At 61.7% G+C, this 44,354-nt stretch carries 32 protein-coding genes (1 of these 32 only partly in view); 15 read left to right on the top strand and 17 right to left on the bottom strand.

Going from position 1 to position 44,354, the window contains the following annotated elements; genetic code table 11:
• Window positions 1-46 precede the first annotated feature (46 nt).
• The 4 genes from ACYVIA_RS16800 (at window position 47) to ACYVIA_RS16785 (ending at window position 5,330) form a co-directional block, all read left to right on the top strand.
• Window positions 47-949 (top strand): universal stress protein, encoded by a 903-nt coding sequence (locus ACYVIA_RS16800; protein ID WP_460842786.1) that lies wholly within the window; start codon window positions 47-49, stop codon window positions 947-949.
• A 90-nt stretch (window positions 950-1,039) separates the two neighbouring features.
• A complete protein-coding gene (locus ACYVIA_RS16795) occupies window positions 1,040-3,799 on the top strand; it encodes a cation-transporting P-type ATPase (protein ID WP_460842784.1) in 2,760 nt (919 codons plus the stop codon).
• Between the two features lie 234 nt (window positions 3,800-4,033).
• Window positions 4,034-4,447: a ProQ/FINO family protein gene (locus ACYVIA_RS16790; protein ID WP_460842782.1), complete on the top strand. Its 414-nt coding sequence runs from the start codon at window positions 4,034-4,036 to the stop codon at window positions 4,445-4,447.
• A 466-nt stretch (window positions 4,448-4,913) separates the two neighbouring features.
• Complete coding sequence (locus tag ACYVIA_RS16785) at window positions 4,914-5,330, top strand: hypothetical protein (protein ID WP_460842780.1); 417 nt, start codon at window positions 4,914-4,916, stop codon at window positions 5,328-5,330.
• A 127-nt stretch (window positions 5,331-5,457) separates the two neighbouring features.
• Here ACYVIA_RS16785 and ACYVIA_RS16780 read toward each other — a convergent pair whose 3' ends face one another.
• The 3 genes from ACYVIA_RS16780 to ACYVIA_RS16770 form a co-directional block, all read right to left on the bottom strand.
• A complete protein-coding gene (locus ACYVIA_RS16780; RefSeq protein WP_460842778.1) occupies window positions 5,458-6,549 on the bottom strand; it encodes an alpha/beta fold hydrolase in 1,092 nt (363 codons plus the stop codon).
• Window positions 6,550-6,638: 89 nt separating this feature from the next.
• Window positions 6,639-10,616 carry a translocation/assembly module TamB domain-containing protein gene (locus tag ACYVIA_RS16775; protein WP_460842777.1) on the bottom strand — a complete coding sequence of 1,326 codons (3,978 nt, stop codon included), beginning with the start codon at window positions 10,614-10,616 and terminating at the stop codon, window positions 6,639-6,641.
• Window positions 10,606-12,423 carry an autotransporter assembly complex protein TamA gene (locus tag ACYVIA_RS16770; protein ID WP_460842775.1) on the bottom strand — a complete coding sequence of 606 codons (1,818 nt, stop codon included), beginning with the start codon at window positions 12,421-12,423 and terminating at the stop codon, window positions 10,606-10,608. Before ACYVIA_RS16770 ends, ACYVIA_RS16775 begins: the two co-directional genes overlap by 11 nt.
• A 126-nt stretch (window positions 12,424-12,549) precedes the next feature.
• Between ACYVIA_RS16770 and ACYVIA_RS16765 the strand changes: the two genes are divergently transcribed.
• Window positions 12,550-13,245, top strand: a complete 696-nt coding sequence (locus ACYVIA_RS16765; RefSeq protein WP_460842773.1) for a histidine phosphatase family protein — start codon at window positions 12,550-12,552, stop codon at window positions 13,243-13,245.
• 4 nt (window positions 13,246-13,249) lie between these two features.
• Here ACYVIA_RS16765 and selD read toward each other — a convergent pair whose 3' ends face one another.
• Window positions 13,250-14,302, bottom strand: a complete 1,053-nt coding sequence (gene selD / locus ACYVIA_RS16760) for a selenide, water dikinase SelD (protein WP_460842771.1) — start codon at window positions 14,300-14,302, stop codon at window positions 13,250-13,252.
• Window positions 14,303-14,379: 77 nt separating this feature from the next.
• Between selD and mnmH the strand changes: the two genes are divergently transcribed.
• A complete protein-coding gene (gene mnmH / locus ACYVIA_RS16755) occupies window positions 14,380-15,429 on the top strand; it encodes a tRNA 2-selenouridine(34) synthase MnmH (protein WP_460842770.1) in 1,050 nt (349 codons plus the stop codon).
• Window positions 15,430-15,693: 264 nt separating this feature from the next.
• Here the strand turns inward: mnmH and ACYVIA_RS16750 are convergent, their stop codons facing one another.
• Window positions 15,694-17,616, bottom strand: a complete 1,923-nt coding sequence (locus tag ACYVIA_RS16750) for an AAA family ATPase (protein WP_460842768.1) — start codon at window positions 17,614-17,616, stop codon at window positions 15,694-15,696.
• Window positions 17,617-18,237: 621 nt separating this feature from the next.
• Window positions 18,238-18,417 carry a hypothetical protein gene (locus ACYVIA_RS16745; protein ID WP_460842767.1) on the bottom strand — a complete coding sequence of 60 codons (180 nt, stop codon included), beginning with the start codon at window positions 18,415-18,417 and terminating at the stop codon, window positions 18,238-18,240.
• A 364-nt stretch (window positions 18,418-18,781) separates the two neighbouring features.
• Between ACYVIA_RS16745 and ACYVIA_RS16740 the strand changes: the two genes are divergently transcribed.
• A complete protein-coding gene (locus ACYVIA_RS16740; protein WP_460842765.1) occupies window positions 18,782-21,247 on the top strand; it encodes a sensor domain-containing protein in 2,466 nt (821 codons plus the stop codon).
• Window positions 21,248-21,259: 12 nt separating this feature from the next.
• On the opposite strand, the gene ACYVIA_RS16735 is transcribed toward ACYVIA_RS16740, so the two are convergent.
• The gene (locus ACYVIA_RS16735) at window positions 21,260-22,489 is read right to left on the bottom strand and encodes a nucleoside recognition domain-containing protein (RefSeq protein ID WP_460842764.1); all 1,230 of its coding nucleotides are present in this window, start codon (window positions 22,487-22,489) and stop codon (window positions 21,260-21,262) included.
• A 49-nt stretch (window positions 22,490-22,538) separates the two neighbouring features.
• Window positions 22,539-23,555, bottom strand: a complete 1,017-nt coding sequence (locus ACYVIA_RS16730; protein ID WP_460842762.1) for a formylglycine-generating enzyme family protein — start codon at window positions 23,553-23,555, stop codon at window positions 22,539-22,541.
• Between the two features lie 190 nt (window positions 23,556-23,745).
• Between ACYVIA_RS16730 and wrbA the strand changes: the two genes are divergently transcribed.
• From wrbA to ACYVIA_RS16715, 3 genes are all read left to right on the top strand, one after another.
• The gene (gene wrbA, locus ACYVIA_RS16725) at window positions 23,746-24,363 is read left to right on the top strand and encodes an NAD(P)H:quinone oxidoreductase (protein WP_460842760.1); all 618 of its coding nucleotides are present in this window, start codon (window positions 23,746-23,748) and stop codon (window positions 24,361-24,363) included.
• Between the two features lie 348 nt (window positions 24,364-24,711).
• Window positions 24,712-25,830 carry a GGDEF domain-containing protein gene (locus tag ACYVIA_RS16720; RefSeq protein WP_460842758.1) on the top strand — a complete coding sequence of 373 codons (1,119 nt, stop codon included), beginning with the start codon at window positions 24,712-24,714 and terminating at the stop codon, window positions 25,828-25,830.
• A gap of 220 nt (window positions 25,831-26,050) precedes the next feature.
• Window positions 26,051-26,833 (top strand): SDR family oxidoreductase, encoded by a 783-nt coding sequence (locus tag ACYVIA_RS16715; protein ID WP_460842756.1) that lies wholly within the window; start codon window positions 26,051-26,053, stop codon window positions 26,831-26,833.
• Between the two features lie 30 nt (window positions 26,834-26,863).
• Here the strand turns inward: ACYVIA_RS16715 and ACYVIA_RS16710 are convergent, their stop codons facing one another.
• Complete coding sequence (locus tag ACYVIA_RS16710; RefSeq protein ID WP_460842755.1) at window positions 26,864-27,085, bottom strand: hypothetical protein; 222 nt, start codon at window positions 27,083-27,085, stop codon at window positions 26,864-26,866.
• A gap of 260 nt (window positions 27,086-27,345) precedes the next feature.
• On the opposite strand from ACYVIA_RS16710, the gene ACYVIA_RS16705 reads away from it, so the two are divergent.
• The 4 genes from ACYVIA_RS16705 (at window position 27,346) to ACYVIA_RS16690 (ending at window position 30,265) form a co-directional block, all read left to right on the top strand.
• Complete coding sequence (locus ACYVIA_RS16705) at window positions 27,346-27,693, top strand: hypothetical protein (protein ID WP_460842753.1); 348 nt, start codon at window positions 27,346-27,348, stop codon at window positions 27,691-27,693.
• Window positions 27,694-27,706: 13 nt separating this feature from the next.
• Window positions 27,707-28,084, top strand: coding sequence for a hypothetical protein (locus ACYVIA_RS16700; RefSeq protein WP_460842752.1), 378 nt, complete (start codon window positions 27,707-27,709; stop codon window positions 28,082-28,084).
• A gap of 152 nt (window positions 28,085-28,236) precedes the next feature.
• The gene (locus ACYVIA_RS16695; protein WP_460842750.1) at window positions 28,237-29,013 is read left to right on the top strand and encodes a PRC-barrel domain-containing protein; all 777 of its coding nucleotides are present in this window, start codon (window positions 28,237-28,239) and stop codon (window positions 29,011-29,013) included.
• A 289-nt stretch (window positions 29,014-29,302) separates the two neighbouring features.
• Window positions 29,303-30,265 (top strand): cytochrome c oxidase assembly protein, encoded by a 963-nt coding sequence (locus ACYVIA_RS16690; RefSeq protein ID WP_460842748.1) that lies wholly within the window; start codon window positions 29,303-29,305, stop codon window positions 30,263-30,265.
• Window positions 30,266-30,359: 94 nt separating this feature from the next.
• On the opposite strand, the gene ACYVIA_RS16685 is transcribed toward ACYVIA_RS16690, so the two are convergent.
• Complete coding sequence (locus ACYVIA_RS16685) at window positions 30,360-31,685, bottom strand: PQQ-dependent sugar dehydrogenase (RefSeq protein WP_460842795.1); 1,326 nt, start codon at window positions 31,683-31,685, stop codon at window positions 30,360-30,362.
• 387 nt (window positions 31,686-32,072) lie between these two features.
• Here ACYVIA_RS16685 and ACYVIA_RS16680 point away from each other — a divergent pair, with 387 nt between their 5' ends.
• Complete coding sequence (locus ACYVIA_RS16680) at window positions 32,073-32,531, top strand: fasciclin domain-containing protein (protein WP_460842746.1); 459 nt, start codon at window positions 32,073-32,075, stop codon at window positions 32,529-32,531.
• 18 nt (window positions 32,532-32,549) lie between these two features.
• On the opposite strand, the gene ACYVIA_RS16675 is transcribed toward ACYVIA_RS16680, so the two are convergent.
• From ACYVIA_RS16675 to ACYVIA_RS16645, 7 genes are all read right to left on the bottom strand, one after another.
• Entirely contained in the window at window positions 32,550-33,590 is a 1,041-nt protein-coding gene (locus ACYVIA_RS16675; RefSeq protein WP_460842744.1) for an AI-2E family transporter, read from the bottom strand.
• A 197-nt stretch (window positions 33,591-33,787) separates the two neighbouring features.
• A complete protein-coding gene (locus ACYVIA_RS16670) occupies window positions 33,788-35,119 on the bottom strand; it encodes a hemolysin family protein (RefSeq protein WP_460842742.1) in 1,332 nt (443 codons plus the stop codon).
• Between the two features lie 240 nt (window positions 35,120-35,359).
• Window positions 35,360-37,084, bottom strand: a complete 1,725-nt coding sequence (locus ACYVIA_RS16665) for a restriction endonuclease subunit S (RefSeq protein WP_460842741.1) — start codon at window positions 37,082-37,084, stop codon at window positions 35,360-35,362.
• Window positions 37,081-38,529, bottom strand: coding sequence for a type I restriction-modification system subunit M (locus tag ACYVIA_RS16660; protein WP_460842793.1), 1,449 nt, complete (start codon window positions 38,527-38,529; stop codon window positions 37,081-37,083). The genes ACYVIA_RS16665 and ACYVIA_RS16660 overlap by 4 nt, the downstream gene beginning before the upstream one ends.
• Before the next feature lie 361 nt (window positions 38,530-38,890).
• Entirely contained in the window at window positions 38,891-41,257 is a 2,367-nt protein-coding gene (gene hsdR, locus ACYVIA_RS16655) for an EcoAI/FtnUII family type I restriction enzme subunit R (protein ID WP_460842740.1), read from the bottom strand.
• A 234-nt stretch (window positions 41,258-41,491) separates the two neighbouring features.
• A complete protein-coding gene (lnt, locus tag ACYVIA_RS16650; protein WP_460842738.1) occupies window positions 41,492-44,002 on the bottom strand; it encodes an apolipoprotein N-acyltransferase in 2,511 nt (836 codons plus the stop codon).
• Between the two features lie 5 nt (window positions 44,003-44,007).
• Window positions 44,008-44,354, bottom strand: partial view of a hypothetical protein gene (locus ACYVIA_RS16645; protein WP_460842735.1) — the 3' portion only. It continues 319 nt past the right edge of the window; 347 of the gene's 666 nt are visible here — the last part of the coding sequence; the start codon falls outside the window, past its right edge; its stop codon occupies window positions 44,008-44,010.

Below are 44,354 nucleotides of genomic sequence, written 5' to 3'. Positions count from 1 at the left end.
AAGCACGCCGGGCAGATTTTGGAATTTCACTTGGGAGAAAACAGACATGTCGACCTTTCAATGCTTGCTCGTGGCAACGGATTGCTCCGACCGCGCGGGCCGCGCCGAAGCACGGGCTGCGCTGCTCTGTCGCGAGCATCAATCCGGCAGGGCAGAACTTCTGACGGTCAGGGAGCGCGGTGAGCCGGATGTTCTTGCCCGGATCATGAAAAGCACGGTGGAAGCGGCCACCGCGCTGGCGACGGAAAATGCACGTCGAGAGCTTCAACTTCGGGCAGGCCTGCTGAAGGACAACCACGGTGTCGATTTCGATTGCAACGTACGTTTCGGTCATCCTGCCGCGGAAATCGTCGCGAGGGCCGAGGAAACCAATGCTGATCTCGTCGTCATCGGAGCGCACGGGGGCAACTTCTTTTCGGATCTGCTTCTTGGCAATACCGCAGACAAACTGACGCACCTGTGCAAACGCCCATTGCTCGTGGTGAAAAACCTGCCGCAGCAGGCGTACCAGCGTGTGCTGGTTCCGGTTGATTTTTCTGATGATTCGCGTCGTGCTGCAGAACTGGCACTTGCGATTGCTCCAAAAGCGGATGTCACATTCCTTCACGCATTTGAAGTGCTCGTCGAAGGGCAGATGCAGTACGCAAACATACCGCGTGAAACGATCTATGAATATCGTTTGAAGGCGCACGAAGATGCACGTGAACAGCTTAACCAGTTCATCAGCGAGCTCAACGCGGAAGACCGATTCATCAGCAGGGCAATCACCTTCGGCCTTCCCGGACCGGTCGTCCGTGACCACGTGAAAACCACCAAGCCGGACCTCGTCGTGTTGGGCAAGCACGGCAAGTCACGTTTTGCCGAGATGATCCTGGGAAGCGTGACACGCGACACGATCGACCAGACGGATTGCGACGTGCTGGTGGCGCCGGTACAGCACAACGCCTGATTGATCGTGCAGGTGCGGTCGTGCGGTCGTGCGGCCGTCCAGCCGGATCCGGGCGCGTCGCCACTCCAGGGTGGCGACCGAGGGGACTTGATGCCAAAGGGAGGCGCGGTGAAAGACAGTGATCAGAATGCGGTGAAACAAATATCGTGGCACGCGATCGGCGCCGAACAGGTCCTCGAGCAACTGCGTGTGAATCAGCGCCAGGGATTGTCCGAACGCGATGCACTCGCGCGCCTGGAACAATACGGACACAATCGGTTGCCTCCACCAAGAAAGCGGCCATGGTGGCTGCGTGTCCTGATGCAGTTCCACAATGTGCTGATCTACGTGATGCTGGGGGCGGCAGCGATCACCGCATTCCTCGAGCACTGGATCGATACCGGTGTGCTGCTCGCCGCAGTACTCGTCAATGCCGGTATCGGCTTCATCCAGGAAGGCAAGGCGGAGAAGGCGCTCGACGCGATCCGCGCGATGCTGTCGTTGCACGCTTCCGTCATTCGCGAAGGCGTGCGCAGGGAGATCGCGGTCGAACAGCTCGTCCCGGGCGACATTGTCGTGCTCGCGTCGGGCGACAAGGTGCCGGCGGACATCCGGCTGGTCGGCGGAAAAAGTCCGCGTGTCAACGAATCCATCCTGACCGGCGAGTCGGACGTCGTTGAAAAAAGCATCGCGCCCGTTCCCGTCGATGCCTCACTCGGCGACCGGAAATCCATGCTGTATTCCGGAACACTTGTCGCTTCCGGGCAGGCAACCGGCGTCGTCGTTGCCACCGGCCGCGAGACGGAACTGGGCCGCATCGGGACGATGCTCGAGCAGGTGCACGAAGTCACCACGCCGCTATTGCGGCAGATGGGGCAGTTCAGCCGCTGGCTTGCGCTGGCAATTGTGCTGATGGCTGCCGCTACGTTCGTCATCGGCGTGACCTGGCGCGGCCATGCGCCGGCTGACATGTTCGTGTTGGTTGTCGCACTGGCGGCCTCGGCCATTCCGGAAGGGCTTCCCGCCATCATGACGATCACGCTGGCGATGGGAGTCAGGCGCATGGCAAGCCGCAGCGCGATCATCCGCCAGTTGCCGGCCGTGGAAGCGCTGGGTTCCGTCACGATCATCTGCACCGACAAGACCGGCACGTTGACACGCAACGAAATGACGGTGCAACGGATCCTGACGGCAGACCGGGTGTTTGAAGTCAGCGGTTCGGGATACGCCCCGGAAGGCGCTTTCCATCTGGCCGGCGCCGTCGTTGTACCCGACGACCATCCCGTGCTCGGTGCAGTCGCCCGTGCCGTCTCGCTGTGCAATGACGCCGAACTGCACCAGCAGGACGGCAGCTGGCATTTGCAGGGCGACCCGACCGAAGGCGCACTGCTTGCCCTCGCACGCAAGGCGGGTGCCGATCTTGTGCAGGAGCGTGCGAACTGGCCGCGCACCGATGTCATTCCCTTCGAATCCGAGCACCGCCTTATGGCGACTCTGCATCATGACCATGCCGGCAGCGGCATCATCTACGTCAAAGGTGCGCCCGAGCGCATCATGGACATGTGCGAGCGCCAGAACGGTGACGATCCGCTGCAAGCGGACTATTGGCGACGCGGGTCGGCCGACTTTGCGGCGCGCGGGCTGCGTGTGCTCGCTGTCGCCGTGAAGGCGGTCGATCCCTCCCAGCGGGAGGTGCATTTTTCCGACCTGGAACGCGGATTCAGCCTGCTGGCGCTGATCGGCATCATCGACCCGCCCCGGGAAGAGGCAACAGCAGCCGTTGCGGAATGCACGGCGGCGGGCATCCAGGTCAAGATGATCACGGGCGACCATGCGGAAACGGCGCGTGCCATCGGTGCGCAGATGGGAATCGGACGCGACCGCCCGGCCCTGACCGGTGCCGAGATCGAACTGATGAACGACGAGCAGCTGCGCCAGGTCGCGCCCGCAATTGACGTCTTTGCCCGCTCCAGCCCGGAACACAAGCTGCGCCTGGTCGAAGCGCTTCAGGCCGGCGGGCATATCGTCGCGATGACCGGAGATGGCGTCAACGACGCACCTGCGCTCAAGCGCGCGGACGTCGGCGTGGCGATGGGCCTGAAGGGGACCGAGGCGGCAAAGGAAGCGGCGGACATGGTCCTTGCCGACGACAACTTTGCAACGATCAGCAATGCGGTCCGCGAGGGCCGGGGCATTTACGACAACATCCAGAAGTTTGTCCTGTTCATGCTTCCGACCAACGGCGGGGAAGGCCTGGTGGTGGTGGCGGCGATCCTGTTTGAGCTGCTGTTGCCGATGACACCGGCGCAGGTCTTGTGGATCAACATGGTCACGTCCAGTACGCTCGGCCTTGCGCTCGCCTTCGAACGTCCCGAGCACGACGTCATGCGGCGGCCGCCGCGGGATCCGCGCGAGCCGCTGCTGTCATGGTTCTTCGTGTGGCGGGTGCTGATGGTGTCGCTGCTGATGATGGCCGGTTCGCTCGGGTTGTTTTTATGGGAAATGCACAATGGGGCAAGCCTGGAAACGGCGCGCACCATGGCGGTCTCGGCCATCGTCGTCGCGGAGATGTTCTATCTGGTCAGCAGCAGGTACATATACCGGTCGGTCCTGTCGTGCGAGGGATTGCTCGGCAATCGTTACGTGCTGTATGCCATCGCCGCCTGTGCGCTCTTCCAGCTGGCCTTCGTTTACTCGGAGCCGCTGCAACGCATCTTCGGTTCGACCGCGCTGGGGGCGGGGCAATGGATGCGGGTCGCGCTTGCGGGAGTACTGCTTCTGTTTGTGGCGGAACTGGAAAAATCCGTGATTGCCCGTTTTCGCCGGCGTCGGGAGCCGGGCAAGACGGCTGTCCGGCCCGTCGCGACATGAACGGAATTGCGGCCAGATCCAGGGGAAACGGCGCGCCCGTTCAATGCAGCGGCCCGCCGCGCAGCGCACTCTCCTTGAAATCGGGGAATGCTGTCCTGCTGCATCTTCCGCAGGGCTTCATCCTTTTCTGCCTTCTGCGTATGAAAGATCGTTTCGCGCGCACGTTCTTCCCGGTACGAAACTGGCCGTTACCGTGCTATGCTGGCGCCGCATCGCATCCAAGTCGTTTCGAATATGAATCCCGTTGATAACACTCCTCTCCAATCCGCTCGCGCGCTGCTGAAGCAGCTTGAGCAGACCTTTGACGTTTTCCGCACCGCTGCGCCGCTTGCCGTCGGTATCGACAAGGCAGTCATCGCCCGCATGCCCGACGTCAACAGAAAAGCGCTCCGCATCGCGCTCGGCTTGCATACCAACTCGGTGCGCTATCTGAAGGCGATGGAGAAGGCGCAAACCCGCGTCGACCTGGATGGCAACCCCGCCGGCGAAGTGTCGGAAACCCATCGCACGCATGCATCGGAAGTCTTGCGCGAACGCTTCAAGAAGGCGGCAGAAAAGCGCAAGGAACAAGCCTTGGCGGAGAAGCACGAGCGCCAGCGTGCCGAGAAGCTGCGGCAGCTCACCGAAAAGTTTTCCTCCCGGCACTGACCTGACACGCCGTTGAGAAACAGTTGCGCAGGCTGATACTGCGGCCTGCGCTCCATCACAGTGCACTGCGTGACGTAAAGCCTGTACGCACGCTAACCGCGATCCCGGTACCCATCTTGCCGCGACGTTTTTCGACGAGCGGATAATTCTTCACGCCGTTCCGTTTTGATTCCCTCTGCTGTTCCCGGCGCGTCCCTGTATATCGATTCTTACGGCTTCGATTATTACCGCTGTCACGCCGCTCATGAGGATTGCTGCGCAACATGCGCGGCATGCCATGTTCCGCTGAATGCGGACCAAGCGCATGTTTCTTAACCCATATTAAAGACTTGGCGAAACTGAAACACCGCCTTGCAGTCCTAAGTAAGGTTGCCTCACAAGCCGCTGCGCCGACCTTGTCGCCGTGCATGCAGATTGATGCTGCGGCGTCGAATATTCCGGCCAGCCCTCACTCAAGGAGAACAGAATGCAGAAACTTTCCGTTGCGCTATTTGTGTCACTTCTTTCATTGGCCGGTGCCAGCCAGGCACAGTCCGAATCGCCCTCCACGGAGATCCGCGAAAGCACCGATCCGGCACGTGCGGCGGAGGTCGAGCAACGAGCCATGGAGATCCAGCAGCGTCAGCAGTCGATGAGTAGCGGTGCCACGTCGGGCAGCAGCGAGGCGACATCCGATGACGGGACGCAGAAAAAGAAGTCCAAGAAAACCAAGGCCCACAAAGCCAAGCGCTCATCCGATTCGGGCGCTTCGTCCGGTGCCAGCGGCGATAGCAGTGGAAAGGCCTCCGGCGCAAGCGGTTCGGGAACCTCCGGTGACAGCGGCGCGACGGGCAGCAGCACCGACAACAAGGGGAGCAGCCAAGGCAGCCCAAGCAGCCAATGAGCGATCAATAAGCGATCAATAAGCGATCAATAAGCGATCAATAGGCGGTCAATAGGCGGTCAATAAACGTGACGCGGGCGTGACGGCAGTGGCGGCTGGCTGTGACTGCCGGCGATGCCGGCACGCCCTAATGCCGCACTGTATTCAGCGCATGCAGCCATCCGAAAATCTGCGGCCACAGGTGGCGGTGCGCGTTGTCTCCCACCAGCGCGCCAACATGCGCCAGGGCGACGCCGGTATCGCCGTCGTAGCGCAAAAGCCGTTTTGTGCGGCTGGCCGCGGCCTCGTGGAAGGCAATCACGGACGCCGGCGGTATGACCACACTTCGCGGATCGTAGACTGACAGCAAGGGCGACGACAGGCTCTTCGGCCCGATGCGTCGTCCGTCGACAAGAAGCTGTCCGCGCATCAGTTCGTCACGGCGGTACAGCTGTTCCACCACCTGCTCGAACAGGACGCCCGCCATGGGCGCTTCGTCCAGCGTCCAGCGCTCGACCTGAATGTGGTTCTGCATCTGACTGCTTGACCCGAGGCTGGCGATGAAGTCCGCATAGCGCTCGGCACTGAAGGTGGCAGGGGAGGCGGTGCTGCTTGCCATGCTGAGCATCGACCCGGGTACGCGTTCAAGCATCCGGGCGATGCCGTCCGCCGGCGGCCCAAAGATGACCAGCGGCGTGAAGGATCCGGAATCGCGGGCGAAATGCAGCGGAGTCTCGATCAACACCGTTCCGGCCACACGTTCGCCGCGCAGCGCTGCATAGATGGCGGCAAAGACGCCGCCGAGCGAGTGCGCCAGCAGGAACACTTTCTTTTCCGGGCCCCGTGGGTGAATCGCCTCCACGCATTCGTCGATCAGTGTGCAGCCGTATTCCTGCAAGCCGTACTGCGACGTCGGGCCGGCCGGATCTTCCCATTCGATCAGATAGACGCGCATGCCTTGCCGTAATGCATGCTGGACAACGCTGCGTTCGGGAGACAGGTCCCAGATATAGTGGCGCTTGATCGGCGCAGGCACGATCAGCGCGACCGGTGCGTTGTCGTCATGCACGCCGGCCGGATTGTCATAGCGGCGAAGGCGCAGGCCGGGAACGGACAGGACGGTCGTCGACGGGCTTTCCCGTGGGCCGTAGCCGAGACGATCCATAGCGGCGCCGCGCTGGCGCCGTGCCTTGTCGAGGGATTCGAACCACCAGCGTATGCCGGTTGAAAGTGGCTGCATGCGTCCTCCGGAATGGTGATGCATGCTTGATCGTCCGAAGGAACGATTCGTTCAATGGGCAGCGCCTCTGTACGAAGGGAAACTCCTGCTCAATCGAAGGCGATGTTGTAGAACAAGGAAAGCGCGCTGCGGGTGCCGGCTTCGGCTTCCAGCGAGAGCTTCGGCGACAGGACATAGCGGAGTTGTACGACGCTGGCCGCGCTCTCCAGCCCTTGCTGGTAGCTGAGATAAAGGCGGGAGGAAATCTGCTTGCCGAGCGTGACGATGCGTTCCTGCAAGGTGTCCTGACTGGTGCCGACGCTGAAAGCATCGAGGCCGAATGCGCTGGCGATGCGGGATTCCACTCCTGACTGGGCGCCCTTCGACAGCAATGCAGCGGCGGCAGCCTGCAACGCGCCCATGTCCGATTCTCCAGCCGACGCCAGCCCGCGCCCGAGCACCAGCCAGGACAGTTTTTCGCTGTCGGGCACGGTCGGTTCGGAGACCAGCGTGATCCGCGGCTGCAGTACCGTGCCTTGCACCGACACGCCGGCTTCCACCTCCTGTCCCCGCCGCATGGCGAGCATGTCGAGCGCCGGATTATTAAGCGGTCCCCGGAACCGCAGTACGCCTTTTTCGATGGCCAGCTCGCGCCCGTAAGCGGCATACGTGCCCTTGCGGATGTTGAGCGTTCCCTGCGCGCGCAAGGGCTCGCCGGGCTCGCTCAGCAGCCTGGCCTGACCGACCAGCACGCCATCCAGGCCGCGGCCCTTTACCGTGACGCCATTGCCCAGCGAAATCGACACATCGATCGAGGCCGCCGTCTTTGCCGTCGGCTTTTCCTCACGGCCGACGATCACGACATCGTCCGACAACTGCGGCTTGCTTGCACTGCCAATGTCGATGAAGCCGGAATTGACGGTAAACGCGCCGGTGATGTTGGCACGGCGATCCTTCAGCGCGATCCGGCTTTCGCCGCTCACGGTCAGACGCCGGTCGGCGCGATTGAGCACGGCAAAGCGCTCGGCGGCAAGGACCAGTTGTGCAGCGACGCCACCGTCTTGGAAATCGACGGGGCCGGAAACCCGGACCGATCCTTCGCTTCCCTGGAACTGGAGACTGCGTATGACTAGTTGCTCGCCTTCGAGATCGCTCTGCAGGACACCGTCCCGCAAGTCCAGCCCGAATTCGGTCCATGTCAGGCGCAAGGACTCGCCCGCGATGCGGCCGGCAAGCCGGGGTTGTGAAAAATTGCCTGTCAGTGATACTTCGCTCTGCAAGCTGCCGTCGGCAAGGAGCGATGGCGAAATCAGCGGCGCGACCCAGCGCAGCGAAGGCACATCGATCTGCGCGCGGCCGGAGACAGGCGCGCCGGGGGCAATCGACAGGCGCGAGGCGCCGGTGCCGATTACGGACGACGCATTCACGTCGATGCGGCCGAGCTGGGCGCCGTCGGCATGCAGCTGAAGGGCGATCCGTCCGTCATCAGCCGCGGCGCTGGCTCTGAGCGAGCGCAGGCCAAGTGTCACCGGCGCAGCGCCAAGCATCGTTACGTCCCCGCGTTCGCGCTGGAGGCTGACCGTACCGGAAACCGTGTCGGCAATGCGCAGATCCCAGCTTCCGCCGACTTCGAGGTCGGTTTTCACCGCCGGCGCGGCGCTCAGCTGGTGCAGTACCTGTGCAAGTTGCAGACGATCGATCCGGCCGCGGGTAGTGATGGTGTCCTTGTCGCGGGCGAAGCGTTGCAAAGCGATGCGGCCGCCGGCAAGATCGACGAGGAAATCGTCAAGCTGCATTCTTGCCGCAGACAGCAGCAGGGTTGCCCGGGACGCGAGGCGCGCCTCGACGCGCCCGGTTGCATCAAAGCGCTCGATGCTCCCCTGCCAGCGCGGATCATCGGCCAGCTTGTCGAGGCCGCCATTGGCACGAAGCGTCCAAGCCTGTGGCGGCGTGCCGGGTTCCAGCAGGGCGACATCGATGTCATGACGTGCCGTCACACCCTGCGCATGAAGGCTGAACCGGTCGGCATGCAGCCCGCCGGTCGCAATACCCTCCGCCTGTACAGTCACTGCCAGCGGTGCCTCCGGCTGCGGGGAAAAGCGGATCTGCGCAGTCAGGCTCCGTACCTCGTCAGCGTCCAGCGCCATGCCGCGCACAGCAAGATCGGCAACGGCATTGCGCACGATAAAGCGTTGCTTACGGTCGATGCTGACCTCCGCCTTGCCCTGCATGGCGTCGATCTGCACCTTGCCGGGCATGCGCGCCTTGCTGGCTGTCCATTCCGCATTGATGCGCGGCTGTTCCAGGGTGCCGCGCACGACACCGCTGGCCTGCAGCGCGCCGCCGAACTGCCTGCCCAGCTGTGCAAGCCGTGGCGCATGCAGGTTGAAGGTCAAGGTCGAGTCATCTTGCGCAAGCCGGCCCTGCAGCTCGAGCCGGTTCGCACCGAAGGCAAGCTGGAACCGCGGCACGCGCAGCTGTTCGCCGCGCAGTTGCACTTCACCGTCACCGACCAGCGGCTGGCCTTCAAGGCTGCTGTCGGTGATGTTGAAGGCGAGGTCGGCTTCGAGCCGGGGCTGGCGTGCGCCGCGCAACGTGAAGTCGCCGTTGAGCAGCAGCGAAGGCGCATCCTTGAAAGTGCCCAGGTCCTGCAGGCGAAAGCGGTCGATTCTTCCTTGCGCACTGAACACCTGGTTGCCGGCAAGCGCAAGCTGAGCGGACGCCTCGATGCGTCCGCTGCCGGCCTGCAGTTCCGCGCGGTCCAGTCTTAGTTCTTCGTCGGAGAGCACGCCTTGTGCATTGAGTGCCACGCGCTGGTTCCGGTCCAGCGGCTCGGTGAGCGCAACCTTGAATTCCCGCTTGCCGGCTGCTTGCCGCAGCTCGACTTCGCCACGCAGCTGCGTGGCGCGCATGCGCTTGTCGATGCGCTGCAGGTTCAGTGCATTGGTATTGAGCGTCAGTGCCAATGTGCCGTCAGCGTAGCGGCCGCGGCCGGTGATGTCGCCTGCGGGAAGTTGCGGCGTACCGGGGCGGGCAAGGATATGCTCGAAATGGACCCGGCCGGGCTCCTGCCGGAAGCGCACTTGCAGCGCGGCCAGCGGCAACATGCGTTCCGCGTACTGTCCGGCCGCACGGTTGCGCACGCTGAGTTGTCCGGCGCCGCGTTCATCGTTCACGAAATCGATGTCGAGCGACGTCACCGGCAGTGTTGGGTCGAGGCCGTAAAGATCGAGCTCCCGTGCGGTCAGCTTTGCCGGCCCCAGCAGGCTGTCAGAGAACGGGCGCAGCACGGCACTCCCCCGCACCGGTGCGCGGTTAACCACCAGATCGGCTTCGGCCATCAGCTCCGCAAGGGAGCCGCCGAGCTTGAGCTGGCCTGTCGCGCCAATTTTGCGATCTTCCATCGTGGCGCTGCTGCGGCTGGAGAAGGCGGCGTCAAGTGCATAGGGCTTTTGCGTCGAGAGCGTGGCCTCGCCGCTGAATCGTGTGGCGACACTGCCGTTCTCCAGTGCCGAGCCGGCAGTAAATTCCTGCAGCCGCAAGTGGTAGCGGTTGCCGTCGTAATCGAGGCTGAGCGCGAATGCACCGAGCTTCACCAGGCTGACCGGCCCGCGCCCGATTTCGCCGCCGCCAACGCGTACCGTGTCTGCCCGCAGCCCGAAGGGGAGGCTGATCGTCTCCGGCAGTGTTGCCGGCTCCTTTTTCTGTTCGGTCTTGTTGAAGACGCTGAAGTGGGCGAGCTGCACCGACGTCAGGTGCAGCGTCTTGTCGAGCAAGGCTTGCGGCCGCCAGTTGATGCGCAGATCGGTCAAGGTGATGCGCCGGTCCGGTTGTTCGAGGACGAGGCTTTCAATCCGCAACGGCCCCGTCAGCCGACCATGCACGCCTTCGGCGCGCATCATGTTCCCGGTTCGTTCCGCGGCGGTGGACAAGGCGAAACGTGCTCCGCCTTCCGTGCCCAGCAGCCATGCGGCGGATCCGGCCAAAAGGACCAGGACAAGGCCAATGATGCCGAGCGCGATCACCAGCCCGCGGCGCAGGCGCGGCCGGCGTGGGGAGGGCGCCTGTTTTGCGGAATCAGAAGCCATAGCCGACCGAGAAGTGAAGCCGTGGCTTGTTCGTCGCGTGATTGCGTGCCACGTCGAGGTTGATCGGCCCGATCGGGCTGCGCCAGCGCACACCGACACCGCTGCCCCTTTCGAACTTGAAGTCGCGCCAGGAGTCGGCGGCATTGCCGGCATCGGTGAAAATGGCTGCTCCCCATTGCGGCATGAACTGGTAGACGACTTCCGCACTGACGACCGCGGTGACCTTGCCGCCGACTGTCGCGCCATCCTGTTGCACGCCGAGCGTGTTGTAGGAAAAGCCGCGCACGCTCTGGTCGCCGCCGGTGCGGAAGAGCAGGTCGCCCGGGATGTCGTAACGGTTCGTACCGAACACTTCCCCCACCGTACCGCGCAGCACGCCACGCCAGCGCGGCATCAGCGGCATCAGCAGGAGGCCGCGGCCGACGACGCGGGCAATGTCGCGTTGATTGATGAAGCCGCGCGGACCGACACCGAGGTCGAGCGACGCGACGTAACCGCGGCGCGGCGTCAGCGGATGGTCGAGCCGCCGCTTGGTATAAATGAATGAGCCGATCAGGGCCTGGCGGTTGTTGACGAAGGTGTCGCCGATGCGCTGCCGGTCGGCGAGAAATGCGATGGCCCAGGTCTTTTCATCCATGCGGTTCGGGCTGACGAGGCGCGCACCGGTCCGTATCTTGTCGTTGGTCTCGCCGCTGCTCGTTGTCTGCTCGTAGCGGGCGCCGAAGCTTGGCAGCCAGCCTTGCGGCAACCAGTCAAGATGCAGCGGGGGCAGGAACACTTCGCCGGACAGAAGCTGCGTTTCACGGTCCACACGCAACTCGGATTCGAGCCGCCAGTCGCGTCCGAGAAAATGGCGATCCAGCCATTTCACCTGCCCGCGTGCGCCGGTATCCGTCGAAAAGCCACCACCGAGCGACAGCCGCCTGCGCGGATTCTCGGTCAGGTCGACGCGCACCGGCGCATTGTGCGGCTTTGCCGGGTCGATCTCGACGGTGGCGAATGCGGAGCGGAAATATCCGGTGTCCTGTAACCGTGCCTGCAACTCGCTCAGTTTTTCCTGACTGTACGGATCACCGGTCCGGATAGGGTTGAGCGACTCGATCATTTCGATCGAGTAACGGTCGAGGCCGTTGATGTCGAGCTCGCCAAAGGTGAACGCGGGCCCCGAGTCGACTTCCACGGTGAGTGCTGCCGTATTGGTGCGCGGGTCGACCCGCGCTTCGCTGTGGGCCAGCGCGGCGGCGGGAAAGTCATTGACCAGCAGGCCTTTCAGCAGGGCGCTCTTGGCGTCGCTCCAGTCGGTTTGGCGGAAGACGGCACCCGGTTCGAGTTGCCAGCGTCGGCGCAGCCGCTGCATGCGACGCGGGTCGGCATCCGGCCCGCTGGCGATGCCACCGCGGAACTGGATCTCCACGCTGCTGACAACGGTCGGCACCCCGAGCTCGACATCAAAATGCGCAATCCATGGGCTGGTGTTCTGGTCCAGGCGCGGCCGGATGATCGGAGAAAAATAGCCTTCGGTGGCAAGCAGCTCGCGCATCTGTCCGGGGGTGATTGCGACAAGACGCTGTATCTCTTCGGGAGCCAGCCTGGTGTCGCCCGCGTGACGTGAAATATCGAGGTGTTCGGTGAGCATTTCCGTCAGGGATTCCGCACCGTTGATCCTGACAACGTAGGAAGGGCTTTCCTGGGCCTGAACGGTGGCGGCGTGCATCAGCAGGCAGGCTATCGCGGCGGGCAGCAGTTGCCGCATGCCGAAGATTGCGCTTGCTGCGCCCAATACGATCACGCGCAGGATCGTTCGCACTTTGCCCTTTTGTTTTTGTTGTGAAAGGTAGACATGATATCCGCTTATCGCTTCGACAATGGAGTGCGCCAGCTGTGAAGCTCTGATGGTGAAAGCGGCGGATCGCTTCAGGCGCGCGCCATTTTGTTGAGAAAGAGCAAAGTGTTTGCCTTGGCCGAGATCAAATGCGGCGACGGCGACCTGCTTTTGAATGAAGCTTCGCGTATCGGGGCGCAATCGGGAGAGAGGACGATGCTCAGGCAAGCGGCAGGCATCCTGCTTTTGCTGTTGCTGGCGATACGGTTGCAGGACACGGCTGCACAGGACGCGGAAGAAGAAGCCGTCTGGTCGGCGTTGAAAAACGGCGGCCATGTCGTACTGATCCGGCATGCGGTGACGGAGCCGCGCATCGGCGACCCGCCGGGCTTTCGGCTGGGCGACTGCAGGACGCAGCGCAACCTGTCGGCCCAGGGGCGCGAGGACGCGCGGCGCATCGGCGAAGCGTTTCGCAGCCGCGCGATTCCGGTGTCGGATGTCTTGTCCAGTCGCTGGTGCCGTTGCCTCGATACGGCCCGGCTTGCTTTCGGGCGGGCGACGCCGGCGACGATGCTGGACTCGATGTTCAATGACGACGACGCGCGACGTAACGAAGAAAAAATACGTGCGGTGAAGGCAGCCGTTGCCCGACGGTCGGCGTCAGGCAACCTGGTGTTAGTGACGCACAATGTGAACATCCGGGCGCTGACCGGCGTGTCGCCCTCATCCGGGGAAATGGTGGTGGTCCTGCCGGCTGCGGACGGGGAGATGAAAGTCGTCGGCCGCCTGCACGTGCCGCAGCCGTGATTTTCTATGCGGCCACATCCACCCTTGCCGGGCCGTCTTGCACTTCTCCGATGACTGCCGCGTGGGCGAAGCCTTCACGGCGGAACAGCGCCAGCACGTCATCGACTGCATCCGGCGCACACGAAACAAGCAGGCCGCCCGATGTCTGCGGGTCGGTCAACAACGCACGCTGCACCGGCGTGATGGTATCCGCCAGCGCAACCTCATGGCCGTAGCCGGCCCAGTTACGTCCCGAGGCGCCGGTCACATACCCTTGCTCCGCCAACGCCTGTACGTTGGGAAGCAATGGAACGCGGTGCATGTCCACGCGCGCACCCAGCTGTGCGCCACGGGCCAGTTCGAGAAGATGGCCGAGCAGGCCGAAGCCGGTAACGTCGGTCATTGCATGCACGCCGGGGAGCTCCGACAAGGCCTTGCCCGGCTTGTTGAGTTTCGTCGTATTCTCGATCATCGCGGCATAGCCGGCGGCGTCCAGCGCATTCTTCTTCAGGGCTGCGGAGAGGATGCCGACGCCGAGCGGCTTGCCGAGGATTAGCTTGTCGCCAGCCTTGGCATCCGCATTGCGCTTGACCCTGGACGGATGCACCAGGCCCATGACGACGAGCCCGTAGATCGGCTCGACCGAATCGATGGTGTGCCCGCCGGCGATCGGGATGCCGGCTTCGGCGCAGATCGACTCGCCGCCCTGCAGGATCTTGCCGACGATATCGAGTGGCAGCTGGTTGATCGGCATGCCGACCAGTGCGAGTGCCATGATCGGCGTGCCGCCCATCGCATAGACATCGGAAATCGCATTGGTCGCCGCGATGCGGCCGAAGTCGTACGGATCGTCCACGATCGGCATGAAGAAGTCGGTGGTGGCGATCAGCGCCTGCTCGTCATTGAGCTTGTAGACGGCCGCATCATCGGCAGTCTCGATGCCGACCAGCAGCTCCTTCGGCACGGGAAAGCCGCCGGAGCGCTTCAGGATATCGGCGAGCACGCCGGGCGCGATCTTGCAGCCGCAGCCGCCGCCGTGGGAAAAAGAGGTAAGTCGTATCTCGGTGGGAGCGTTCATGGTTATCAGCTTTCAGGCAAGACCGAGATTATCCCTCAACTGGCTCAAATCCGACGCGAACACGTACAATGTGGGGCATGCAAGACTTCACTTCCTATGAACTGATCATCGACGCGCGCAGCCCGCACGAATACGATGAAGACCGCATCCCCGGCGCGATCAACCTGCCGGTTGTCAATGACCAGGAATATGCCGAGGTAGGCACGCTGCACCGCACGAATCCGCTCGGTGCCTATCAGCTCGGTGCACGCTATTCGCTGATGAACATTGCGCGTCACATCGAGACCGATATCTCGAAGTGCGAGGCGCGCAGCAAGATCCTGGTGTACTGCTTCCGCGGCGGCAAGCGCAGCCAGGTCTGGTTCGATGTGCTTGCGACAATCGGCTATCGCGTCGAGAAACTCAAGGGCGGCTGGAAGGCTTACCGTCGCTGGGTGAACGAGCAACTGGCCGCGGTGCCCCTGAATTTTCGGTATATCGTGGTGTCCGGCCCGACCGGCTGCGGCAAGACCCGCCTGCTGGCCGCGTTGCAGGAGCAGGGCGCGCAAGTGCTCGACCTGGAAGGGATTGCCGTCCATCGCGGCTCCATCATCGGCGCGGTGCCGGGCAAGAAGCAGCCGACACAGAAGATGTTCGATAGCTTGCTGTTACGGCAACTCGCTCAGTTCGATCCCGCACGCCCGGTCTGGGTGGAGGCGGAGAGCAAGAAGATCGGGCAGGTGCAAGTGCCGGAAGCGCTGTTGACCGGCATGCGCAAGGGGCTGACGATCGCGGTTGACGCCGCCATGCCGCAGCGGGTGCAACTGCTGCGTGAGGATTATGCCCACTTTGAACAGGATCCTCAGGCGCTGATCGACCGACTGGCACATCTGCGTCCACTGGTCGGCGGCGAAGAATTCGCCGCATGGCAGGAGCTGGCAGCGCGGCATGCCGTGCCGGAGTTGTTCGAGCGGCTGATGCGCAATCATTACGACCCGAGTTACCGCCGCTCCATCGTGCGCAATTATCCCGCGATTGATGCTTCGCCCAAGGTCCTGCTGGAGGACTTGTCGCTGTCCGGGTTGATGCCGGTAGCAAGCGCATTGCGCGAGGCGCATGAATCGAGCCGGAGCGCCCAGGCGGCGTGATTTTGTCGAGGGCGGTATAAGCGAAAGCGGGGGCGTCTGGTAGCCAGACGCCCCCGTTGCAATTTTGTGTGCCGCAGATCGTCTTGTCTTGCAGGCAACGGGCACGGACAAAATGCTCGGTTTCTCTCGAAATCGGGATGCGCGCTTTCTTGGTTTCAGGAAATCGATCGCCCTCTTTGCAAGTCGGCTGCAAGAAGACCATATAAAAAAATGCCCCGGGGATGCCGGGGCATTGCATGCTTTTCAGGAAAAGGTGGTTCCGGTTCAGGCCGCCTTCTGCTGCGGCTTGGTCATTTCTTCCAGCAGTGAGAACACCTCGTCCTTGGACAGGACAAAACGCTCCAGCAGCACATCCTTCAGGTCCCACATCAGGTCCTTGTAGTCCTTCATCGCGTCCAGCGTGCGGGTGTACAACTCGTCCGCCTTGGATTCGACCTGGCGCACCGCCTCGTCGTTGGAGGCCTCACGCTTGAAGCGGGTGTAATCGACCTTGGAGCGCGAGTACATCGACAACTGGTTGACCATCAGGTCAAGCTTTGCCGTGATCTTCTGGATGTCGTTCTGGCTGCCGGTCGAGATGCCGCGTGCGCCGTAGAACAGTTCTTCCGCAGCCACGCCGCCGTACAGCTGGATCACGTCCTGTTCCATTTCCTCCAGCGTCTGCAGCGACACGTCTTCTCCGGATGACAGCACATAGCCGAGCGCGCCGATCTTGGAAACGGATTCGGTGCTGATCTTCAGCAGGTGCGACTGGGCCTTTACCTCGCCCCAGCTCTTGCCCTGGCGCAGCAACGGGTCGATCTGCATGAAGAAGTGGCCCAGCTCGTGCAATGCCACGCGCTCGCGCTTCTTGTCCTGCTCCGCCGTCGTTGCGCGGTCGGTCAGACCGATCGAGGCACGCTCGAAAGCGCGGAACAGCACGTCAGTGGTGATCTGGATCTTTTCCTGGATCGCGATCATGCTGGCACGGTCGACCACGGTTTCCAGCAGGGCCGGGCTCATGTTCGCGGTGATATCCGCCACGTAATCCAGATTCAGGTCGGACCAGTTCACGCATTCCGGATCCTTCTTGTTCAGGAACACTTTCAGCAGTTCGCGGCGCTCCGACCTGTTCGGCAGGCGGAAGTTGATCTTCACCTGGAAGCGGCGCAGCATCGCTTCGTCCATCTGCGAATTCACATCATCGAAGTTGGACGCCACCACCCAGATCACGCCGGAACCCTGGTCGCTCTTGACGCCGTCGAGCAGGCTGAGCAGCGTGTTGGCGGTATCGTCATCCCATTTCTTGTCGCTTCGGCCACGCGGCATGAACAGGCTTTGTGCTTCATCGAGGAAGATGATGCAGCGGCCCTGTGCGCATGCCTTTTTGTAAATCGCGTTCAGCGCCTTGGAGCCGCCGCCGACGAAGCCGTTTTCAAGGCCAGAGCCGGACGCCTGGATCAGCGGGATGTCGAGCTTCTTCGCCAGGTAGCCGGCGAGCTTGGTCTTGCCGGTGCCGGCAGGGCCGGTCAGCATCACGTTGAACGGCTTGTCGATGTTATGCGAGCGGTACAGGTCACGGTTGCGGATCATTTCTTCCAGGTGCGCGACTTCCTGCTTGATGTCTTCCATGCCGACGAGGTCGTCCATGCTGCCCTTCAGGCTGTCCGGCTTGATGACGTTGGCCGCGCCGGAGGACATGCCCGGCATGCCTTTCTTCAGGCCGACGAAAAGGAAGATCAGTAGCAGGATGCCGATGGCGTTGCGCGCAAGGAAGCTACCGACATTGGAGGCGAAGTCGTTCTGGCTGCCTTCATCCTTGAGCACGTCTTCATTCTTGGCGAGGAAGTCGTCCTTGGCGATCGCATACGGAATGGCATTTTTCAGCAATACCTCGCGCTCCAGGTTGGAGTGAGACGTGCTCGGCACTTTCACCACATGGATCTGGGCTTCGTCCTTGTATTTAAAGACATAGCGTGGGAAGTCCGACAGCGGCTCGGCGACGAGCAGGTAATCCAGACGCGCTTTGTTGGCGGCGAGCTTGGTGATCTCGGAGATGTCCTGTGTACGGACAACAGGCGTGGCGTCACGCAGGGTCAGCGGCTTGAAAACTGCGGCCGCGACGGTCGCAAAAGCCACCAGCACGAGCAGCGCCGTGACGACGTAGGCATTTTTGAAGGAGTCATACACCTTCGAAAAGTTTGGCATTCGTTGTTCCTATAAAACAGTTAAAACTGCACGCCTTCGACTGTTTATACAAACTGTACAGCGCGCAACATTTCGGGTAAGCAGTTCTAGGACAAGGCCGCTACGTAATGGTTGCCTTCACTGGGGGCAAAATTCGGTGTTTTTTTCTATGGATGCGATAGAAAGCGCGAAAATGGGCGAGTTTATGGCTAATTAAATATGTTTTCGGCGGAGATGTTGCGATACGGAAATGGGTGTGCCGCACTTCGGAAACGAGCTGGCACCTGCAAAAGGCTCGAAGAGGCTCTTGCGGCCAGCTTGAAGCAGGGTTGATCAGGCGCAATCTTTGGCGGTTGCCCCAGTGCTGTAATGAACCAGAACCTGGCGTGACCGATAGGGAGGGGCGATGGTTTCAGCGATTATTTTTTTACTGGCTCTGCTGACTGCCGTGGCGGTTGTCGCCGTGTTCGTCGCAGCACGAGAAGAGTTGGACAGGATCGACCGGATTTCCGAAGGCCGATCCCATTCCGGATAACCGAGGTCAGCCTCGCATCGACCTCCACCGGTTGGGTGCGCTGCATCCCGGTAGCAGCAGGCTGGCAAGACAGCCGATGTGCCGGGAATCAGGGTGTGTCCTTTAAGTCAGGCTACTTCTTTTTGAACGCTGAATTTCGATTCCAGCAAGCGGACAAAATTGATTAGTTCCTTATCGGTTGCCATGTCATTGAGGTAAGAGACATTACCATCGACAATCATCAGCTTTGCCTGGTGTGCCAGTGCGAGTATTTCCTCGCGCTTCATTTCTGTCTTCATCACGTTCATTCTCACTCTTCCATTTCAATATTCCTGCACGTTCCACAAGGGAATGCGCTGCGGTTGCACTTCTTAAAGGGCATTCAATACGGCGAATGCACCGCTCTTCACAATGTATGCCGGAGCATGTGCAATTTCGGTGCCAAGCTAGGAAGTGTGTTACGAAGTGTTTCGATCATTGCGGCACCGCCGACAATGCGTTTACGTCAAAGCCAGAGCGCCTGAAGGTGATCGAGAGCGGCGGTTGAAACGCGGCTGAAACAGTTCATCACACTCTGGTGGTATCGAACGGATGCGTCGCATGCCATAGTGGTAACATAGCCAGCCATGTACAACCATCGATCAACAGCGCCTGGCAGGGGTTGAAACCACCATGAGTTCCTCTTCAGGCAGCAAACCGGACTTGCAGAGCATCGTGCGCGCTCTGGCAGAACACTCCACGATGATCGTATGGGAAACCGATCTCAGCGGCCGTTGCACCTATCTCAACCCTGCCTGCATGCAGGGACTTTCCGCTCCCGGCGACATCTGCCTGCCAGACCTGTGGCAGTTCATCCACGCGGATGACAAGGCGCGTGTCGCGCATGCAATTGCCGATGCAAAAAGAAACCGGCGCGAATACCAGGTGGAATACCGGATCCAGCGCAGCGATGCTTCAATTCGCTGGGTCATGGAAATGGCCGCGCCAAAGTTTGCGGCCGAAGGCAAGCTGCAGGGCTACGCCGGCACATGGGTCGATGTAACAGAGAAACACAAAACGCTCGAACAGCAGGCCCGCAGCGAACTCGTGCACAAGTTGCTGACAGAAAACGCCCGCGACCTGATTTCCCATAGCGATGCAAACAATATCTACGTGTACGCCTCGCCTTCGCACAAGGACACGCTCGGATACGAACCGCATGAGCTGGTCGGCACGCACCTGTACGACTACATCCATCCGGACGACCTGGAGCAGGACCGGAAGGAAAACGAGGGCGGCCGCCGCCGTGCGCTGTCGACTATCCGCTTCCGCCACAAGAACGGAAGCTGGGTTTGGCTGGGTGCCAGCACCCGCGCGATCCGGGACCCGCATACCGGTGCCAAGTTGGGCGTCGTGTCGATTGCGCGCGACATCACGGCGCAGATCGAGGCCCAGCGCGAACTTGCCAGAAGAGAAGAGCGCTTCCGCAGCCTGACGTCGCTGTCCTCGGACTGGTACTGGGAGACGGACGCACAGAATCGGTTCACCTTCCTCTCGGACGGCTTGTTCCAGCACCTGCGGATACGGCCGGAGCTGCTGCTCGGGACCGTCTTCAGTTCGCATGTGAAGGACCCGTCGGCACCGGGCCTGATCACCGCCCAGGAAAGCATCGCGGCGCGCAAACCCTTCCATGACATCATTTATCCGGCGGAACTGGCGACGTTTCCCGGCACGGTGCGTTACCTGCGCCTTTCCGGCGAGCCTTTCAGCGAAAACGGCGAGTTCCGTGGCTATCGCGGTGTCAGTCGGGACGTCACGCACGAAGTCCGCAACGCTCGCACGCTGGAGCGCCTTGCGACGCGCGATGCATTGACGGAGCTGCCGAACCGCACGCTGTTGCAGACGCGCCTCAAGCAGCGGCTGACGGAGCAGCGCGGCGACCTGCCGCTGGCGGTGTTCTTCATCGACCTCGACAATTTCAAGGAAGTAAATGACTCGCTCGGCCACGCCGCCGGCGACACGATGCTCAAGGAGGTCGCCGGCCGCTTCACACGCTGTTTGCGTCCGGACGATACGGTGTCGCGCCTCGGTGGAGACGAATTCGTGGTGGTCTCGTCGTGCCGCAACGGGGACATCTCTGCCGTGCGGCTTGCCGAGAAGCTGCGCAAGGCGCTGGAAGCGCCGGTGCTGGTGGCCGGCCAGGAATTCAAGGTGGCGGCGTCGATTGGCATCGCCATGTATCCCCAGGACGGTGAAACGACCGATGCGCTGCTGCAGAACGCCGATACCGCGCTGTACCGCGCCAAGGCGGCCGGCGGCGGCACCTTCCGCTTCTATACCGCGGAAATGGGTGCCGCGTCGCGTTCGCGCATGTTGCTGCAGGCGGCGCTGCGCCATGCGCTTGCGCGCAACGAATTCCAGGTGCATTTCCAGCCGCGGGTCAACCTGAAGACCTACGACATTACCGGCATGGAGGCGCTGCTGCGCTGGACGCATCCGGAGCTGGGTCCCATTTCTCCGGCAGATTTCATCCCGCTGGCCGAGGAAACCTGCTTGATCGAAGAGATCACCGACTGGGTGTTGCGGCAGGCGACTTCACAGGTGCAAAAATGGACCGCGCGCTATGGCCGCCCGCTCACCATCTCGGTCAATCTGTCGGCGCGGCAGCTGCGGAACAAGAAGGTCCTGTTCTCCGTCGTGCATGCCTTGCGCAACAGCGGGCTGCAACCGGGGCAGCTGGAGCTGGAACTGACGGAGACGGCGCTGATGGAAGACACTGACATGGCGGCCGGCCTGTTGCGCGAACTCAAGGCGCTCGGCCTGCGCCTGTCGGTGGACGATTTTGGCACCGGCTATTCGTCGCTGGCCTATCTGTGCCGGTTCCCGCTGGACAGTCTGAAGCTCGACCGCTCCTTCCTGCTGCAGAAGCAGCCGGATGACGCCAACCCGTGGCGCCTTGCGGAAGCCATCATCAACCTTGCGCATACGCTGAACCTGTCGGTCGTCGCGGAAGGCGTGGAGAGCGAGGAGCACCTCGCCTTCTTGCGCACCACATCCTGCGACGAGATCCAGGGTTCCTGCATTAGCGATCCCTTGCCGGCGGCCCAGCTGGAAAAGCTGCTGATCAAGGCGGCGGGCAAGATTTCGCGGCGCGCCTGAATTAGAGCATTTTCAGCCGAAGAACCAGTAGCACACCGCAATCGACGCCAGCACGCCGGCAAGGTCAGCCAGCAGTGCACAGCCGACCGCATGCCGTGCACGCTGGATGCCGACAGCGCCAAAATACACCGCCAGTACATAGAAGGTCGTCTCGGTGCTGCCTTGTACCGTCGCGGCCAGTAACGCAGGGAAGCTGTCCACGCCTTTGGCCTGCATCAGTTCGATCAGCATGGCACGCGCGGCGCTGCCGGAGAACGGTTTGACCAGCGCGGTCGGCAAGGCATCGACGAAGCGCGTGTCCCAGCCCGCCATCTCGGTCAGATAGCGAATCGCGCCCAGGGCCATGTCGAGTGCGCCGGAAGCGCGCAGCACACCCACCGCGCACAACATGGCGACCAGATAGGGCAGCAGGTTCTTCGCCACGTCGAAACCTTCCTTGGCGCCTTCGACAAAGCTCTCGTACACCGGCACGCGGCGCAGCGCGCCAAACAGCAGGAACAGCAGGATCAGGGAAAACAGCACGAGGTTGCCGAGCAGTGCAGACAGGCTGGCGAGGGCAGCGGCGGTCAAGCCGGCCAGCGTTGCCATGAACCCACCCATTAGCAGCGCGAAGCCGCCCAGCCACGCCAGCACCACCGGGTCGCGCAGTTTGAGTCGCTGCATGAATGCCACGGACAGGAAGCCGGCCACTGTCGACGCGCTGGTGGCGATCAGGATCGGCAGGAACACCAGCGTCGGGTCCGCCGCACCTTGCTGCATGCGGTACATGAAGATCGATACCGGCAGCAGGGTGAGTGACGATGCATTCAGCACCAGGAAGAGAATCTGTGCGTTGCTTGCGACTGAGGGATTGGGGTTGAGTTCCTGCAGGGCACGCATGGCCTTCAGTCCGATTGGCGTCGCCGCATTGTCCAGCCCCAGGCCGTTGGCGGTAAAGTTCAGCGTGATCAGGCCGAGCGCGGGATGGCCGCTCGGCACCTCCGGCATCAGCCGGCGAAACAGTGGCGCGAGCCAGCGCGCCAGCGTCTCCACCAGTCCGGCTTTTTCCGCGATGCGCAGGAACCCCAGCCAGAGGGTGAGGGTGCCGAACAGCAGCACCATGACGTCGACCGAGAGTTTCGCCATGCCGAACAGGCTTTCGACCATCGCGGCGAACACGCCGGCCTCATCGCCCACCAGCCAGCGCCCGAAGGCGCTCACCGCAGCAACCACAAAAAAGCCCAGCCACAGGCCGTTCAGCATGTCCTATCCTTCCTGATTCAACTATTGAGTGAGCCGTCTTGCGGCGGCATCAGTCCGCTTCGCGCACGAGCCGTATGCCGACCAGCGTGTAGCGGGTCTGCGGTGCATTCCAGTTGCGGTATGACGACCTCGCATAGAGCGGCCATGTATGCCACGATCCGCCGCGCCGCACGCGCACCGTGCCGGACGCCGGCCCTTGCGGATCGTCCACCGGCGAATTGGCGTAGTAACGGTCGTCGTGCCAGTCGGCGGTCCATTCCCACACATTGCCGTGCATGTCGAACAGGCCGAATGCGTTCGGCGCGAAGCTGCCGACCGGCGCGGTGAATGCAAAGCCGTCGCTGCCGGTAAGGGCGAATGTCCGCCACTTCGGCCAGTGCTGCATGGCGTCGGCATCGAACACGTTTGCCGCCGCAAGCAGCGATTGCGGATCGTTGCCGCTGTGGTAGCGGCTGCGCGTGCCGGCGCGCGCCGCGTATTCCCATTCCGCTTCCGTCGGCAGGCGGTATGTCCTGCCTTCCGTTGCGCTCAGCCATTTGGCCATCGCGACTGCATCGTTCCAGGTGACGTTGACGACCGGGTGCGCATCGTCCTGCGGAAAACCGGGGTTTTGCCAGGAGTATTTCCGGTCGCGCCCTTCGAAGGCGTCGCCCTTGACGGATTTCGCCGGATCGTAGGACGGGTTGTAGCCGTAGCCGCCCGTGCCGTCCGCTTCGGATTCGGGCCGATAGCCGGAAGCCGCGAGAAAGCGGCGGAACTGGCCGACGGTCACTTCATGCTTGCCCATGAAGAAGGGACGCGTGATGCGCACCCTGTGCACCGGCTGTTCGTCGGTGAGCTCAAGAAAGCGCTTCACGTCATAGTGGGGAAAGCCCTTTGCCAGCGCTTCCACCGATTCATCACTGCCCATGAGAAATTCACCGGCGGGGATGAGAACGAATTCCATGCCGAGCGAATTGGTCGCTGTCGCAGACGGAACCGTGGTGGATGTTTGCACTGCCGTCGCGGCGACTGGCAACAAAGTCAAGGCGATCGCGGGAATGAGAGTCGTTGCACGCAGCCACATGGATTGAAGTGATGAGGGAGGGGGAGTGTTTTGCACCTGCGAAAGTATCAGCGGCTTTAGGCCGGTGGTCAATCGCGCATGGAGGGGCGCGGTTCAGCCGTTGCGCTCTTGCATGCATGGGGGCGCAGGAATTTTTTGCACATCCCTCGTTCAAACCGGGCACCGGTCATCCCAGTTCACAGGAGGTAGCATGGCAACGAAAATCCACGTGGTGTTTTACAGCATGTACGGACACATCTACAAAATGGCCGAGGCGATTGCTGCCGGCGCCAGGGAGGAGCCGGATGTCGATGTGACGGTGTTCCAGGTGCCGGAACTGGTGCCGGATGACGTGCTGGAAAAAAGCGGTGCCAAGGCCGCGCGCGCGGCCTTCGCGCATATTCCCGTCATGAAGCCGGAGCAACTCGCCGACGCGGACGCAATCATCTTCGGCACGCCCACGCGCTTTGGCAACATGGCCGCGCAGATGCGCAATTTTCTTGACCAGACCGGCGGGCTCTGGGTGAAGGGCTCGCTGATCGGCAAGGTGGGCAGCGTCTTCACGAGCACGGCGAGCCAGCACGGCGGCCAGGAGACCACGATCACGAGTTTTCACACGACCCTGTTGCACCAGGGAATGGTCATCGTCGGTACGCCTTATTCGGAACAGCGCCTGACCGGGATGGATGAGATCAGCGGCGGCACGCCCTATGGCGCAACCACGATTGTCGGCACTGACGGCTCGCGCCAGCCCTCGGAGAACGAACTGGCCATCGCGCGATTCCAGGGAAGGCACGTGGCCAGAATTGCAAAGAAGCTTGCGGGATAGGGATGGCAGACAGCATGACGTTCTGATAAGGAGACGTTGCAACGAGGGCAAGTACGTTTGCCCTCCATGAGCGTCTCTGCCTGCTTTATACATGGACCTCGTCGCATCGCCGTGCATTCGGTGATTATTCAAACGGCAATGTGCGCGTTTCAATTCTGATCACTTTTAGTGACGGTGCTCTACAAAAAGTTAAAAACATAGAGGCCACTCCTCGTACACTGAATTGCCAAAAAGAAATAGCTTCTTGCTACCACCCCGCGACATGCGAGTGACGATATCCGACGTGCGCTGCGGCTGTCGTTGACACTCCCGGTAAGCGAAGAACACAAACAACGAGGCAGGAGACACATGGCAGTTTCGTTCGTACGACCGCTGTTGCGAAAGATCCTTCCCTTAAACCTTGGCGACGAAATGGGCCATGCCTGTTTCCGGCTGACGCTCGTCTGTGCGTTTTCCCTTTATCTGATGCTCGCCTACGTCACCGGACACATCGGCAATCTCAGGAATGCCGCGCTGGGCGTCACCGCTTTCTTCAGCTTCGCCTTTGTCTGGATGGGCGTCGTGCATCTGTCGCTGCTGACATTCCGCTCGCGCCGTGTGCTGTCGATTACGCTGGACCAGGCGGTGTTCGCCTTTGCCGCCTACCATGCGGGTGACGTGATGGCACCGGTGATGTGGGGACCGGTGCTGATGGCCATCGGCAACGGCCTGCGCAACGGCCCGCGCTTTGCCAAGCTGTCTGCGGTGACCGGTGCGCTATGCACGGGAACCGCGCTCGCGTATTCGCCCAACTGGGACCTCGGGCCGCTGGTGTACGACGGCCTCATTGCCTCCATCCTCATCCTTCCCTGGTACACCGTGGTGCTTGCGGAGCAGGTGGAACAGGCCAAGCGCGCGATGCAGGCGCGCGCCGCGATTTTCGAATCCGCCTCGCGCACCGATTCGCTGACAGAACTGCTGAACCGTTCCGGCTTCTTCATCGCCTTGCAGAATGCGCTCGACCAGGCCCGGGACAAGGGTACGCGCGGCGCCGTCATGCTGCTCGACCTCGACGGCTTCAAGGCCGTCAACGACAGCTGCGGGCATGCGGCGGGCGACGAGGCGCTGCGGGAAGTGGCGATGCGGCTGCGCAGCTGCTTTCGCAGCAGCGACAGGATTGCGCGCGTCGGCGGCGACGAGTTCGGCATCGTGCTGAGCGAGGTTTCAGGCCTCGACGGCGTCGAACGCCTCGCCCAGAAAGCGATCGACTCGATTGCGGAAGTGCGCATCCCGGGACGCCCCGACTTGCGGCTCGGCGCAAGCATCGGCATTTGCGTGCTCGGCAGGGAGGGCGGCTGCAGCGATTGCCGTCATGTGATGGATGTTGCCGACCGCTTGATGTACCAGGCTAAGCGGTCGGGGAAGAACCAGTTCCGCATCGCGAGCGCTTATGCCGTCCGGCGTACTGCTGCGGTAGCGCCTAACTAAGCTGCAATTTCACGAAAGCATTTCACCAAGACCACCATTGATTGCCGCCCCGGTATCTGGCATGGCTCCTGCACGGCTTGAAGTTTCGCCGGGGGCACCAGGCACGTGCACCAGGGCGCGCTCACGGCTAACACGAACGGTAAATTTTTCCGCCACCCGGTAGATTCTTCCCGTTGTTTCCTGCACTGCAAGCGTGCCCTTGCATCTTGTGGAGAAGAGCATGAACCAGCAAAGACTGCGGGGCGAACTCGCCATCGTCACCGGATCGGATTCCGGTATCGGACAGGCCACGGCGATAGCGCTTGCACAGGAAGGCGCGGATGTCGTGATCACGTATTTTCGTGACCGGCAAGGTGCGGACCATACCGCGCTCGACGTGGAAGCGGCCGGGCGCAAGGCGGCGGTATTCCAGCTCGACCAGCGCGATTCCGGCAAGGTCGCGGCGCTGTTCCGGGACGTGAAGACGCAACTCGGCGTACCGACGATCCTCGTCAACAATTCCGGCATTGATGCCTCGGGCAAGCACGTGCACGACATGAGCGACGAGGACTGGGATAACACCATCCGCACCAACCTGTACGGGCCGTTCTACTGCTGCCGTGAATTCATCCGCTGCATCGAGGGCAGCGGCCGGCACGGCAGCATCATCAACATCACCAGCGTGCACCAGGAGATCCCGCGTGCGGGCGCTTCCGCCTACGATGCCTCCAAGGGCGGCTTGCGCAACCTGACGACCACGCTCGCGCTGGAACTGGCGGAGAAAAACATCAACGTCAACAACATCGCGCCCGGCATGGTGCTTACCCCGATGAACCAGCAGGCGATGGACGATCCGCAAGCCTTGCAGCGGCAGGTGCAGTCGATCCCGATGAAGCGTGCCGCAAAGCCCGAGGAGATCGCCCATGTTGCGGTCTTCCTCGCTTCCGAACAGGCGCGCTACATCCACGGCACCACCATCGTGGTGGATGGCGCGTTGATGCTGTACCAGGGGCAGGGCGCATAACACGCCGCTGAACAACTCCCGCCGCCACACTTATCCCGGCGAAGGATCGCCCGGTTCCGGGTATTCCGGCGGCGACGGGTCCGGGATGATCTCCGGACTGCCCGGTCCCCACGGCGTGCCGGGGTCGGGCGGCGGCTCCGGGATTTCCGGGCCTGGCTTGTAGGATGGATCGATTTCAGGCTGCGGGCTCGGAGTGACAGGGACCTCTGGCGGCGAGCGCACCGGGTCCGGTCCGGGGCGATGGGCTTGCATGGCGTGTTCCATCCTTTACCTAGCTAACGGGCAGTTGTGGCAGCAGTGTGTGCAGGCGTCGATGTGCTCGCTCGCGGGACGTGGCCATTCCAGTTGCCATCATGGGCAGCTCCTTGGGAGGTTACGGGACTGTGTCGACGCAAGCATCATTCGCGCCAAGGCTGAAGTCACGAACGGCGGTCTGCAACGCCGGCATGACGAAGGCACGGAATATGCAAACATCATCGGTATCGTGATCATTCGAAGCAAAGGAGGACGCCATGCCAGCCGGTGCCAGCCAGAAGCGCGAGGGTGAATTCAAGAAGCTCGAACATCGCTTCAAGCAGGAAGGCCGCTACAGGGGCCGAGAAGACGAGGTTGCTGCACGGATTGTCAACAAACAACGCGCGCAATATGGCGAGACGCGTGTCGAGAAGCAGAAGGAAAAGGAAGGCAAATCGCCGGACCGCGGCCTGCCGATCAAGGATTACCAACGGCTGACGATCCCGCAGGTCCGCAGCCACCTCGATGCATTGTCAAGAAAAGACATCGAGAAGATCCGCGCCTATGAAGCGACTCACCGCAATCGGAAGGGATTGCTCTCGGCACTCGATGCCCATCTCAAATGAAAGGCAGGTCGGTATGAAGCATCCGGTGACCAAGGTCGTGCTTGCGGCGGCATTGCTGGCGGTGCCGATTCTTGCGAGCGCGCAGGCATCCAACGAGCCGAGGACGCCGGTGGATGGGGGCGCGATCATCATGCCGCCGGACACGGACCGCAAGGCGGTCAAGCCTGCGCCGAAGAATGTCGATCCCGGCGTCGAGAAGCAGGCACCCGGAAATGTGGAGCGAGGTGAGCCGAGGCAAGCCGAGAGGCAGATACGCCCGAAGCGTACCGCGCAGCCGCCCGCGGAAAATAACCGGCCAATGAACGGAAAAAGGAACGGGAAGAAGAACAGCTCCAGGGAAGCAGACTGCAAGGGGCGCGCAGAACTGTGCAAACAGGACAGCGCAAAATAACGGTCAGGAAGACCGCGTTTGCCCTGAACGCCTGAAGGAAGGCGCGCAGTGATTGGCAGACGAATAGCGCAAACGGTCACGGCGACAGAGTAATGGCGCGCATGCGCTCCGCCGCCCCGCGCCACTTGTCGCGTTTTTGAGGAGGGACACATATGTTCCTGCACAGCGTAACGGGCCTCGACAACTTTGCCGTCGCGGCGAGGGACGGCGACGTCGGGGCGGTCGATGACGTGTATTTTGACGAGGAAAAATGGGCGATCCGCTACCTCGTCGTGGACACCGGCGACTGGTTCGTCCGGCGTGACGTGCTGATCTCGCCGATCTCGATCCGGCGCCCCGACTGGACATTGCGTGTCCTGCATGCCGACCTGACGCGGCAGCAGATCCGTGACAGCCCGAGCGTGGACACGGCGCAACCGGTGTCGCGGCGGCATGAAGCAGAATTGCATCGCCACTACGGCTACTCGTATTACTGGACCGGTCCCTACATGTGGGGTGAGGGCGTGTATCCCGGCATACTCGAGGAAAGGCCGTTTGAAGAGCCGGGAAGCGAACCCGGCGCGGCGGCGGAAAGTGCAGCGCGCCGGACAGCGGGCAATGTGGACGAGCACGTGCCCGACAACCGGCACCTGTTCAGCTGCAAGGATGTGATGAGCTACGCCATCAAGACACTGGACGAAAGCTTCGGCCATGTGGAAGACCTGCTATTCGATGATGACGACTGGTCGATACAGTTTCTGGTCATCGATCCGCGCAACTGGTGGCCCGGCAAGTCGGTGCTCGTGCCGCCCGACCGCATCGATCACATCAGTTCCGAGGAGCGCAGCGTGGTGATGCGCATCACCCGCGACGAGCTTGAGCACTGCCCGGCGTACGACTCGCGCAATCCGCCGCCGAGCAAGCCGCACCGGCCGCGCATGCAGCGCTGACATTCACCAACAACATCGGCATCCGCACCTTGCAAGAACTTCACGGCTACGTCAGTTTTTCAAGCGGCGGCATTTTTTACATTCCGACAATTTGAGAACACTTAGATACCCACATAAACACGCACGCACATAAGCATGCACATAAGCGCGACTGACAGTGACGAACGGGCCATTGGCAAAAAACTTGCAGCATTCGCGTCACCGTTCTGCGCTGGCATGCGTAGCCCGCCGTCGGGCATTGGCCATCGCACACCTATTGCCCAACTGCTGCCAACTGTCGCATTGCTTCATGCGCTACGCCAACGAATCGCCTCTTTTCATGCCAGTCATCCGGCCCGCATTCCTGGTAGTGAAGATCGCAGTCATTCTCGGGATTGCCTGCGCTCCGCTGGCGCACGCGCATTCCGGTGCCGAGGGTGGAGGATTGCTGGCCGATGTCGACCCGTGGGTCGTGGCGGGACTGATCCTCGCCGTGGCGCTGTACGCTCTCGGCACCCTGCGGCTCTGGCGTCACGCGGGGCGGGGCGCAGGCGTGCCGGTCTGGCGTGCGGCGTGTTATTTCGCCGGTATCGGCATCGTCGCACTCGCCTTGCTGCCGCCGGTCGACCAGTGGGCAGAGGAGCTGTTTGCGGCGCACATGCTGCAGCATGAATTGCTGATGCTCGGCGCGGCACCGCTGCTCGTGGCCGGCATGCCGCTTGGCGTCTATCTCTGGGCGTTCTCGCCGGCGTGGCGCAAGAGAGTGGCAACAGTATCCCGGTGGGGGCCATTGCAAAGCAGCTGGCGCTGGCTGACGCAGCCACTGGTTGCATGGTCGATACATGCGCTCATGCTCTGGGTCTGGCATGTACCACGCTTTTTCCAGGCGGGTTTGCTTCACGAGGGTGTGCATGTGGCGCAGCATCTCTGCTTCCTGATCTCCGCATTGCTGTTCTGGAGCGCGCTGGCCGGCACGCGCAGCCCGATGCGCGACGGCTCGGCCGTCGTCTATCTGCTGACTACGCTGATTCACTCCGGCATGCTGGGCGCACTGCTGGTGTTTTCTCCCCGCGCCTGGTATCCGCTGTATGCCGGGCGAACGGAGGAGTGGGGTATCAGCGTCCTCGCAGACCAGCAGCTCGGCGGACTGATCATGTGGGTGCCGGCCGGGCTCGTGCTGATGCTGGCGGGACTGTTGTTTGCGGCGAAGGTGTTGCGGCCGGTATCTACGGCTACAACCGCTACAACCAACACAGCCGGCAAGCGGACATGATGCGCGCCGCTATTCTGGCCGCGCTGTGTTGAACGGTTCCCTCTTCCCCGGCCCCTCTCCCGCTTGCGGGAGAGGGGAGCGAAAGCGCGGCAAACTACTTTGCCGGTACCACCCGCCACACCACGTCGCCGACATCATCTGCTACCAGCAATGCGCCCGTGCGGTCCACGACCACACCGACCGGACGGCCGAGTGCGTTGCCGTCGCCATCGAGGAAGCCGGTCAGCATATCCTCCGGCATGCCATCGGGGCGGCCATCTCGGAAGGGAACGAAGATCACCTTGTAGCCGCTGCGCGGGTTGCGATTCCAGGAGCCGTGCTGCCCGATGAAGGCACCGCCCGCATAGCGCTGCGGGAACAGCTTGCCGTCATAGAAGGCAAGGCCGATCGATGAGGTATGCGCGCCGAGCGCGTAATCCGGGACGATGGCCTTGTCGACAAGGTCGGGGCGCTGCGGCTTCACGCGCGGGTCGAGATGCCTGCCATAGTAGCTGTACGGCCAGCCATAGAATCCGCCGTCCTTCACCGAGGTCATGTAATCCGGCACCAGGTCGCTGCCGAGTTCATCGCGCTCGTTGACGGCAGTCCAGAGCGCGCCGCTCTGCGGCTGCCATGCAAGGCCGTTCGGATTGCGGATGCCCGAAGCGAACACGCGGTAGGTCTTCGCCGTCGGATCGACTTCGAGGATTGCCGCGCGGTTCACCTCGTTCTCCATGCCTTTCTCGGCGACGTCACTGTTCGATCCCACGGTCACATAGAGCCGCTTGCCGTCGCGGCTGGCGAGGACGTTCCTGGTCCAGTGGCGATTGATCGGCCCCGCGGGCAAGTCGACGATCTTCTCTCCAGGACCGTCGATCTTCGTCGTACCTGGGGTGTATTTAAAACGCAGCAAGGCGTCGGTGTTGGCGATATACAGGTCGTTGCCGACCAGCTGCATGCCGAACGGCGAATGCAATCCTTCAAGGAAAACACTCCGCGTTTCGGCCGTGCCATCGCCATCGGCGTCGCGCAGCAGGGTAATGCGGTTGGCGCTTTCTCCCGCAGAGCCGGCACGCTTCATCACCATCTTCATCACGCGGCCGCGAATGCCCTTGAAGTCTTCCGGCTTCGGCGGAGCGTCGGTTTCCGCCACCAGCACGTCGCCGTTGGGCAGCACATGCAGCCAGCGCGGATGGTCCAAGCCGCTGGCATAGGCGTTCACGACAAAGCCGGGTGCCGCAACTGGTTTGGTGCCAGCGGGCCACCCTTTTGCGGGAGCAATCTTGACCGTGGGGATTGCAGATCGGCTGGGCGGCGGCAAAGTCGGTTCCGGCCCGAAGCCCGCCTGCGCCGGCAGTTTCGCGGTATCGCCACAGGCAGCAAGACTCAATACACCGGCGCTTGCTAGAAGAAGGCGGAAAAATGTGCAGGACATGGTCATCCCCTCGAAGAATAGCCGCATCAATGCGCTGGAACCTGACGGCAGCAATAAGCGTGCAACTTGCACGTCCCTTTTATGATTCGACAGTGGAAATGATGGTGCGTCTGTCTCCGTTCAAGCAATTCCCAGGAAAGTGATTGCGCTGAGAAACACAACTGAACTCGGCCTAACAAAGCACGTCCAAAATACTTTGCAACTATTAAACCCGGTGTGAGCTTTGCTTCGCTAATCCGGTTCGGTGTCCTTGCCGTGGGTCAAACGGACTCCGCTTAGCGATCACGTTCGGGATGCAAAACCGCAGCCGAAGTGCGACCTGACGTTCAGGCGCAGCGCTTTATCCCTACACGGCATGGTCAGCCAATGTACAGCCACACCGAACCACATACGATGAAAAAACTCATACCCTTGCTACTCGCTGCACTCCTGGCCGCTTCCGCTTCCGCCGCAGACCTGGTCGGGACTGCGAAGCGCTCGTCCGAAATCAGCCACTTCGTCGAAGCGGTGCAGATCGCCGGTCTTTCCGACACGCTGCGGCAGCGCGGTCCGTTTACCGTGTTTGCCCCGTCTGACTCGGCATTCAATCAGCTCCCGCAGGAAGAGAAAAAGGCGCTGTTATCCGACCGGGAAACGGCGGCGAAGTTTGTCTCTGACCATGTTATTCCCGGCAAACACATGGTCATGGACATCAAGCCCGGTGAGACGCAAACCATCGACGGCAGCAAACTGCACGTGAAATCCGATAACGGACTGGTGCGCGTCGAGGACGCGAGCGTGATCCAGAGCGACCTGGATGCGGATAACGGCGTGATCCATATCGTCGACAAGGTCATCCATACGGAAAAATAGCAGGGCACTTCGCGCGGCTCATCCACTGTCCACGGAGCGATCCCCAAGCATGTCTTCGACGTACCACATGCGGATCATCACCATGGCCGCGGCGGTAAGCGGCGTGGCGAGGATCACGCCCAGCGCACCGGCGAGGAAGCCGCCGAGGACCTGCATGCCGACAGTCAGCGCCGGGGGAAGATCGACCATGTGCTGCTGAAGAAGCGGCGTGAGGATATAGCTCTCGACGGTCTGGATTCCCGCATAGAGTGCAATGACGTACAGGACCTGGTCAAAGCCATCCACCAGCGCAATCAGCAGCGCGGGAATCACCGAAATAATCGGCCCGATATTCGGAATGAAGGACAGCAGCGCGGCAATAATCCCGAGCACCAGCGCAAGGTCAATGCCGATGATCCACAGCCCGATTGTTGTCAGCACGCCGATTACCGCCATCTCGATCAGCTTTGCAGTCAGCCACGAGGCCAGCGTGGAACGCGTTGCCTCAAGGACTTCTCCCGCGCGGCGCCGCTTGTCCAAAGGGACCAGATGCATCAGGCCGCCTACATAGGTTTGCGGATTGATGCTGAGGAAAATGCCGATCGCCAGCGCGATCACGAGGTTGCCGATCGCGCCAAATGTCGATGAAAAGAACTTGGTGAAAAGCGAGACGGCTTTGGAGCCGGAGGGCATCGCGTCCTGCAGCTTTCCTTGCTGCTCCATGATGCGGTTCGCCCAGTCGTATTGCAGCAATTGCTCCTGCAGCTGACGAAACGCTTTCGGGACGCGATCCGCCAATTCGCTCGCCTGGTCCGACACATCCGGCGCGATATACCAGAAAAAAAGTCCCAGCAATAAAAATGGTGTAAGCAGCGCAATCGCCGTTGCCCACTTGTCGGCGAGGCCGGTCCACCGCGCAATCCAGTTGCTCATTGCGCGGAACAGGATGGCCAGCAACATGCCGGCGAATACGACGAGAAAGATTTCTGATGCGTACAGGATCAGAAGGGTGATGAGCGCCACAGCAGCAACGACTGTGGCCCTGATGAGGGTCTCGGTTGCAACTTCCTTTCCGCTCAATATCGGCTCCGGTGCAGGTTGTTCAGCCTTTCAGGCTATTGCACCGACGCTGCAATGCAAGAAGCACTGCAGCACGCAATGACATTGGTCAGTATGGAAGCCTTCACGGCGACACTGAAAGGCCGCGCCCCATAAGACTGCGGTTCGGAAGACTACGGCCCAAAGGACCGTGGTTCAAAGACCGTGCCCCGGCAGGATCAGCCTTGCTGCGTATCTTCCGGATTGGCCTGCGCTTCAGTCCGGGATACCAGTAGGCGGTCAATCCGGTGCCGGTCCATATCCACTACCTCGAACCGGTAGCCGCTCCACTCGAAATGCTCGGAAACGGCCGGGATGTGGCCAAACTGGGTGAGCACGAAGCCCGCCAGCGTATGGTAAGTACCATTGGATTCCTCAGGAAACTGAAGATTGGTGACGAACAAGTCGCGGAAACGGTCTAGAGAGACGCCGCCGTCAATCAACCAGGAGCCATCCTCGCGCTGCACCGCATCCGCTTCGTGCTCCTCGTCGTCCACGACCGATACATCGCCCACGAGCGCGCCCATGACGTCGCTCAGTGTCACCATGCCCTCGATCTCGCCGTACTCGTCAATCACCAGCGCCAGCTCGGCACGGTTCTTTTTGAGTGTTTCCAGCAGGTCCATGCCGCTGACGGTCTCCGGGACATAGAGCGCCGGCTTGATCGCCTTTTCGATGTCCACACTGGAGATGGACTCGCCACGGATTGCCTGTTCAAACAGGTCACCCGTGTGCACGATGCCGAGGATGTTGGAGCGGTCGCCGCGGCACACCGGCAAGCGGCTGAAGGGGCTGTCTGCGATCTTCGCCAGCGATTGCTCCAGGCTGTCGTTCAGGTCGATGAACTCCAGGTCCGTACGCGGCGTCATCAATGCGCCCAGCCGCAGGTCATCCAGGCGCAAGGCGCGGGTCACGATGTCATGCTCGGTGCGCTCAAACAGGCCGGCGTCCGCGCCTTCGCGGATCAGGCCGGTGATTTCTTCTTCGGTGACGGAGTCATCCTTTGGCTTGTGCAAGCCAAGCAGGCGCATGATGGCCTCGGTCGTCGCCGTCAGGACCTTCACGAAGGGCGACACGATGCGCGACAGCCATTGCATCGGCGCGGCGATCATCGTCGCTACCGTTTCAGGGTACTGCATGGCAATGCGTTTCGGCACCAGTTCGCCCAGCACGATGGAGGCAAACGTGATGCCGATCACCACGATGCCAAGCGCAATCTCGCGCGCATACTCGGCCAGAACCGCCACCTGCGCGATCTGCGGCGCGAGCCGCGCAACGAGTGATGCCTCACCGAACGCACCATTGAAGATGCCGATCAGCGTGATGCCAACTTGAACGGTGGACAGGAAGCGGCTGGGATGATCGGCAAGTTGAAGTGCAGCCGTTGCGCCCCGGCTGCCGTTGTCGGACAGGTTTTGCAGCCGGATCCGCTTCGAGGAAACGACGGCCAGTTCGGACATGGCGAAAACGCCGTTGAGAAGAATCAGTCCGAGGATGATGAATATATCCACGCGAGCAGAAAGGTGCGGTTTCCCGCGCCTCTCAGGTTGTTTGAAAGGGGATCATTGTACTTTACTCACCTGCGGCGAAGTTGCAGGCCATGAGGATTGCCCGCTCGGCAAAGGCCGTTTTGTCCTCTGGCTCCGGCCGCATGCCGCAGCTAGGATGCCTTGTCCGGCTGAATCGCTGTGTCTCGTCGTTCATTCAAGGCCGCACGTCCACGTGAAAGACGAGCGGCCATGACAAGCGCCTCAGGCCGCTTGGAGTGCCGCTTCAATCAAGGTGGAGGCCAACCGTTCTTGGCTGCGGCGCGATTCGGCAAGGTCGGCCTTGAGCTGGTCGCAGAGGGCCATCAGTTCGTTGACTTTGGCGACGATGCGGTGTTGTTCAGCGAGAGGAGGGAGTGGAAACGGTAATTGCCGGAAATTTCCAAGTCCGATACGTGTCAATGTCATGCCATGATGATGGGACGCCGCAAAAAGGCTTGCCAAAGGAGAGCTGAGGTAGTTCAACGCGAAGTCGGTACTTAGGCATTCGTGCACGGAGAACCGATAACAGTCCGCCTTCACGAGCGCATTGCCGATATCGGACGGAACCTTGCAGCATCGAACCCGATCTTCGACGAGACCAGCGATGACCAAGTCGTTCGCAAAAACATGATGTTTTTCGAGGCGATTAAAGCGCGCGGAATCAATGTATGCATGATGCTCGGCTCTGAATTCCCGGTCTCCAATGTTTTGAAGTCGGATAACGCGAAAGCCGGGCGTAGAAATGTAATGCTCCGTTTTAAGGTTTGCGCCAAACGGCCCGTCCGTAATGGAGTTCTCTGTGTCACTTGCAATTTGGTCAATTACTGTCCACTGCCAAGTCTCGGGAATGCCCGGAAGTGGCATTTCCAAGCTATCCACGTCTATTGCGCAGATCTTGCGCTTGACTTTCCGTGAACCACTAATCCTCTTCAGGAGCGCACTTGCGGGCTCATCCTTTGGATCTTGCGGCACCAGCTTGCCAATCACAGCTAGTTGCAGGACCGTCTGCTTGAGAACGTCGAGGCTGGACTCGGTGATGAAGAGGGTATCGAAGTGTTCAGCAAGGCGTTGCCAGTTGGCGGTGAGATCGCCGGCGTCGGTGCTCTGGGTGAGCGTGCCGAGCAGGGCGTCGACGAGCCTGGCATGCGCGTATTCGGCGTCGGCCTGCTCCGCTTCCAGCCGGTCGCAGAGGGTCATCAGCTCATCGACTTTGGCGACGATGCGGCGCTGTTCGACAAGAGGGGGGAGAGGAAAAACGAACCTAATAAGGTCAGTGGCACCAAGATTTGGCTGAGCGGTACCATTATCAAACTTCGATATTTGCCCTGCGATCATTGGACTGGATAAGTACGACTCGACGTACTGAAGAAGTTTTTCTTCGACAAGTCGAACGATTACCAACGAAGAAGCGATTGCAGCAGGTCCATCGTCCGCTACAACTCCAAATTTACCCAGTGAGCCTCGAAGGCAAAACAGGAGATCACCCTTTTTGGTTTTTCCTGATCTAAGTACATCAAAACGCGCCTGCGGGATGTAGTTCATTTCCGTGAAGTTGACGCGCCTATCAATTAAGTGCCCAGCATTGATAAACGGGATACCAGACGGAACAAACTCCTCACGCGAAGGATAGTTTTTGCTGCGGTCACCGTTCTCGAACGAGGCGATGTCCGCCAGCCTGACCCACAGCCAGCTATCGGGCACTGCAAATGGTCGCTCATCTTCTCCAACGGGCGCTATTGGCTTCGTTTTTTTGCAACTGCCGTCAGCCTCCAGTCGTGCCTTTTGCTGTGTAATGCGCTTCAGTAATTGACTGGCCGGTTCGTCATTGGGATCTTGCGGCACCAATTTGCCACGCACGGCGAGTTCCAGAATAAGGCTCCGCAGTTTCTGAATGCCATCCGGCGCAGTCGCCAGCAGCGGCAGATGTTCACTCAACACGACGCTCACGCCTTGCCCTCCAGCGCAGCGGCGAGCACTGCCCTCAGTTCATCCCGCGTCTTGGCGATCCGCGCCTGCAATTGCGCGTAATCGGCGAGCAGTTCGTCTGGATCGTGGCTCACTTGATCCGGGCTGTGCGGGTTCTTGATGTCGAGGTTGTAGTTGCGCGCCTTGATGTCGTCGGCGCTGACTTTCCATGCGAATTCACTTTCAACGCGATTGGTCCACCACGCCTTTTCCACCTCGAATTCCTCGATGCGCATCGGCTTCGTCTTGGAATAGCTCTTGTAGCCCGCCGGGTAGGGATGCTCGTAGAACCAGACTTCCTGCGTCGGCGTGCCTTTTGTGAAGAAGAGCAGGTTGGTCTTGATGCCGGTGTAGGGGTTGAACACGCCGTTGGGAAGGCGCACGACGGTGTGCAGGTTGCAGGTGTCGAGCAGTTGTTCCTTGATGCGTGTCTTGATGCCTTCGCCGAACAGCGTGCCGTCGGGCAGCACCACGGCGGCGCGGCCGCCGTCCTTGAGCAGGTGCATGATCAGGACGAGGAACAGGTCGGCGGTCTCGCGGGTGCGGAAGTTGGCCGGGAAGTTGTTCTCGATGCCGTCTTCTTCCATGCCGCCGAAGGGCGGGTTGGTGACGATGACATCGACGCGGTCGCGCGGGCCGTAGTCGCGCAGCGGGCGTGCCAGCGTGTTGTCGTGGCGGACGTTGGTCGGCACGTCGATGCCGTGCAGGATCATGTTGGTGGTGCAGAGCAGGTGCGGCAGCGGCTTTTTCTCGACGCCGAAGATGGATTGCTGCAGCACCTGTTCCTGCTCGACGGTCTTCACATGGTGCTTGCGCACGTATTCGATGGCACAAGTGAGGAAGCCGCCGGTGCCGCAGGCCGGGTCCATGATCTTTTCGCCAAGCTGCGGCGCGGTCATGTCCACCATGAACTGCGTGACCGGGCGCGGGGTGTAGTACTCGCCGGCGTTGCCGGCGTTTTGCAGGTCGCGCAGGATCTGCTCGTACAGGTCGCCGAACAGGTGGCGGTCCTGCGCCTTATTGAAGTCGATGCCTTCGACGATCTTGTTGATGACCTGCCGCATCAGGTGGCCGGACTTCATGTAGTTGTAGGCATCTTCGAACACGCCGCGAATCACATAGCCGCGCTTGTCGCCGCCCTTGGGTTGCAGATTCTTCAGCGTGGGGAAGAGCTGGTTATTGACGAAGTCCAGCAGCTCGTCGCCGGTCATGCCCTCGGCATTGGCCGCCCAGTTGCGCCAGCGCAGGTGCTCCGGGATGGGTGACTTGTAGTCGTCGTCGAGCAGTTCGTACTCGGTTTCCTTGTCGTCGTAGATCTTGAGGAAGAACATCCAGACCAGCTGGCCGATGCGCTGGGCGTCGCCGTCGACGCCGACATCCTTGCGCATGATGTCCTGGATGGATTTGATGGTGGTGCTGATGCTGATGGACATAGAAACGGTTGAGTTCAATGACGGGTGATTGTGTAGGGTGCGCTATGCGCACCGATTGTGCTTGCGGTTGTTCCGGTGCGCGGGGAGCACCCTACGGTTCTGCAGGAAAAGCCGCGTCTCATGGTTACCTCCCGCTACGCCGGGCGCCCCTGCAAAGGGGGAAGGAGTGGCTCCGTGGCAGCTTGTGACGCAGTGTGTAGGGTGCGCTCTGCGCACCAGTGCTATTGCGATCGTTCCGGTGCGCAGAGCGCACCCTACCGTTCTGCGATTGAGCTGTGTGCAGGCTGCGCTCTGCGCACCAATCGCTTGCCCTCGTTCCGGGTTCACCGGGCGCACCCTGCGGTCCTGCGGCTTATCAGCCATACAACTGCGCTTCCAACTCCCGGATCGCGGACAGGTACGCGGGTTTGCCGCCGAAGGACTGGATCAGTTCCGGCGGCGTGCCTAACCGGGTGAACGGGTCGAGGGTGAGGATTTTAATGTCTTCGATGCTTTCGATGCCGGCGTCGGCGTATTTTTCTACGAGCGCTTCCAGCACGGCGCGCGCCTTGTCGCCATATCTTGCAAAAGCGTCACGCTTTTTGACCTGTTCCGCCCGTTCCTTGCGCGTGAGCGGTGGACGGTCGAAGGCGACGTGGCACACGAGGTCGAAGGGGTCGAATTCGCGCCCTTGCTTCTTGCCGACTTCCTCGGCCAGCGCGTCGAGGATCACGCCTTTCGCTTCCAGTTCTTCAATGATGGCTTTCTTGCGGTCGGCGCCGGTCCAGCGGCGCAGGAAATCGTCGAGGGAGGCGTATTCCTTGCGCACCGCGCGGCGGGTGTAGTCCTTGAGCGATTCGGTGATCAGCTTGCCGTCCGGGCCGTAATACTGCACGCGCTCGGCAACGACATAGACCGTGACTTCGCCGCCCAGCACGTACTTGACGCGCTTTCTGCCGTCATCTTCCGGGGGCAATGGCGGCTCTGGCCGGGGGGATGGCCCGGCCGGATCGCTGTCGTCCTGCGGCGCTTCTTCGTCGGGCGGGACGGGCGACTGATCGCCTTTGGGTTCATAGACCTGTTCCGGCGGGCCGTCGAAGTCGGGATCGGCGAAGAGTTCGGTGGCCTTCTTGAAGTCCATGATCGTGAACCAGAATTTGCCGTGGTCTTCGTTGATGCGCGTGCCGCGACCGATGATCTGCTTGAACTCGGTCATCGACTGGATGCGCTGGTCGAGCACGACAAGCTTGCAGGTCTGGGCATCGACGCCGGTGGTCATCAGCTTGCTGGTGGTGGCGATGACCGGGTAGCGGCTTTCCGGATCGATGAAGTTGTCGAGTTCTGCCTTGGCTTGCGGGTCGTCTCCGGTGATCCGCATGATGTATCTGCGGTTTTCCTTCACGCGGTCCGGGTTGAGGTTGACCAGTGCCTGGCGCATGCGCTCGGCGTGGTCGATGTCTTCGCAGAAGACGATGGTCTTGGCGTAGGGATCGGTAGCACTGAGAAATTCCGTGACCTTTCTGGCAACCAGTTCGGTGCGCTTTTCCAGCACCAGCGTCCGGTCGAAGTCCTTCTGGTTGTAGATGCGGTCTTCGATCAGGTTGCCGTGCTTGTCAGTCTGTCCCTTGGCGGGACGCCAGCCTTGCAGATCGCGGTCGATGTCGATGCGGATGACCTTGTACGGCGCGAGAAAGCCGTCGTCGATGCCTTGCTTGAGCGAGTAGGTATAGACCGGTTCGCCGAAGTAATGGATGTTGGAGACTTCCTTAGTTTCCTTCGGCGTGGCGGTCAGGCCGATGTGCGTGGCGCCGGAGAAGTAGTCGAGGATTTCGCGCCATGCCGAATCCTCGGCGGCGCTGCCCCGGTGACATTCGTCGATCACGACAAGGTCGAAAAAGTCCGGGGAAAACTGCTTGTAAATGTTCTTTTCTTCCTCGCTGCCGGTCACGGCCTGGTACAGCGACAGGTAGATTTCAAATGCCTTGTTGGCCTGGCGCTTCTCGATCTTGGTCATCGCCGCGCCGAACGGCTTGAAGTCGTTGGTGCGGGCCTGGTTGACGAGGATGTTGCGGTCGGCCAGGAACAGAATGCGTTTCTTGGCCTTCGATTTCCACAGCCGCCAGATGATCTGGAAGGCGGTGTAGGTCTTGCCCGTGCCGGTGGCCATCACCAGCAGGATGCGTTGCTGGCCGCGCGCGATCGCCTCGATGGTGCGGTTGATGGCATTGACCTGGTAATAACGCGGCAGCTTGCCGCTGCCGTCGTCGTAATACGGCGTTTCGACGGTGTCGCGGCTTTGCGGCGTGACGAGTCCCTTCCACGCGCAGTAACGCTGCCAGAGTTCTTGCGGTGAAGGGAACTGGTCGAGCGTGAGTGCCGTTTCGACCTGTTTGGCGTGACCGGTGCGGTCGTGGAAAAGGAAGCCGTCGCCGTTGCTGCTGAAGACGAACGGCAGATCGAGCGTTTCGGCATAGCCCAAGCCTTGCTGCATGCCGTCGCCAAGGCCGTGCGTGTTGTCCTTGGCTTCGATGACGGCGATGGGAAGGTTGGCCTTGTAGTACAGAAGGTAGTCGGCGCGTTTTTTGGTGCCGCGGCTGTGCATCTTGCCGCGAACGATGATGCGGCCGGCGGTGAAGGTCACCTCTTCACGGACTTGCGAGGCAAAGTCCCAACCGGCACGCTTCACCGCAGGGGTGATGAACTGGGTACAGATGTCGCGCTCGGAGAGATTTTTCTTGGACATTGTTTCCTCGCAGAATCGTTGCCGGATGATAACGGAATCAGCAGCATTTCCCAATGTCACAATTGCAACTCGTCGTTACTATTCGTTGACTTTCGGTTGGCTATGCATCGTGCAGCGTGAGTGATGCGGGCGCACCATATTGAATTGTTCCCTCTCCCCCGACCCCTCTCCCGCAGGCGGGCGAGGGGAGCTACGGTAACGGCAATTCATGCCGGATCAGTAAGGGTAGCTTTCCTAGCCCCCAAACACCCGCAACAGCAGCCACGACGGCAAACCAAGGTAGAGCAGCGCAAGCCCGAAGCGCTCAAGCCAGCGCCGCGTCTCTGTCGCTTGCACCGGACGCAGCGCTACCGCGAGCAGGGTGCCGGCTTCGATCGCGGCACGCAATGCGGCGGCGCTGAGTGCGACGCCAATCGCCCACGCGGCCCACCAGAGCGAGAAGGCAAGCAGGTAGGCCTTCAGGCCGAACAGGTGGTATTCGCCAAAGCTGTCGCCGAAGGCAATGTGCTGGTGCAGGCGGAACGCCGGGATGGCAAGTAAGGTCGGGAGCAGGACGAACTTCACCAAGGGATGGCCAAGGCGTCCGCGCCGCACTGCTTCGCGGACTCTGGCATAGGTCATTTCGCACGATGATTTGGCGGCGGGTTTGCCGCTGCGCGTCGCGGGGCGGCTCGCTGGTGCCAGGGCCGACGCCAGTGCAGTCGGGTTGGCCGTCGCAAGTCCGTATCGCCAGCGTTTGCCCGACGTCAGGTGCAGCGTTACGCCGGAGCCGGGGACAGGCAGGCGCCACGGTCTGGCGGCGGCAATGTCGTGCAGTGCGAGCTCCATGCGATGCGCGCCGCGCGCCAGCACGAGCTTGCCGTTTTCTATATAAGCGCGTGCGGCAAAAGCGTACAGCACACACCACGACGCAAGCTCCGGCGCCAAAAAGAGTGCGGCAAAGGTACGGATCTGTGCCAGCGTGTTGCCGCGCAGGGTGTCGCTGAACAGCATGGCTGCGCCCATCCAGAGCAGGCTGGTGCGGGCGAAGGCGCGCAGGAGGCCTGCGGCGACGCGGGCCGCGGGCGGCAACACGGCGACCTTGACGGGGAAGGTGATTGCAGTGGCGGGCTCGGGCATGCCTTTCGCCTCGGGTTTATGCAGTGCGCGGAATGCTGCGGACAGTGCGAGCAGGGCGAGGAATGCGGCCGAGGCCGGCCCGACCCAGTTACCCCATCGCACAATCAGCGTGGGCGACGGCGTGGCGACGGGCAGTTCACCGACTACGACAGCGCGTTGTCCTTGTCCGGCGCTGGCGATGACGGTGCCCGTGGCGTCGATCACGGCGCTGTAGCCGTTTGGCGTGACGCGAAACTGCGGAAGGCGGGTTTCGATGCTGCGGAATGCCGCGGCGGCAAGATGCATGTCCATGCCCGGCGCGGCGGTGAACCAGGAATCGTTCGACATGCTCAGGATCGCCTGCGCGCCCAGCCGCGCGCCGTCAACAGCGAGACCCGTATTCATGTCGTCGAGGCAGATCATCGGCAGCACCGGGATCTCGCGGCCGTCCGCAAGCCGCAGCGGGAACACGCGTGCACCTGCGCCAGGCTGCCAGGTCCCGGTCCACGGCAGCCAGCGCCGCAGTGCCTGGCCATCGAGCCAGTCCGGCACATACTCGGTGAACGGAAAGAGATTGCTCTTGCGGTAAAAGCCGAGCAGGCCGGTGTCGGGCTCGACGAAAGCCGCCGCGTTGTATTCGCCGTTCTCGTCCACGTCATAGGTGCCAAACACCAGGGGCACCTTGGCCGAATCCACGAAGGACAGGATTTCGCGATCCAGCTCTGCACCGGCATCGCTCTTGGGATGGCCGAAGGTCGTGGGATACGCCGTCTCCGACCAGAGCACGGCATCCGCACCTTGCCGCACGACGGCGTCGTAGGTCATGGCGAAGTGCGTGTCGAGCACCTCGCGCACGACGGCATGCGCGCCTTTCTCCTGGCGCTGGCGCTCATAGTCCACGATGTTGGACTGGATCATGCCCACGCGCAGCGACTCGCCCGGAGATGTGTTTGCAGGCGACGAAGGGAGGCTGGCCCAGCCGTAGCTTGCCAGCAGCAGCGGCACCAGCACGGCAAGTGCCAGGGGCGCGGCGATCGCGCGAACCCCATCGGAACGGCGCGCGATGGCAGTTGCTACACACTGATTAGCCAACAGCAGCAGGATGGTAAGGCCGGCGGCGCCGCCAAGGTCCGCGGCCTGGCGCAGGAGTGTGGAGGGATAGAGTCCGTAGCCGAGCGTATAACTCAGCGCATGGCCGAGGAGTTTGACCGTAAGCCATTCCGCCGCGACCCAGGCTGCGGCGGCTGCACAGGCGGTGAGGGCAGGGCCGTACCGCCGGCCAACGACATGGCGCACCAGCGCGAAGGCAAGGAACTGCGGCTGCAACAGCGGCGCAGCGACCAGCAGCAAGGAGACGCCGGCGGCGGTGCCGATCTGGGTATAGCTACTGATGGCGACCCCAAACCACGCAAAGACCGCCGCAGCGTAGGCAACCGACATGACGCATGCCGAGAGCAGCGTGCCTGCGAGGCTGCGGTTTGCATCGAGGGTGCGCAGCCACGGCACGAGAAAGACGAAGCCGAGGAACCAGCCTGCGCCGCCGCGCACGTACAGTCCGGCAAGAATTGCGCTGGCGACGATGGCGGCCAGCATGCGTGCGCCAGCATGTGGCGATCGCGGCATGGTGTTCGGGATGGTGTTGGGCATGCGGCTCACTGTGGTTCCGTCGGTGCGGGGATCGTGATGCGCCGTATCGGCAGCCCGGGCGGCGCGTGCTCCGGCAGCACGACGCGGTCCTTTGGAAGCGCGATGGGCTGGTTGGCAGCATCGACGAACTGGACGTCCGGCGAGTACATCAGGATCGGCTCGATGGGCTGGCCGTCGTCGGTTGTCTGGTGGTGTCGCACGTAACCCGGCGGAAGCTCGAAATCTTCCGGCACCGCGATGCCGACCAGCGGCGGGCTGGTGCCGGGCGGATTGAATGCACCAAGGCCGGTGTAGATGCCGGCTTCGTGCAGGCGCTCGATCACCTCCGGCATCGTCGGCTTTTCGCCACGAG

It is taken from the genome of Noviherbaspirillum agri (genome assembly GCF_054780595.1).
This window is presented reverse-complemented; position numbering and strand designations above follow the sequence as displayed.

What these genes read in the sequence shown, in the direction of transcription:
- ACYVIA_RS16800 (WP_460842786.1), top strand. Translation starts at nt 47, where the DNA reads ATGTCGACCTTTCAATGCTTGCTCGTGGCAACGGATTGCTCCGACCGC.
- ACYVIA_RS16795 (WP_460842784.1), top strand. Translation starts at nt 1,040, where the DNA reads ATGCCAAAGGGAGGCGCGGTGAAAGACAGTGATCAGAATGCGGTGAAA.
- ACYVIA_RS16790 (WP_460842782.1), top strand. Translation starts at nt 4,034, where the DNA reads ATGAATCCCGTTGATAACACTCCTCTCCAATCCGCTCGCGCGCTGCTG.
- ACYVIA_RS16785 (WP_460842780.1), top strand. Translation starts at nt 4,914, where the DNA reads ATGCAGAAACTTTCCGTTGCGCTATTTGTGTCACTTCTTTCATTGGCC.
- ACYVIA_RS16780 (WP_460842778.1), bottom strand. Translation starts at nt 6,549, where the DNA reads ATGCAGCCACTTTCAACCGGCATACGCTGGTGGTTCGAATCCCTCGAC.
- ACYVIA_RS16775 (WP_460842777.1), bottom strand. Translation starts at nt 10,616, where the DNA reads ATGGCTTCTGATTCCGCAAAACAGGCGCCCTCCCCACGCCGGCCGCGC.
- selD (WP_460842771.1), bottom strand. Translation starts at nt 14,302, where the DNA reads ATGAACGCTCCCACCGAGATACGACTTACCTCTTTTTCCCACGGCGGC.
- mnmH (WP_460842770.1), top strand. Translation starts at nt 14,380, where the DNA reads ATGCAAGACTTCACTTCCTATGAACTGATCATCGACGCGCGCAGCCCG.
- ACYVIA_RS16750 (WP_460842768.1), bottom strand. Translation starts at nt 17,616, where the DNA reads ATGCCAAACTTTTCGAAGGTGTATGACTCCTTCAAAAATGCCTACGTC.
- ACYVIA_RS16745 (WP_460842767.1), bottom strand. Translation starts at nt 18,417, where the DNA reads ATGAACGTGATGAAGACAGAAATGAAGCGCGAGGAAATACTCGCACTG.
- ACYVIA_RS16740 (WP_460842765.1), top strand. Translation starts at nt 18,782, where the DNA reads ATGAGTTCCTCTTCAGGCAGCAAACCGGACTTGCAGAGCATCGTGCGC.
- ACYVIA_RS16735 (WP_460842764.1), bottom strand. Translation starts at nt 22,489, where the DNA reads ATGCTGAACGGCCTGTGGCTGGGCTTTTTTGTGGTTGCTGCGGTGAGC.
- ACYVIA_RS16730 (WP_460842762.1), bottom strand. Translation starts at nt 23,555, where the DNA reads ATGTGGCTGCGTGCAACGACTCTCATTCCCGCGATCGCCTTGACTTTG.
- wrbA (WP_460842760.1), top strand. Translation starts at nt 23,746, where the DNA reads ATGGCAACGAAAATCCACGTGGTGTTTTACAGCATGTACGGACACATC.
- ACYVIA_RS16720 (WP_460842758.1), top strand. Translation starts at nt 24,712, where the DNA reads ATGGCAGTTTCGTTCGTACGACCGCTGTTGCGAAAGATCCTTCCCTTA.
- ACYVIA_RS16715 (WP_460842756.1), top strand. Translation starts at nt 26,051, where the DNA reads ATGAACCAGCAAAGACTGCGGGGCGAACTCGCCATCGTCACCGGATCG.
- ACYVIA_RS16710 (WP_460842755.1), bottom strand. Translation starts at nt 27,085, where the DNA reads ATGCAAGCCCATCGCCCCGGACCGGACCCGGTGCGCTCGCCGCCAGAG.
- ACYVIA_RS16705 (WP_460842753.1), top strand. Translation starts at nt 27,346, where the DNA reads ATGCCAGCCGGTGCCAGCCAGAAGCGCGAGGGTGAATTCAAGAAGCTC.
- ACYVIA_RS16700 (WP_460842752.1), top strand. Translation starts at nt 27,707, where the DNA reads ATGAAGCATCCGGTGACCAAGGTCGTGCTTGCGGCGGCATTGCTGGCG.
- ACYVIA_RS16695 (WP_460842750.1), top strand. Translation starts at nt 28,237, where the DNA reads ATGTTCCTGCACAGCGTAACGGGCCTCGACAACTTTGCCGTCGCGGCG.
- ACYVIA_RS16690 (WP_460842748.1), top strand. Translation starts at nt 29,303, where the DNA reads ATGCGCTACGCCAACGAATCGCCTCTTTTCATGCCAGTCATCCGGCCC.
- ACYVIA_RS16685 (WP_460842795.1), bottom strand. Translation starts at nt 31,685, where the DNA reads ATGACCATGTCCTGCACATTTTTCCGCCTTCTTCTAGCAAGCGCCGGT.
- ACYVIA_RS16680 (WP_460842746.1), top strand. Translation starts at nt 32,073, where the DNA reads ATGAAAAAACTCATACCCTTGCTACTCGCTGCACTCCTGGCCGCTTCC.
- hsdR (WP_460842740.1), bottom strand. Translation starts at nt 41,257, where the DNA reads ATGTCCAAGAAAAATCTCTCCGAGCGCGACATCTGTACCCAGTTCATC.
- lnt (WP_460842738.1), bottom strand. Translation starts at nt 44,002, where the DNA reads ATGCCCAACACCATCCCGAACACCATGCCGCGATCGCCACATGCTGGC.